This is a genomic window from Shimia sagamensis, assembly GCF_900182745.1.
Taxonomy (GTDB): domain Bacteria; phylum Pseudomonadota; class Alphaproteobacteria; order Rhodobacterales; family Rhodobacteraceae; genus Shimia; species Shimia sagamensis.
Genome location: NZ_FXTY01000013.1, coordinates 1 through 48108, shown reverse-complemented (window position 1 = coordinate 48108; position 48108 = coordinate 1). Strand labels below are relative to the sequence as shown.

General features: G+C 57.5%; 43 protein-coding genes, 2 tRNA genes and 1 pseudogene. 15 read left to right on the top strand and 31 right to left on the bottom strand.

Annotated features, from left to right (window positions below; genetic code table 11):
• Positions 1 to 383, top strand: a 383-nt coding sequence (locus QOL67_RS21185; protein ID WP_283427985.1) for a hypothetical protein, incomplete at its 5' end; no start/stop codon positions are given.
• A 92-nt stretch (positions 384 to 475) separates the two neighbouring features.
• Positions 476 to 988 (top strand): GNAT family N-acetyltransferase, encoded by a 513-nt coding sequence (locus QOL67_RS21180; RefSeq protein ID WP_283427984.1) that lies wholly within the window; start codon positions 476 to 478, stop codon positions 986 to 988.
• Positions 989 to 1058: 70 nt separating this feature from the next.
• On the opposite strand, the gene QOL67_RS21175 is transcribed toward QOL67_RS21180, so the two are convergent.
• Complete coding sequence (locus QOL67_RS21175; protein WP_283427983.1) at positions 1059 to 4070, bottom strand: cyclic nucleotide-binding domain-containing protein; 3012 nt, start codon at positions 4068 to 4070, stop codon at positions 1059 to 1061.
• A gap of 233 nt (positions 4071 to 4303) precedes the next feature.
• Between QOL67_RS21175 and QOL67_RS21170 the strand changes: the two genes are divergently transcribed.
• Entirely contained in the window at positions 4304 to 4687 is a 384-nt protein-coding gene (locus QOL67_RS21170; RefSeq protein ID WP_283427982.1) for a DUF3307 domain-containing protein, read from the top strand.
• Between the two features lie 584 nt (positions 4688 to 5271).
• On the opposite strand, the gene QOL67_RS21165 is transcribed toward QOL67_RS21170, so the two are convergent.
• From QOL67_RS21165 to QOL67_RS21130, 8 genes are all read right to left on the bottom strand, one after another.
• Positions 5272 to 6051, bottom strand: coding sequence for a MaoC family dehydratase (locus QOL67_RS21165; RefSeq protein WP_283427981.1), 780 nt, complete (start codon positions 6049 to 6051; stop codon positions 5272 to 5274).
• Positions 6038 to 7252, bottom strand: coding sequence for a beta-ketoacyl-[acyl-carrier-protein] synthase family protein (locus QOL67_RS21160; RefSeq protein ID WP_283427980.1), 1215 nt, complete (start codon positions 7250 to 7252; stop codon positions 6038 to 6040). Before QOL67_RS21160 ends, QOL67_RS21165 begins: the two co-directional genes overlap by 14 nt.
• Positions 7249 to 7518, bottom strand: coding sequence for a phosphopantetheine-binding protein (locus QOL67_RS21155; RefSeq protein WP_283427979.1), 270 nt, complete (start codon positions 7516 to 7518; stop codon positions 7249 to 7251). Before QOL67_RS21155 ends, QOL67_RS21160 begins: the two co-directional genes overlap by 4 nt.
• A 182-nt stretch (positions 7519 to 7700) precedes the next feature.
• Positions 7701 to 8093, bottom strand: coding sequence for a rhodanese-like domain-containing protein (locus tag QOL67_RS21150; protein ID WP_283427978.1), 393 nt, complete (start codon positions 8091 to 8093; stop codon positions 7701 to 7703).
• A gap of 1140 nt (positions 8094 to 9233) precedes the next feature.
• Positions 9234 to 9665, bottom strand: coding sequence for a hypothetical protein (locus QOL67_RS21145; protein ID WP_283427977.1), 432 nt, complete (start codon positions 9663 to 9665; stop codon positions 9234 to 9236).
• Positions 9652 to 10506, bottom strand: a complete 855-nt coding sequence (locus tag QOL67_RS21140; protein ID WP_283427976.1) for a hypothetical protein — start codon at positions 10504 to 10506, stop codon at positions 9652 to 9654. The genes QOL67_RS21145 and QOL67_RS21140 overlap by 14 nt, the downstream gene beginning before the upstream one ends.
• A gap of 546 nt (positions 10507 to 11052) precedes the next feature.
• A complete protein-coding gene (lepA, locus tag QOL67_RS21135) occupies positions 11053 to 12870 on the bottom strand; it encodes a translation elongation factor 4 (protein ID WP_283427975.1) in 1818 nt (605 codons plus the stop codon).
• A 222-nt stretch (positions 12871 to 13092) separates the two neighbouring features.
• The gene (locus QOL67_RS21130; RefSeq protein WP_283427974.1) at positions 13093 to 13380 is read right to left on the bottom strand and encodes a hypothetical protein; all 288 of its coding nucleotides are present in this window, start codon (positions 13378 to 13380) and stop codon (positions 13093 to 13095) included.
• 226 nt (positions 13381 to 13606) lie between these two features.
• Between QOL67_RS21130 and QOL67_RS21125 the strand changes: the two genes are divergently transcribed.
• Complete coding sequence (locus QOL67_RS21125) at positions 13607 to 14269, top strand: hypothetical protein (protein ID WP_283427973.1); 663 nt, start codon at positions 13607 to 13609, stop codon at positions 14267 to 14269.
• A 432-nt stretch (positions 14270 to 14701) separates the two neighbouring features.
• Entirely contained in the window at positions 14702 to 16360 is a 1659-nt protein-coding gene (locus QOL67_RS21120) for an adenylate/guanylate cyclase domain-containing protein (RefSeq protein WP_283427972.1), read from the top strand.
• A gap of 7 nt (positions 16361 to 16367) precedes the next feature.
• On the opposite strand, the gene arsJ is transcribed toward QOL67_RS21120, so the two are convergent.
• The 5 genes from arsJ to QOL67_RS21095 form a co-directional block, all read right to left on the bottom strand.
• A complete protein-coding gene (gene arsJ, locus QOL67_RS21115) occupies positions 16368 to 17624 on the bottom strand; it encodes an organoarsenical effux MFS transporter ArsJ (RefSeq protein WP_283427971.1) in 1257 nt (418 codons plus the stop codon).
• 99 nt (positions 17625 to 17723) lie between these two features.
• On the bottom strand, positions 17724 to 18734 hold the full coding sequence (locus tag QOL67_RS21110) for an ArsJ-associated glyceraldehyde-3-phosphate dehydrogenase (protein WP_283427970.1): 1011 nt from the start codon (positions 18732 to 18734) through the stop codon (positions 17724 to 17726).
• Between the two features lie 129 nt (positions 18735 to 18863).
• A complete protein-coding gene (arsB, locus tag QOL67_RS21105) occupies positions 18864 to 19913 on the bottom strand; it encodes an ACR3 family arsenite efflux transporter (RefSeq protein ID WP_283427969.1) in 1050 nt (349 codons plus the stop codon).
• Entirely contained in the window at positions 19910 to 20254 is a 345-nt protein-coding gene (locus QOL67_RS21100; RefSeq protein ID WP_283427968.1) for an ArsR/SmtB family transcription factor, read from the bottom strand. The genes arsB and QOL67_RS21100 overlap by 4 nt, the downstream gene beginning before the upstream one ends.
• A 97-nt stretch (positions 20255 to 20351) precedes the next feature.
• Entirely contained in the window at positions 20352 to 20819 is a 468-nt protein-coding gene (locus QOL67_RS21095; protein ID WP_283427989.1) for an Lrp/AsnC family transcriptional regulator, read from the bottom strand.
• A gap of 103 nt (positions 20820 to 20922) precedes the next feature.
• On the opposite strand from QOL67_RS21095, the gene QOL67_RS21090 reads away from it, so the two are divergent.
• Positions 20923 to 22329 carry an aminotransferase class V-fold PLP-dependent enzyme gene (locus QOL67_RS21090; RefSeq protein ID WP_283427967.1) on the top strand — a complete coding sequence of 469 codons (1407 nt, stop codon included), beginning with the start codon at positions 20923 to 20925 and terminating at the stop codon, positions 22327 to 22329.
• Here the strand turns inward: QOL67_RS21090 and QOL67_RS21085 are convergent.
• The 7 genes from QOL67_RS21085 to QOL67_RS21055 form a co-directional block, all read right to left on the bottom strand.
• Positions 22326 to 22745: a PaaI family thioesterase gene (locus tag QOL67_RS21085; protein ID WP_283427966.1), complete on the bottom strand. Its 420-nt coding sequence runs from the start codon at positions 22743 to 22745 to the stop codon at positions 22326 to 22328. The genes QOL67_RS21090 and QOL67_RS21085 overlap by 4 nt on opposite strands.
• Positions 22746 to 22786: 41 nt before the next feature.
• Positions 22787 to 23563, bottom strand: coding sequence for an SDR family NAD(P)-dependent oxidoreductase (locus QOL67_RS21080; RefSeq protein WP_283427988.1), 777 nt, complete (start codon positions 23561 to 23563; stop codon positions 22787 to 22789).
• 1 nt (position 23564) lies between these two features.
• Positions 23565 to 24590 carry a phosphotransferase family protein gene (locus QOL67_RS21075; protein ID WP_283427965.1) on the bottom strand — a complete coding sequence of 342 codons (1026 nt, stop codon included), beginning with the start codon at positions 24588 to 24590 and terminating at the stop codon, positions 23565 to 23567.
• A gap of 23 nt (positions 24591 to 24613) precedes the next feature.
• Positions 24614 to 25285 (bottom strand): histidine phosphatase family protein, encoded by a 672-nt coding sequence (locus tag QOL67_RS21070; RefSeq protein WP_283427964.1) that lies wholly within the window; start codon positions 25283 to 25285, stop codon positions 24614 to 24616.
• Positions 25282 to 26271, bottom strand: a complete 990-nt coding sequence (locus QOL67_RS21065; RefSeq protein WP_283427963.1) for an NAD(P)H-dependent flavin oxidoreductase — start codon at positions 26269 to 26271, stop codon at positions 25282 to 25284. The genes QOL67_RS21070 and QOL67_RS21065 overlap by 4 nt, the downstream gene beginning before the upstream one ends.
• A 164-nt stretch (positions 26272 to 26435) precedes the next feature.
• Positions 26436 to 27329: an alpha/beta fold hydrolase gene (locus QOL67_RS21060; RefSeq protein WP_283427962.1), complete on the bottom strand. Its 894-nt coding sequence runs from the start codon at positions 27327 to 27329 to the stop codon at positions 26436 to 26438.
• A complete protein-coding gene (locus tag QOL67_RS21055; RefSeq protein ID WP_283427961.1) occupies positions 27330 to 28955 on the bottom strand; it encodes a long-chain fatty acid--CoA ligase in 1626 nt (541 codons plus the stop codon). It abuts the gene before it with no gap.
• A gap of 217 nt (positions 28956 to 29172) precedes the next feature.
• Here QOL67_RS21055 and QOL67_RS21050 point away from each other — a divergent pair, with 217 nt between their 5' ends.
• Positions 29173 to 30084 (top strand): pirin family protein, encoded by a 912-nt coding sequence (locus QOL67_RS21050; protein ID WP_283427960.1) that lies wholly within the window; start codon positions 29173 to 29175, stop codon positions 30082 to 30084.
• Between the two features lie 72 nt (positions 30085 to 30156).
• On the opposite strand, the gene QOL67_RS21045 is transcribed toward QOL67_RS21050, so the two are convergent.
• Complete coding sequence (locus QOL67_RS21045; RefSeq protein WP_283427959.1) at positions 30157 to 30744, bottom strand: TetR/AcrR family transcriptional regulator; 588 nt, start codon at positions 30742 to 30744, stop codon at positions 30157 to 30159.
• A gap of 126 nt (positions 30745 to 30870) precedes the next feature.
• Between QOL67_RS21045 and QOL67_RS21040 the strand changes: the two genes are divergently transcribed.
• The 3 genes and pseudogenes from QOL67_RS21040 to QOL67_RS21030 all read left to right on the top strand — a co-directional run.
• Positions 30871 to 31107 carry a hypothetical protein gene (locus tag QOL67_RS21040; RefSeq protein ID WP_283427958.1) on the top strand — a complete coding sequence of 79 codons (237 nt, stop codon included), beginning with the start codon at positions 30871 to 30873 and terminating at the stop codon, positions 31105 to 31107.
• A gap of 93 nt (positions 31108 to 31200) precedes the next feature.
• Positions 31201 to 32499: a homoserine dehydrogenase gene (locus QOL67_RS21035; RefSeq protein WP_283427957.1), complete on the top strand. Its 1299-nt coding sequence runs from the start codon at positions 31201 to 31203 to the stop codon at positions 32497 to 32499.
• 223 nt (positions 32500 to 32722) lie between these two features.
• Positions 32723 to 34483: pseudogene (locus QOL67_RS21030) on the top strand (VCBS domain-containing protein); the annotation flags it as partial.
• 438 nt (positions 34484 to 34921) lie between these two features.
• Here the strand turns inward: QOL67_RS21030 and QOL67_RS22115 are convergent.
• Positions 34922 to 35056 carry a hypothetical protein gene (locus QOL67_RS22115; RefSeq protein ID WP_430458983.1) on the bottom strand — a complete coding sequence of 45 codons (135 nt, stop codon included), beginning with the start codon at positions 35054 to 35056 and terminating at the stop codon, positions 34922 to 34924.
• Between the two features lie 128 nt (positions 35057 to 35184).
• Here QOL67_RS22115 and glpX point away from each other — a divergent pair, with 128 nt between their 5' ends.
• The 4 genes from glpX to QOL67_RS21010 all read left to right on the top strand — a co-directional run bounded on the left by glpX (position 35185) and on the right by QOL67_RS21010 (position 38350).
• Complete coding sequence (gene glpX / locus QOL67_RS21025) at positions 35185 to 36159, top strand: class II fructose-bisphosphatase (protein ID WP_283427955.1); 975 nt, start codon at positions 35185 to 35187, stop codon at positions 36157 to 36159.
• 88 nt (positions 36160 to 36247) lie between these two features.
• On the top strand, positions 36248 to 37993 hold the full coding sequence (recJ, locus tag QOL67_RS21020) for a single-stranded-DNA-specific exonuclease RecJ (protein ID WP_283427954.1): 1746 nt from the start codon (positions 36248 to 36250) through the stop codon (positions 37991 to 37993).
• Between the two features lie 161 nt (positions 37994 to 38154).
• Positions 38155 to 38229, top strand: a tRNA-Glu gene (locus QOL67_RS21015).
• Between the two features lie 46 nt (positions 38230 to 38275).
• Positions 38276 to 38350, top strand: a tRNA-Glu gene (locus QOL67_RS21010).
• Positions 38351 to 38486: 136 nt separating this feature from the next.
• Here QOL67_RS21010 and QOL67_RS21005 read toward each other — a convergent pair.
• From QOL67_RS21005 to QOL67_RS20975, 7 genes are all read right to left on the bottom strand, one after another.
• Positions 38487 to 39962: an NAD-dependent succinate-semialdehyde dehydrogenase gene (locus QOL67_RS21005; RefSeq protein ID WP_283427953.1), complete on the bottom strand. Its 1476-nt coding sequence runs from the start codon at positions 39960 to 39962 to the stop codon at positions 38487 to 38489.
• An 81-nt stretch (positions 39963 to 40043) separates the two neighbouring features.
• Positions 40044 to 40532: an Lrp/AsnC family transcriptional regulator gene (locus tag QOL67_RS21000; RefSeq protein WP_283427952.1), complete on the bottom strand. Its 489-nt coding sequence runs from the start codon at positions 40530 to 40532 to the stop codon at positions 40044 to 40046.
• A gap of 528 nt (positions 40533 to 41060) precedes the next feature.
• Positions 41061 to 41561 (bottom strand): SAM-dependent methyltransferase, encoded by a 501-nt coding sequence (locus tag QOL67_RS20995; protein ID WP_283427951.1) that lies wholly within the window; start codon positions 41559 to 41561, stop codon positions 41061 to 41063.
• Positions 41562 to 41675: 114 nt separating this feature from the next.
• A complete protein-coding gene (locus QOL67_RS20990) occupies positions 41676 to 43394 on the bottom strand; it encodes an ABC transporter ATP-binding protein (protein ID WP_283427950.1) in 1719 nt (572 codons plus the stop codon).
• Entirely contained in the window at positions 43394 to 44335 is a 942-nt protein-coding gene (locus QOL67_RS20985) for an ABC transporter permease (protein ID WP_283427949.1), read from the bottom strand. Before QOL67_RS20985 ends, QOL67_RS20990 begins: the two co-directional genes overlap by 1 nt.
• A complete protein-coding gene (locus tag QOL67_RS20980; protein WP_283427948.1) occupies positions 44335 to 45315 on the bottom strand; it encodes an ABC transporter permease in 981 nt (326 codons plus the stop codon). Before QOL67_RS20980 ends, QOL67_RS20985 begins: the two co-directional genes overlap by 1 nt.
• A gap of 112 nt (positions 45316 to 45427) precedes the next feature.
• On the bottom strand, positions 45428 to 46993 hold the full coding sequence (locus QOL67_RS20975; RefSeq protein WP_430458982.1) for an ABC transporter substrate-binding protein: 1566 nt from the start codon (positions 46991 to 46993) through the stop codon (positions 45428 to 45430).
• Positions 46994 to 47228: 235 nt separating this feature from the next.
• On the opposite strand from QOL67_RS20975, the gene QOL67_RS20970 reads away from it, so the two are divergent.
• Complete coding sequence (locus tag QOL67_RS20970) at positions 47229 to 47960, top strand: SpoIIAA family protein (RefSeq protein WP_283427947.1); 732 nt, start codon at positions 47229 to 47231, stop codon at positions 47958 to 47960.
• A gap of 79 nt (positions 47961 to 48039) precedes the next feature.
• Here QOL67_RS20970 and QOL67_RS20965 read toward each other — a convergent pair.
• The coding region (locus QOL67_RS20965) for an EF-Tu C-terminal domain-related protein (protein WP_283427986.1) at positions 48040 to 48108 on the bottom strand (69 nt) is incomplete at its 5' end.

Here is a 48108-nt window from a genome sequence, read left to right as displayed (position 1 = left end):
AGTCCGTCCCGCCGTTGTGCGCCTCAGCGCCGCCGGTGAAGGGGGTTCTAAGGTTATACCAACAAAGCCGCAAGCGCTTTTTTCAACTTTCCGCAAAAACACACCAACTTTCTCAAAAACTCAACAATATCAACACCCTAAACAGAACACCCCAACACACAAAAACAAGAAAACCAACAAACACAGCGCTCAAACGCCGATCACAGGCAGTTATCCACAGACTCACCGCAAGACTCACCAAAGACTCACACCGCAACACCAAAAACAAACGCGCCTTAACCAGACAAATCCCACCAAAAAACACGTCGGTAATACGTCTGTTTCGCGACAGCATCACAACAGTGCACAAATACGGCAGGAAAGGTGCCGTTTCAGAACGGTGAACACAGCGGGCGATGGGGATGGTCGATGGTTAGGCGGCAGAACAAAACGGCGCTACACTGCGCCTGACCAAACCTTACACATCGGAGCTGCCATGCCTGTGACCCTGGAATTTGTCTCCGCTCTGCCCGACCCGGCGGCTTTTGAGGCTCTGATGCAGGAGTATTACACCATCATGACTTCCAAACTCACAGATGTGGGAGGGCCGCAGCTGTCTGCAGCCAACCTCGCCCAAGACACGATGTGTCATATGGAAGACCTTTTGCCGCCCCATGGGCGCACCTTGTTGGCGCACGACGAGACCGGCAGATTGATTGGCTCTGGCGTCATCCGCAAGGTGCGACCGGACGCGGCGGAGTTGAAGCGTATGTTTGTGCATCCGGAGGCACAGGGGCTTGGGCTGGGACGCAAGCTGTTTGAGATGCGGATCGACGCGGCCAGAGAGATGGGCTGCACCACGCTCTATGCCGACACGGTCAAAGGCATTCGCGCCATGTTATCGATGTATGAGCGGCTTTGGTTTGACTACATCCCCCGCTATCCCGAAAACGGCAACCCGCCGGAGCTTGATCCCTATCTGGTGTATCTGGAACGACGCCTCAGTTAGGCTATGTGTCGTACCCATGCGACATGTCAGCCAACGGTTCAAGAACAGCCAGTGCGCCTGGTCTTATCGATCAGGCGTCATCTTTGTTGTCATTGCTCTGCTTGGGCGCCCCCACGTAGCCTGACACCGCTTGTAGAATGCGGAAGGCCGTTGAGGCGTCGTTTTCCACCACGGCCATAAACTCACTTTCGCCCAAACGCAGCATTTCCAGATCAGTCTTGGCATACATGTCGAGCGCACGTTTCTCTTTGCGCAGCAAAGCCAGCTCACCAACCAGGGTCCCCGCCCCCGCTTCGGCCACCACATGGGACTCACCGTCCGGCGTGCTGTAGCCCAAACCGGCTTCCCCTTCGAGGATCAGATAAGCGCCATCCGATGGGTCATCCCCCATATGGAAGACATACTCACCCGCGGGCGCACTATGCCATTGCGCACCAAAGGCCAGTAGGCGCATTTGGCGACGCGACAGACCGTTGAACATATCTGCGGAGGCCAAGGCACGCATTTTGCGGCGCAGGTCAGCGCTGGCTGCGTTATCCGTATCGTCGACGGCCGCCACACCGCTGTCTTTTAAGCGGCCATGCTCTAGTTCCAGAACCATATCAAAGGTGTCGACATCCTCAAATTCCTCTTCGAGAAAGAGGAACGTGGTGTTGGGCAACAACGCGCGCAGATTGGCGATGGTTTCGGCGGCTTGGCCTTCCTCATAATTGGCCAAGCAACGGTTGAGGATCATCACATCCGGCTTTTTGATCGCCGCCCGGCTGATCGCGAGCGGTTCTGAAAATGCTGCAGGCAGACCCGCACCGCCGATGCCGGTTGGCACGGCAAACAGCAGCTCAGCCACCTCTTGCTTCATGCCCGCTTCCGCCAGGGTTTGGGCCACAATATCGCGGATTTGCTCTGCACGTGGTCCTGCGGACGCGGCAAGCTTGCCAAAGATGGCGTTTTCCAGAACCGTGAGGCCGGGGGCATATCGATCTTCGCGCAAAGGCGCAAAATACACCGCCGTCCATTCAGAAAGCTTTTGCGCCTCAACGTGGCGCAGTTCCAGAATAGTCTGTTTGAGCTCATCACTAAAGCCCGCCCCAATGCGTTCGGCGGAGACCAGCAGCGGCAGCGACAACATTTGTTCCAGCTCTTCCTGCGCCATGTTGCCAAGACGCACGTCCCGGCTTTTGGCAAAGAGTTCGACGTTGCGGGTGAAGTCATCCGGATCAAAGCCAAGCTGTTGGAACAAGGGGTGGTCGGTGCCATCCACACCAAATGTCTGGTTCAACATCTCCACAACTTCGCGGCTCATGCGCAGGATGCTTTCCTCAATGCCAAGCTCTTGCAGCAGCTTGAGGAACTCGGCGATGCGTTGTTCACGGCCATCGGTGATCATCTGGCGTGGGGTGGCAAAGAACAGGTTGGCGGCCACAGGCAGCGCCGGGTTGTATTGTTCCCGATCAAAGCGGAAGTAAGATTTGGTCAGGCCGGCCTTGTCCAGTGCCTCGCGGATTTGCGGCCTCAGATCGACAAGGGTTTGCGCCAATTCCGCGTGATCACTTTCGACAAACGGCTGATCGAGGCCTTTGCGGAACAGGGCATTGCCCGCACCGGTGGCGTCCATCACCGCGATCCACCACGCGTGCACGGCATCTTCGTTGGCCAAGTCCCCAAGAGAAGGGTCTACCCAGTCGGAATAGAGCCGATCAAGGCTGTTGCCTGTGCGTTTGGATTCGTAGGCCCGCTTTTTCTCTTCGGACTCACCCATTGGATCAGGGCGGTCCGTAATCGGCTTCTGCTTTAGCGGCATCAACACGTTGTCGCCAAAGGTGCCTTCAAACACATAAGGCGACGGGTCGGCGTAGCCGATGCGGGTGGCTATGACCCGTTGGTGCAGATCATTGAGTTTCACACCGCCAATTTCCAACGCGCCGCTCAGCGGGGTGATTTCGCGGGTGAACAGTTCGGCGACCGCACGGCGCTCTTCGGCATCTTGAGATCGGATACCAATCACTGCCCCCTGGCGTACTGTGGCAGAGATGTTTTCCAGCACGCTGTCACCATCATGGTCGCGCACAAAGACGTCTTTGAGAACGATGTCGCCGGTGAGACGTGGGATCTCGTCCGGCTCATTCTCAATCAACTCTTTGTCCACCATACCCGACGGACCAAAACGGTCGCCGATCAGGTGCCAGCGCAGGGACAGGTCCGCCACACGGTTGTAATAGTTCAACAGCTCTTTCCACGGGGAGGACAGATCTTTGTAAGCTGCAAGGGCCGCCACCAACGCGCCAAGCGTGACCTGACCGCGGATCACCAGAAGGCCGCCAACAAGGTAGAAGAAAAACGGCGTAAGCTGTGTGATGAAGTTGTTGAGGAACTTCATGAAGAACTTTTTCTTGTAGATAGACAAGCGGATCAGAAAAAGCGTGCCCAGACGGCGGGTGATTTGCGACAGGCGATAGCGCCAGCCACCGTTGCCGCGCAGCTCTGGCGTGCCGGTAGCGGTTTCGCCAATCTCTGCCGCAAGGTGGCGGACCTGCACAATGCGGTCTTTGTTCAACAGGTTGATCTGACGCTGCAGTTTGGGAATGATCCAGGCTTGCAGGGGGATCAGCGCAATGGCGGCCAGACCAAACCAGACGTTTTGCAAAAACAAGAAGGCCAAAATGGTGAGCATCTGTCCGGCTTGCATGACAGGCAGGCTGATCGCATCCCCCATCATACCGCCCAGCGGCTCGGCCTCAGCTGTCACCATACTGACCATCTCGCCTTGCGAGGTGCGGCGCAGGTAAGGTTGCGGGAATCGGGTGATGCGCGAAATTAGGGTAAAGCGATAGCGCCGCAACATGCGCTCGGACAACACACCTTTCATGGTATTGATACGCATCTTCATCAGCCCATGCACCAGCACCGCCAGAAGAAACAAGAAGCTGAGCATGATCAGGTAATTTTCCTGCGACATTTCCCAATTGTACACATCAATATAAGAGGTATCCGCGTCAATCGCGTCATTGATGATGCGCTTGGGCAGCTCCAGCGTCAGGAACTGTAGCGGGAAAAGGCACACAGTAAGCGCCAGTAGCGCCATCTGGTCAGGTTTTGAGTACTTCCAGATGAAGGCAAATAATGAGCGTTCTATACCGTCTACTCCCGGTTTGCAGCACGGGCACCGTGCCGTCCCATTTGGCAAAGGCTACCAATGGAGGTGGGGCCTGTTCAAACGGATTCTTACCGGAAGTTTGAGAGAGTGAAAACAGGGGTTTGCTGTTCCCTGATTCTCCAGCTAGTCTCTTTTCAGAACTTAGGATGGGGCGGAGGTCTATGGACCAGATCACGACAGTGTTGTTGCTGGTCGCGGCATTTCAGATCAAACACTTGGTGGCGGATTTTTTCCTGCAGAACGCCAAGATGATCATGGGCCGTGAAAAATACTGGCACATGGGGCGTACCCAGCATGCGGGTATCCATGCGGCGTTTTCTGTTGTGGTTTTGGCACTGTTTGGCACAAGCCCGATGCTGATCTTCTGGATGGTGCTGATTGAGTTCATAGTACACTTCCACATCGACTGGGCCAAAGCGCGCTATTCTGTCGATCGTGAATTGCGCCCCGACCAGCCGCTCTACTGGTATGCCATGGGCACCGATCAGGCACTGCATCAGTTGACCTATCTGGTGATGATCTGGGCTCTGTTTGCTTGTCAGTAAGCGGAAGCTTGACACGGCAATCCAGAACCGCGCTCAAGGTTTTTCTGATTGCCATGGCAAGCTGGACGTGGGCACCCTTGGCTTTGGCGGAAGAAGAACTAGAGGCCTTCTACACATTTACCGACCTTCCGGACGTCATTCAGCGTTTGGTCGATCAAGGCTGGGAGGTTCAACAAATAGACCGCCAGCTCCACTACAAGTGCCTGACCTGCGAGACCGAGGTGGAAGCGTTCCTGAGCGTAACCCCCCTCCCGACCGCTGATTTGCTTGAACACTCCAATACCTACCGAGATCGGTTCAAACGGTATTGTGCGGATCTGATTATCTCCGCTTCAGGACGATGTGTTAGAACTACACCTTTCCGCGTTCGCGGCCATGCCCACCCTGGCCTCAAGTCGGAGATAATAGTCGGAGCAAAACGCTACGTACGGCAGGCTATTTTCTCCAAAAGTCTCCATTCAGGCCCTGTTCAGATCACCTCGGAAGTCTGGACAGACAAGAATTCTGAGATTCCAATAGGTATCTCCCAAACCCTCGCGTCACATATGCTGAGGTTTACGCCGTGGTGGTAGACCACCCAGTACTTAGCCACCTACAAAAACATCCACGATGGCGTGGATGTCTTGCGCGTCACTTACCACAAACACCCGCGATTTTGCGCCTGCTTGCGCCGTCACGACCACCTGAACCGGTGCATTCACCAAAGCTGGAGAGAGGAACCGTGCGCGCAGGTCTTGGATTTTCGGGCCCGGAGATATGTGACGAAAGCCAGCCTCCGCCAAAGCGCAAAGCAACATGCCTGGGGCAATCACATCACCAAACCCCGCTGCCTGCGCAACCTCTGGGTTGCTGTGCAAAGGGTTGGGATCGTGGGCCAGAGCGGTGTAGCGCGCGATTACCGTGGCCGTGAGGCTTGCAGAGAGCAGCGTTTGCGCCCCCTCGCCCACCATGCGTGGATGCAGTTTCGGTGCCGCCAAAGCACGGATTGTGTCTGGCATAAGAAAACGCACGCGGGTTTCCATAGTGGCGTCAGTGCCCAGCAGTTGACACGTGTGGCGCGCAACGGGCCCGTCACTTTCACTGGATAGGCCAACTTGCGTGCCGGTCGTCAGAGCATGATCCGCAAGCGCCGTGAACCGTTGGGTTTCTTGAACGGCATATGTGCCGTTTGGCGCGATAAAACGGTGCCGCAGATCCATCAACGCAGGGTCACCCAAAAGGAAGGCCGCACGCACAATCAGCAGGGAGGTTGAAGCCGGATGGTTCAAAAGTTCGGAGAGCAAGACTTGCAAAGCGTCTACGTCCGCTTTTGAAACACCGGCCTGCAAGGTGGTTTTGGCCCGAGTTGTGTCAGCCTTGGTCATAGGCTTTGGCAATCAAGGTGGCATTGATACCGCCAAAGGCCAGCGAGTTGGACATCACCGCTTTCAACGGTTTGGCTTTGGCCACATTAGCCACAGGATCAATACCAATCTTTGGGTCCATTTCTGTGAAGTTGATTGTCGGCGGCACTGACTGTCGCCGCAACGCGCCGATCGCCACAATCATTTCCAACGCACCCGCAGCGCCCAATGCATGGCCGTGCACTGGCTTGGTGGAAGAAATGTCCACGCCAGCCAAATCGTCGCCAAACACCTCACGTAGGGCAGCCACCTCGTTCACGTCATTTGCCACGGTGCCGGTGCCGTGGGCATTCACATAGCCAATGTCATCCGGCGACAGGGTCGCGGATTTGAGCGCCATGCGCATACAGGCGGCGGCACGGGCTGGATTGGGGCGCAGCAGGTCGCCCGCATCCGAGTTGGTGCCAAAGCCGACAAGCTCGCAGAGGATGTTGGCGCCGCGCTCCTGCGCGCTTTCCAGGCTTTCGAGCACAAGAATGCCAGCGCCTTCACCAAGGGTCATACCGTTGCGGTTTTTGCTAAACGGGCGGTTCACATCCGCCGTCATCACCCGCAAAAGCTCCCAGACCCGGAAAACGCCGCTTTCCAAACAAGCCTCCGAACCGCCCGCGAGGCAGCGGTCAACCTGACCAGAAGCAATCATTTGATAGCCCATGCCAATTGACTGACTGCCCGAAGAGCAGGCGGTGGCCAAACAAAGCGCGGGTCCGGTGGCGCCAAATTCCATGGAGACCCAGCTGGCGGCCGCGTTGTTCATGATTTTGGGCACCGCCATCGGATCAAGCCGCATGGACCCTTCGCGGCCCAGTTTCAGGTAATTGATGTTGAGCGTCTGCCCCCCGCCAAACCCCGACCCAATTGAGACCCCACAGGCGTCGCCAAAATGCGCTTCTGTGAGGCCGGCCTGCGCCACAGCTTCCCGCGCCGCGGTGAGCGCGTATTCGGCCACAGGTTCGCGCATGCGGTGGGGTTTCTCCCCCAAAACTTGTGCCAAATCTGCCTCTGACAGGCGTGCAGCGGTTTTCACACGTTGCGCATCTAAATCGGCAAAGTGGATAGGTTTAACACCGGATACGCCAGTCTGTGTTGCGTCGGTAAGTACGTCGGCCCCAATCCCGCAGGCGGAGACGGCGCCTTGGCCGGTGACAACAACGCGGCTCACGCCTCGGCGGCCTGGTGTTCTTCGATTTTGGAGATGGCGAGATCCAGCAGGTCTTGCACGGTCACCACGTCGGTCAGCTCATTGTCCACCGAGACATACGCGCCGTATTTTTCCTCAATCGCCATCAGGATCATCACAAAGTCCGCCGACTGGATGTCCAGCTCCTCAAGCTTCTTTTGTGGTGTGATTTCAGAGGGTTCAACCATGCCTTCCTGCGCAACCATCTCCATCAATTCTCGGGTCAGCGTGTCGCGATCGGTGCTCATCGGCGTCCTTCCAGTCGTCAAAGTCTTTATCCAATACACCCGCCAAAATACGGCAGGTGTGGTAAGTGTAAGTGGCAAATACAAAAGTTTCCAGACGGAACTTCGGCGCCAAATGGCACGTCGGTATCGCGTCTGTATTGCGACTGTATCGCGGAGGTGCAAAAATTGACGTTTACGTCAACCTACATGCCGGGGTCCACCGGCTCAATCACCGCGCCGCCGCCCTCTACCCAGTCTTTGAAACCACCGAGATTATGGACCTCGGCATAGCCCATATCCTTGAGCAGCTTGCCCGCCAACGCCGCCCGGCCACCGGAGGCACAGTGCAGGATCACCGGCCGGTCAAATTGCAGCTCCGGGTCATGGAACGGCGTGGCGGGATCAGCGCGGAACTCCAACATGCCACGCGGGATATGGTGGCTGCCCTCCGCGCGACCATTGGCGGCCAACTCCGGCGCGTCGCGCACATCCAACAGCAACGCACCGGCGGCCACTTTGGCCTGCGCGTCAGCCGTGGAGATTTTGGGAACAACGGCGTGTGCAGCTTGCACAAGATCAGCGGCGGTAATGGACATGGGGCACTCCTCTGGTGTGTTTCCACAGAGGGTAGGCATAGCGGGGGCACCTGTTAAGGGGGCATCGCGCATCCGTGAAAAGAAACCGGAAAAGAAAGAAGGCGCCAGGTGATGGACGGCAGCGGGTCAAAACACGACCCATGCCCACGACCTGACGCCTTCGTTTTGAATGTGCTTTCAAGACAAGTTGCCCTGCCCCTCCTGCGCATTCGTTTCGCGCTGTCCCTTTTGCGCGGCCTCTTTTTGAGGCCTAGATGTGCCCCAAACGGGGCCCATCCCATCCGGGCCAGTGCAGCGGGATCTGCTTGCCCTGCCCCCACAAACGCGGCCCATAAGGAGCCCGCTTAAGGCAAGAGGACAATCACCTCCCCCCAAACCGATGTTCAAAGCACCCTGCAGGTGAGGCGCACTGGGTGTGCGATCCGTCCGCGTGGTGTTGTCCCTTCTTCCCATCGGCCACCGCTCAGGCGTGTGCCGCCTTCCTGCCCAGTCAAACCCGCCGCCGTAGGATGAGGGCGGCCTGATCTCACAGGCATTTCGGCCAGCGATCCGTTGATAGTTCCAGCGTGGACGACGCGTTGTGGTGGGCCTCAATAGAGGCATCAAACGCGCCTTGCGAGGTCTGTTCCGGCAGGCCGGCCCTTCCCCGCTCCGGCCACTGGCGGGCATATGCCCAACTCCGGAAGACCTCAGCGTCCCGCGCCGGATCTTGCGATCCCTTGCGTTGGGTTAATGGTGGGTCAAACGGATCGAGTCGGGCAAGAAAAAAGTGATGATTTTATGAAAGGTGCTGGGGGTAAGGCTTTGGGGAAGCTTGGGGATTTCCTGTGGATAAGCTGGGGATGGGTTGGGAAAGATGAAGGTTTTGGCTGATTTGTGGAAGGATGGAATTTTGTGGCGGTGAGCGGCGTCTTGGAAACGGTCCAGTGGACCGTTTCAGCCGCGAACGGGCGGAGCCCAGCGGAAACACGCACTTATCTGCGGAGGTTGCAGCTCGCAACAGAGGGGAGCGCCTGACCCTGGGTGGGGGCTGAAAGCGCCCTCCCGTGGAGAGGGTCGGGCGCTGCCCAGATTGATCCGGTGGATCAATTCAGGCTTGGGGGGGGGCGCTAAGTGAAACATATACTGCCCGCGAAAAGCCTAGAGCTTAAATGACAGTTTGGTGATGTCCCAGATAACCAATATCCCCCACAGGATAATGCTCAACGCAATACTGTTCGCGATTGCCATCCATGTGTGCGTATCTGGGAGCAAAGGTTTGCCTACAACTAGAATAAGTGACAAAAATAATGCCCAGACCAGAGAATATGCCGACTTTTTTACTGCGTTTCTAGTGCCAGATAAGAAGTCTTTTTTCGCCTTGGCCTCTTTCCGACGAAGCTCCATGTGAATATTTGCCGTAGACGCAAGAGTGATTGTGACAATGACTCCCATGAAGTTCAAAAACTCATGGTTCACGAATTGTTCCAAAAAGGAGTTCTCATCACCGAGAATTCTAGGTTCATAAACTGATCCTGCCACTAAAAAGCAGCAGGAAAGAAAGAACACCATTCTTGAGTCAATCTTTGTCACGCCCAAGAATCCTATCGGCGATTTCCGCAGCCCGTTCAATCAACGGTCGCTGGCTTCGATTTGTTTCTACCGGAATTCTAGCGCTTTCCTGCTGATTTTGCGAGGAAAAGTTATTTCTCTTACCTACGGCTCGCGCTTTTACGTTGCCAGTGCCCTGACCCATTGCTTTTTCTGCAGTGAAACGCACTCGTTCTGTTTCCGCATCAACCCCGTCTGGGTTCTTTACTTCAATGGCAATTTTCTGAGCGTTTTCCTCGTCTCGATAGGCCTGCATCTCCTTGTCATACTCGTCATCCCCTCCAAACATGTTAGGGACTTCCAGTTCAAAGCGGATGTAAGTAACTTTGCCCTTATTTCGCCTGACAAAGTCCCAGAAGGCCTCAGTATTTGTGATCGGATGAACGCTGCTCAAATATGGCCGCCAATCCTGTTGCTCTTCCATGGCCTGAAGTAGCCTTGGAGCCAGCGTAGATGGGGTTCCTACATCTTGATGGTATTGGATTGCCAGTTTTTGACCATCACCATGCTCTCTAGGATCAACCACTACAACAGCAGCCTTCCACGCATCGTGGATTACTTCCCGATATCCATCCTCAGGAGGCGTGTTTTCAATTTCAGAAACCTCTCTCCCGATTTTGCCAACAATGTAGGGATATGTGCCTTTTGGGTCGAGCGCGACGTAAACAAAATCGGTGCCATGGTGCCTAAACCGTGTTTCTCGTGAGAAGAGGGCCAGAATCCACTCTTCTCGTGACTTCGGTTCGAGTGCGTCCAAAATGTCGATCTGTTTGCGTTGCCGCAGACTCAAACGAAACAAATCAAATCGGTGTTCTTTTTTCATAATCTTCTCCACGAATACCGCGAAGATTGCAAAGGCATTTCCCTCAGTCAACCCGAGCATCTTTCTGAGGGCAAGTAATAACCTCCCCGGATCTCTGATCCGGATCGCGCCCGACCCCGCCCCACAGGGCGGGTGCGATTTTGCAACGCCTGCACCAAACGGGACGTGGGGGGATGTGTGGACAGGGATGTGCCAAGTGGACAGCCGCCCTCGGGGTCGGGCGCGATCCTTGGGGTGGCGGCAAACGTTGTTTCCAGAAAGATTTCAGCCATACTTGAAACGCACATCACTCAGCACCAAGATCAGCCCACGACCCTGGGTGGGGGTGAAGCCCACTCCCGTGGGGTGGGTCGGGGGCAGGTCGGTCTTGCCGACCTAAGTACGGGTCAAATCTTGGTGATTCAGATTTTCGGGATAAATACAAAGTAATGGCCGCTTGATTGAGCGGCCTTGGGGAATTGGGACCGGCGTTTCGCGCCGTAAAGAACGGGGTGCGCCCGCGAAGGCTTCGCCGTTCGCTTCCGCGCACTCGCGCTCGACAATGGACTAGTCGTCCATTTTGAGCGCGCTAATAAATGCCTCTTGCGGGATGTCGACCCGGCCAAACTGGCGCATCTTTTTCTTACCGGCTTTCTGCTTATCCAGCAGCTTGCGTTTCCGCGAGGCGTCGCCGCCGTAACACTTGGCCGTCACGTCTTTACGCAGGGCAGACAGCGTCTCACGCGCGATGACTTTGCCGCCGATGGCCGCTTGGATCGGGATCTTGAACATGTGGCGCGGGATCAGGGTTTTGAGCTTTTCACACATCGCCCGGCCACGCTGTTCTGCGCGGTCGCGGTGCACCATCATGGAGAGCGCGTCGACCGGCTCGTCGTTGACCAGCACCGACATCTTCACAAGGTTGTCCTCGCGGTAACCCTCCATCTGATAGTCAAAGGAGGCATAGCCTTTGGTCACGGATTTCAGACGGTCGTAGAAGTCAAACACCACCTCGTTGAGCGGCAGGTCATAGACCGCCATCGCGCGGGAGCCGGCGTAGGTCAGATCAAGCTGAATGCCGCGGCGGTCTTGGCAGAGTTTCAGCACGTCGCCGAGATAGTCGTCCGGCACAAGGATGGTGGCCTTGATGCGGGGTTCTTCGAGGTGATCTACCTTGGACATGTCGGGCATGTCAGCCGGGTTGTGCAGCTCGATCATCTCGCCAACGGTGTTGTCCTTGCCCTTCATGTAGACGTGATAAATCACCGAGGGCGCGGTGGTGATGAGCTCGATGTTGTACTCACGCTCGATCCGGTCGCGGATGACTTCGAGGTGCAGAAGGCCCAGGAAGCCGCAGCGGAAGCCAAAGCCCAGCGCGGCGGAGGTTTCCATTTCGAAGGAGAACGACGCGTCGTTCAGGGCCAGCTTGTCGATGGCGTCACGCAGGTCTTCGAATTCGGCGCTGTCGACTGGGAACAGACCACAGAACACCACCGGCTGCGCAGGTTTAAAGCCGTCCAGCGCAACTTCGGTGCCGTTGCGGTCATTGGTGATGGTGTCGCCCACGCGGGTGTCACGCACTTGCTTGATCGAGGCGGTGAGGAAGCCGATCTCACCTGGGCCGAGGCTGTCGACCATCTCCATCTCCGGGCGGAACACGCCAACGCGGTCCACGGAATGCAGGGTGTTGTTGGACATGAACTTGACGCGCTGGCCCTTTTTCAGGGTGCCGTCCATGATGCGCACAAGCACAATCACGCCGAGATAAGCATCATACCAGCTGTCCACCAACATGGCTTTCAGAGGCGCGTCGAGCGTGCCTGTGGGGGCGGGCAGGTCTTTGACAATGGATTCCAGCGTTTCGTGGATGCCCTGACCGGTTTTGGCCGAGACCTGAATGGCGCCGGTGGCCTCGATGCCAATCACGTCTTCAATCTGTTCGGCAACGCGGTCACAATCAGACGCGGGCAGGTCGATTTTGTTGAGTACCGGCACGATCTCATGATCGGCCTCCATGGCGTGATAGACATTGGCCAGGGTTTGCGCCTCAACCCCTTGGGAGCTGTCCACCACCAGAAGCGAGCCTTCGACCGCACGCATGGAGCGGGAGACCTCGTAGGCAAAGTCAACATGACCGGGGGTGTCGATGAGGTTGAGCACATAGGTCTCACCGTCGTCAGCCTTGTAGTCGATGCGCACGGTGTTGGCTTTGATGGTGATGCCACGCTCGCGCTCGATGTCCATGCTGTCGAGCAGCTGTTCCTTCATATCGCGGTCCTGCACCGTGCCCGTCTCTTGGATGAGGCGGTCAGCGAGGGTGGATTTGCCATGGTCGATATGGGCGACAATGGAGAAATTGCGGATTTTGGACAGATCTGTGCTCATGATGCGGGATATGAGGGGGAATCTTGTATTGGTCAAGCAGCGCTGTAGGGTGCGGGGCGGGTTATTTGGGTTAATGCGGGGTTTTTGGGTGGTTGATGAGGTGAAGATTGAGAGTTTTGGGGAGCTTGAAGAGTGGCTGAAGACTCAGGATTTGCGAGTGAGCCAAGCCTTTGCTGCGCGTTCAGCGTTACGGTCTTTGCCGGCGGCGATGGCGCTTGTGGATCAAACCTTCAGGGGTAAAGCCGGGGGCCAGTTCCTTTTGGCTTGCCTACGTGCGACTCTCACATCTGGGGTAACAAGCACTTGCTCACCCGTAAATGTGAACAATGTAAGAGTGGCGGCACTCTCAGCCTCCCACTCCGCTTCCTTCGCCAACTCCCACTCCGCCCTTTCGAAAGCCACCGCCTCAGCCTGCAACTCCGCCGCCCACTCGGCCCGCTCCGCCGCGGTTTCCATTCGGTCCGACACTGCCAATACTACCGCCGCCCACGCCGCCTGCTCCGCCGCCATCTCTACTCGGTCAGTCTCCGATCGGTCCTTCTCCGCAGCCCTCTCCGATGGCGAGACCCTCCGGGCAGGTGAATTGTTTGAGACTTTTAGCGCACCACTTTGGCTGGATCACACACCGGAGTCCGCTCTTTTGGCAGGCTGGGAACGTTTTCAGACGAGGGACGATCCACAAGGGGTTTGGGTGTTTTGGGAGAAGTGGTACCGCAGCATGTTTGAGGGCACCCCCATGGATTGGGACCTGCAATTGCAAGCGGTACTGATTGACGATAAGTTCTGGAAGGAAGGCCCGGAAGCAGTGGCGCGAGCCATTCGAGAGATCGAACAGGAACTCGCTGGCCCAGCCCCACTAGAAGAGAACGTCTTGAGAAAGCACGTTGAGCACCTTCTAAAAAATCCGGTGCTCTCGGAGGCTACCGCCCTCAATAGTGCTGAAACGATTGAGCGGACGATTTCAGATTACTTAAGGGGGGCTCCCGCGAATTGCCTGCCGGAGGATTTGAAACACCTTGAAGCGTTGCCGCAGCACTTCAAAGCTATTGCGCGTGTGATCGGAAGCCGAACCAGCAAAAACCAGAAGGAAAACCAACTCACCGATGAGATTTCCAAGCTGCATGCACGTGTGGCCGCGTTGGAAAAGGAATTGGCCGTTGCCAAAAGCAAGGAATTGAAAGGGGTCATTTCCCAAGAGGCCGCGAAGTCTTTTGGCAAAACGATTGGCAGCCCGTTGTTCTGGAGCGGCGCGGCTGTGAGTGTGGGCTATTTCTTTGGCGTGGCTCCAAGCGATATGACTTTGGAAAACTTCCGCAACTACGTGGAAGAGTTGTTGCGCGTTAACGCGGCAACTACCCCGCCGGCTCAGCCGCCGCTGCCATCCAGTATCAACGTTTGAGTGAAGATCGAGAGAGCAGCGCCTGACCCTAGGTGGGTGCAAAGCGCCCTCCTGGGGGGAGGGTCGGGCGCGGCTCGGCGGTGCCGAGCTGTATGGCTTCAGGTGTCGTTGGCCGGAACAAAGGGTCGCACCCGAACCCGAGGGCGGCTTTCCGCTGGCACCAGTCCATCCGCTCACACCAAGCGTAGCATCTGTTGGAACGTTGAAAAATCGCACCCGCCCCCCCACAAACATGTGACCACAAAACCGCTGGCCTTTGCTCCCCTCTGCCTCTAAAGACGCCGTCCCGCGCACTTCTGTTGTGCACGGCTGCACGGTTTTTCCGCGCATCCCCCTTGATAACGCGCTTCTCTGACCCAAGATTCTGGGCCAGGGTTGGGGCACGCGCGGGATCAACAACACGCGCCCCTTTTATTGTCAGGGAAGACATTTATGCGCCGGCGATTGACCACTTTGATGTGTGCGGACTTGGTAGGGTATTCGGCCCTGATGGGCGAAGACGAGGCGCTTGCGGTGGCAAGCGTGCAAGCGTTGCGCAAGAAACATCTGGAACCTGTTGCGGCCAATCATGGCGGCGAGGTGCTCAAACGAATGGGCGACGGCTGGATTCTGTCGTTTCCAAGTGTCGAGGAAGCACTGGATTGTGCCGAAGAGGTGCAGAGCAGTCTGGTGGAGCATGATGTGATCAAGCTGCGCATTGGCTGTCACATTGGCGAGATTGTTGAAGATGAGGCGGATTTCTACGGCAATGGCGTGAACATTGCCCAGCGGATCGAAACCGAAGCGCCTCCCGGCGGGGCGATGTTCTCCGAAGATCTATTTCGCGCCTTGTCCGAAGAGCGTCAGGACGAGCTCAAAGATGTCGGCATGTTCAACCTCAAAAACATTGCCAAGCCAATCCGGCTCTATCAATGGCGGCCTGCCAACCTGACCACTGCGCCGGACAAAGGCACCTTGCCGTCGGTGGGGTTTGAGACGTTTGTGGCGGCACCGGAGACCCCGGAAAGCGCGGCAATTGCCGATGATTTGCATGACGGGCTGGTGCAGCTGTCGCTGAAACGCACGGGTGTGACCACGGTGGATGCGGATAACTTGGAAAACACACCGCCGGACTACTTGATCCGGGGACGGTTGCGGGTGGCAGGAAAACGCGCGCGCTTCACCATGAGCCTCATTTTGCGCGAAGAGATGCAGACGCTGTGGACCGGCACATATGAGGGTGATCCAAGTGACCCGTTTGCCTTTGTCGATGACATCATGCCCCGGCTTGAAGGCGACGTGCGCCTGCAGACCATTCAACGCGATGGCGATCGGCTCGCGCATCTGAGCCTCAATCAGCTGAGCGTGTCCGAGTTGCGCGCCCGGGCAGCGTCAAAGTTCTTCAAACAGACCATCCCAAGTTGGGAAGACGGGCTGGCTGCGCTGGACCGCGCTGTGTTGCTTAGCCCCGGGGATGGCATGTCGCTGGCGATGCGGGCGCAGAGCCGGTTGAACCTTGGCGGGGTGATGTTCACCAACGAGACACCGGAGGTTCTGGAGCAGCTGGGTCGGGATCTGGATGTGGCGGTGGCGGAGTGTTCCACCAGTGACTTTGTGTTCTGGGCACGCGGGGCGTATCGCCTGAAGGTGAAACGCGATTTGGCCGGGGCTGCATCGGATATTGCGCGGTCGCGCGAGATCAATCCCAACTTCATTGGGGTTGTGGATCTGATTGCGCAGAAGGCGTTTTTGGAAGGGGATTATGATGGCGCGCTGGAGGCGTTGACCGCCTATGAGGAAATGGGCAGCGGTGATCCGTTCCGTGTGAATCGACTGTGTTTCAACGCGCGGATTCTGTTGGGCGCTGGTGAGGCTGAGGCGGCACATGTGGCCGCGCTTGAGGCGTCGGACTTGAGCCCGATGGATCGCGGGCTGCAGCTGCTCAAGGCGTTGGCCTGTGAGAAGGTTGGCGACATGGCGGGGCTTGAGGCGGCGCGGGCCGCGGCGCGCAGCTTGGAAAAAGCGCCTTCGGTCACCGTCAACCGGTTGGTTTTGCCGGATGAGTTGCAGTGGTTGAACGACGCGCTGCATCCAGACGCGGAGCCGGTGTGAGGCAGGGTTAGCCCTGCCCCAACCGTCTTGCGGCCAGCCAACTGAGCGCGGACATCACGGCGGCGGTGAAGAGACAGAGCCACAGGCCGCCGATCTGATAGCTGACGCCGGAGAGCAACGTGCCTAACAGGCGGCCTGCGGCATTGGACATGTAGTAAAACCCCACATCCATGGTCACGCGCTCATCAGAGGCAAACGCGAGGATCAGGTAGCTGTGCACGGCGGAGTTCACCGCGAAGACAAAGCCAAAAATCAACAGGCCTGCGATTAGGAGGACAGTGAGGGCATTGGACGTGTCAAGCAGCACGACGGCGGTGGTGAGCACCAGCGGGATCAGGGTCAGGTAGCCAACCCAATTGATGGCTTTTTGCACAACTTCGCCCGTGGTGGCGTTGACGGCTTTCAGAATACGTGGCGCGTTGCCTTGTACAATGCCGTAAAGAATGATCCACACCGCCATAAAGATGCCGATGGTAAAGAAAGCCTCGCGGCGGCCTTCTGCGGTGCCGTCAGACAGCACGGCGTTGAAGTAAACCGGGATGCCAACCACAAACCAGACATCGCGCGCGCCAAAAAGGAACATGCGGGCCAGTGAGAGCCGGTTGACGTTTTTGTCTTTAGAGAAGACCTGAGAGAACTTCGCCTTTTTGGAGCCTTGCGGCAGGCCAACGGGCATAAACGTTACGACACCGACAAGGATCACCGCGAGGATGATCGCCATGCCCCAGACGGAGGCCTGGAAGCCCCAGATTGCGAGCAGCGCGGCGCCCAGGAAGAAGCCGCAGCCTTTGACTGCGTTCTTGGAGCCGGTCAGAAGGGCCACCCAGCGGAACAGCCCGCCGCCCTCTTTGGGGGCGAGCAGTTTCACGGCGGATTTTGACGACATCTTCGAGAGGTCTTTGGCCACGCCTGAGGCACCCTGCACACACATCACAAAAATCACCGAGGCGGTCACGCCCCAAGCAGGATCGAGCTGTGCCAAGGCAATCAGGGCCACAATTTGAATGGTGAGGCCTGCGTAGAGCGTCGACGTCAGACCAAAGCGGGCGGCAATCCAGCCTGCGGAGAGGTTGGTGACAATGCCCATGACCTCATAGAGCAGGAACAGATAGGCCAGCTGGATGGGCGAGAAACCCAAGCCGTTGAAATGCAACAACACCAACATACGCAGTGCCCCGTCGGTGAGCATGAAAGCCCAGTAAGCGGCAGTGACGGTGATGTAGGCGGCGAGGCCGTCTGGTTTAGGCGTGGAGAGGTTGGTCATAGTAAATCCAAAGGGCGGCGTTCGTCACGGGGTGGGCGTGAAGCGCCCGCCCATGGGGCGGGACGGGCGCTGCCCGAGCCTTCGGCTCAGGCGAAAGACTTACAAGCTGGCGAGAACCATGCGGGTCACATCCGCGAGGCGGAACGCGTAGCCCCATTCATTGTCATACCACGCGTAGATTTTCACATGTTTGCTATTCACCACACGGGTGGAGAGCGCATCAACAATGGTGGAGCGGTCATCATTGGTGAAATCACAGGACACCAGCGGACGGGTTTCATATCCAAGGATGCCTTCAAGCTCGCAAGCGGCGGCCTCCGCAAAGAAGCCGTTGACCTCTTCCACGGTGGTGTCACGGCTAACATCAAACACCATATCAGTCAGGGACGCGTTCAGCAGCGGCACGCGCACGGCGGTGCCGTCGATTTTGCCCTCCATGTCGGGGAAAATCTGGATGATCGCCTTGGCCGAGCCGGTGGTGGTGGGGATCAGGCTGTTGAGCGCGGAACGTGCGCGGCGCGGGTCTTTGTGGGCTTTGTCCACAATCACCTGCGTGTTGGTCACATCGTGGATGGTGGTGAAGCTGGCCTGTTCAATACCAAGTTTGTCACGGATCACCTTGACCACCGGCGCGATGCAGTTGGTGGTGCAGGAGGCCGCAGTGATAACTTTGTGTGTCTCAGCATCGTAAGTGTCGTCATTCACGCCGTAAACGATATTGGCGACGTCGTCCTCTTTCACAGGAGCTGAGACCACAACCTTTTTCACACCTGCATCAAAGTAGGGCTGCAACTTATCGTTGGATTTGAACACACCGGAGCAGTCCACCACCAGATCGACGCCCAGCTCTTCAAGCGGCAAGTCCTCGATCTTCCAAGTGGCGGTTTTGCGCATTTGGTGGCCATCTACAGTGATGCTGTTGTCGTCAAATGCAAAGTCCGCGCGCCAGCGGCCATGTACGGTGTCAAACTCCAAGAGGTGCGCGTGCAGTTCAGCGTCGCCCACCGGATCGTTCAGCAGGACAATGTCGGCGTCCAGACCAAGGTCAAAAAAGCTGCGGATCACCAGCTTGCCCATACGGCCCAGGCCATTGATTGCGATTTTGGTCATCAGAAATTCCTCAATCTCTATCCCCGGTGAGACAAATCCTAAGGGCGGCGGCCGACCTCGGGAGAAAGCGAAGCGCCCTCCCATGGGGGAGGTCGGGCACTGCCCGGGCCTGACGGCCCAAGCCTTAGGTTACGAGAACCAGCCACGGGTGCGGTTGGCAAAAGCGACAAGAGACAGCATGACCGGCACTTCGACCAGCACGCCGACGACTGTGGCCAAGGCAGCACCTGAGCCCAGGCCAAAGAGCGAGATGGCAACCGCCACCGCAAGCTCAAAGAAATTGGATGTGCCGATCAAGGCACAGGGGGCGGCCACCTCAAACGGCACTTTCCACAGGCGCGCCGTGCCGTAAGCGATAAAAAAGATACCATAGGTTTGGATCAGCAGCGGAATGGCAATCAGCAGGATGTTGAGTGGTTGAGACAGGATCACCTGGGCCTGAAAGCCAAAGAGCAGGACCACGGTCAGCAGTAAGCCGCCAATGGAGGTTGGGCGCAGCTTGTCGCGGAAGGCGTCGACGGCAATGTCACCACCCTGCCCGATCAAGTGGCGGCGGGTGATCACGCCAGCCACTAGCGGTAGGAGAATGTAGAGCACCACGGACAGCAGCAACGTATTCCAAGGTACAGTGATGTCAGTCACACCCAGCAAAAAGGCTACGATGGGTGCAAAGGCAAAGACCATAATTACATCGTTCACGCTGACCTGCACCAATGTGTAGTTGGCATCGCCCCGTACTAGGTTGGACCAGACAAACACCATGGCGGTACAGGGCGCGGCCCCGAGCAGGATCACTCCAGCCAGATATTCGCTTGCGGTTTGCGGGTCGATCCAAGGCGCAAAGATGTGCTCAAAAAACAAGACGCCCAGCGCGGCCATGGTGAAAGGCTTGATCATCCAGTTCACAACAACAGTGATCACCAACCCTTTGGGTTTGCGACCCACATCGGTGAGCGCGCCAAAGTCGATGCCCACCATCATTGGATAGACCATGGCCCAGATCAGCACTGCAACCGGCAGGTTTACAGAGGCAAGCTCCAGACTGGCGAGCCAACCAAAGACACTAGGAAACAGGCTGCCCAGCGCGAGCCCTGCAGCAATGGCCAAAGCCACCCAAAGAGACAGAAGGCGCTCGAAAGTGCCAAGACCCGCGTCGATGTCTGCACTGTGGTCACTCATGCGCATGGCCCTTCACCGCAAGTGAGGTCTTCGATCAGAGGCTGACACAATTCTGGTTGGCCGCCGCAGCAATCTTCCAAAAGGAAACCCAGCAGACCACGCATGCCGTCTGTGTCCGCGAAATAGCGGATCACGCGGCCTTCACGTTGATTGCGTACAAGGCCTGACTGCAACAGAACCGAGAGGTTGGCCGACAAAGTGTTTTGGCGCACTTCCAAGGCTTCGGCAATCTCACCAGCGCTCATACCGGCGTCTCCGGTTGTCACCAAAAGGCGGAAAGCTTCCAAGCGGGTTTGCTGAGACAGGGCCGAAAAGGCAGTGAGGGCTGATATCATATCCATAATTCATGAATTATGGATATGATTAGTGAGTCGCAAGCAAAACATGGTGCCTACCTGCCCTCCCGTGATGAAACTTTTGTGACGGCGTTTACCTTGATTACCCAAAAACATCGACGGGACGATCGTCGAGCATGGTTTCCATTGAAAACAAGCCGGTGACTGTGTCCATCTCATAGCCGGTGGTCAGGCGGCGGTAGACCGCATCATAGCCGGACATGCCGGAGGTGATGATTTTCAGCATATAGTCCCAGTCCCCGCCGATCCGGTGCATCTCGGCCACCTGGGGAATACGAGCGACGTGCGCCTTGAACCCCTCAGCCCATTCCATCGAGTGATTTCGGGTGCGCACCATGACAAAGACAGTGAGATCCAGTCCCAACACTGTGGGATCAATCCGCATGCGGGAGCCAAGCAAGACGCCCTCTTCCTCCAACCGCTTTAGGCGGCGCCAAAGGGCGTTTTGGGACAAACCCACACGATCGGCTACTTCCCGTTGGGACAGAGAGGCATCTCGTTGCAATACGTCAAGGACGCGTCGATCAATTTGATCAATTTCTTTCACCATATCGCTCATGTGACCACAAAACTGTCCAGATCACCAGAAAAAAGGGAGCGATTACCCATCCCCACGAGAGTAAAATCAGTTCCAACGCGAGCACGAGGATATCATGACCCACCCAACCGCCCCCTTTGAGACATTTGCAGACACCCTGAAAGCCGCAAAAAATCCGATGGAGTTTTTGCGCCACGGCTTGATTGGCGGCGAGGTGAGTATCGACACACCCTCTGGCCCCAAAAAGCTGGTGTATGCAGACTATGTCGCCTCCGGGCGGGCGCTGCGACAGGTGGAAACCTTCGTGATGGAAGAGGTGCTGCCGTTTTATGCCAACACCCACACCGACGCGTCTTTCTGCGGCGCGCGCATGGGCGCGTTGCGCGAAGGGGCGCGTGAGGTTGTGCGGGAGCATTGCGGCGCGCGGGCCAAGGAACATGCGGTGATCTTCTCCGGTTCAGGCGCAACAACCGGCCTCAATCAACTGATGCATCTGATGGGTGTCGGCACCGGCGACACCGTATTGGTGGGGCCGTATGAACACCATTCCAACCTGCTGCCGTGGCGCGAAAGCGGCGCAGATGTGATTGAAGTGCCGGAAGGGGATCTGCCCGGACCGGACCGCAAAATTCTAACCCAGCTGCTCACGGAGCGGGGGGCCACAGGCCGTGTGATCGTGGCGCTGAGCGCCGCGGCCAATGTGACAGGTGTGTGCACGGATGTGGCGGCGCTGACCCGGCTGGTCAAACACCATGGGGGGATCATGGTGTGGGACTACGCCGGGGGCGGGCCTTACTTGGCGATGCAGATGACCCCGGCAGACGGTGTCGAGATCGACGCCTTGGTGTTTTCGCCCCACAAATGCATCGGCGGCCCCGGTGCCAGCGGCGTTTTGGTTGTGCGTCAGGATGTGGCCTGCGCCCGCGTGCCCTATCGCCCCGGTGGTGGCACCGTGGCCTTTGTGAACGCCCATCAGCATGACTATGTCGCCAAGCTCGAACAGCGTGAAGAAGGCGGCACGCCCAATGTGGTGGGCGACATTCGTGTGGCGCTGGCATTGAAGGTAAAAGAAGTGATTGGCCAAGAGGCCATGACGGCCCGCAATGCCGTGCTGTCCGCACGGGCGTTTGCAGCATGGGGCACGGAGCCGCGCCTGAAAGTTTTGGCGCCTGAGCGCAAGGAACGCCTGCCAATCCTGTCGTTTGTGCCGTTGAATGCCTATGGCGAGCGGATTGATCACAACGACTTCACCCGAGCCCTATCTGAGCAATATGGCATTCAGGCACGCGGCGGCTGCTCTTGCGCAGGGCCCTATGTGCATGAGCTTTTAAAAATTGGCGACGATCAATCCTCCGAAATTCGCAAGGACATTCTGGAAGGCCCAGGCGCAGAAAAACCCGGCTTTGTGCGGTTGAACCTCAGCGTCTTGATGACAGATGAGACCGTCAATTTCATCCTGTCGTCCGTGGCAGAATTGGCCCGAACTTGGGACGTCGACGCGCCGGCAGCCTTGGCAAGTTAAAGCGTTGTCGCGCGGTATTTGAAGGCACCGGAACCGCGGGCGATGACCTCGCCGGTCTCGTCCGTGATGGTGCCTTCGGCAAAGAAGGTTTTGGCGCCACCTCCGGTGCGCCAGCCTTCTGCAATCAGACCTTTGCCCTTGGGGCGTGACAGAAAGTTGGTGGTCAGCGACAGCGTGAGCGCCAGCTTCTTAAGCTCGGGCGTGCCGGTGTAGCAGCCCGCAAAACCCATCACAGTGTCCAGAAGCGTGGCGTAGATGCCGCCGTGTGGGATACCTGCGCGATTCATTAGGTGTGGCGCGATGGGTAGTGCAAGTCGGGCATAATCCACATCCCAATGGGTAAGATCGAAACCAAGGTGCTTCTGCAGGTCGTATGGGGCTTCGCCCAAGGCGGGATCGAGAGGGGCATGGGTCATGTATTGGGCTTTCAATTTGGGTGTCGCTGATCGTGTGGCTTTCACACAGCGGTCAAACCGCCATCAATGGCAATCGCTTGCCCGGTCATAAAACTGTTCTCTGGTGCGTTGATCCACAACATAGCTTGCACCACCTCCTCAGGCCTGGAGACTCGGCGCATGGGCACGCGGCTGGCAATATGGGTCATGGCGTCTTCCCGGCTCAGACCCGCACGGTCACCCACCATGTCTGCCATTTCATCCACCATTGGCGTGGCTGAAAACGACGGGCAGAGCGCGTTTACACGAATGCCACGGGTGGCATTTTCGTCTGCTGCGGCTTTGGTCAGACCTACCACGGCGTGTTTGGCCGCCGAGTAAAGCGACAGATGGCCGGAACCAACCAGCCCTGCAGCGGAGGCCACATTGAGGATCGCGCCTGCACCTGCCTTTTGCATCAGTGGGATCTGATGCTTCATGCACAGGAACACACCTTTGGCGTTCACATTCATCATCAAATCGAAATCGTCGGTGGTCAGGAATTGAAGCGGGCGCACATCGTGGCCAATGCCCGCGTTGTTGATGCCAATGTCGAGCCCTCCGAAAGTCTCTGTGATGTTGGTGACATGGGCAGCGACTTGAGTTTCGTCAGCGACATTGACCACGTCCGTGACCACCTCAACACCTTTGGCGCGCAACGCCTCCGCTACGGCGACCAACTGCCCACCATTGATGTCAGACAGCCCCAGCTTGGCACCCTGCGTCGCAAAGCGCTCTGCCGCCATGGCGCCAAACCCACTGGCGGCGCCAGTGATCATCACCACTTTGTCCTGAAACATCTTATCCACGTTTGGTGGCCTCCAACCCAGCAATGGCAAACATTGGCACAAAACTGCCCAGCTTGGCCGCGCGTGCGGGGTCTGAGGCGTTGCCATCCAGCGCCCGCTTTTTCACGCCCTGAATGATCGCCCCCATGCGGAAGAAGCAGAAGGCGAGGTAGAAACCAAATTTCTCAATGCCGGGCAAGCCCATGCGGTTGCAGTATGAGGCGATGAACGCTTCGTCGGTTGGCAAGCCCAGCGCGGCGCGGTCCACACCGGCCAGCCCCCTGCCCTCGTTGCCCGGCGGCATCTGCCACTGCATGATCACCCCGGCGAGGTCAGCATAGGGGTGGCCGATCGTGGAAAGCTCCCAATCGAGCACCGCGACCACTTCGGGGCGGTCTTTGGCAAAGAGCATATTGTCTATGCGATAGTCACCATGCACCAAGGTACGTTTGCCGTCATCGTCCGGAATATTGGCTACGAGCCAATCGATTAATTGATCCATCTGCGGGATCGTTTGTGTTTCGCTGGCGCGGTATTGCTTGGTCCAGCGCCCAACCTGACGCTCAAAGTAGTTGCCTTCGGGACCGTAGTCCGACAGGCCGACGGCGTTGATGTCAACAGAGTGGATGGCGGCAAGGACGCGGCCCATTTCGTCGATAACTTGGGTGCGTTGGCCGTTGGTGAGCTCTGGCAGGCGTGGGTCGTCAAAGGTGCGCCCTTCAACATAGTCCATGACATAAAATGCGGAGCCAGTCACAGCGTCATCTTCACACAGCAGGTGCATGTTGGCGACGGGCACGTCGGTGCCGGACAAAGCTTTCTGCACGCGGAATTCGCGGTCCACAGCATGAGCAGATTTGAGCAGAACACCGGGAGGTTTGCGCCGCAGGACGTATTGGCCGGAGGGCGTGTTTAGCCGGAAGGTGGGGTTGGACTGACCGACATCGAACTTGGTGGCCGTGATGGGGCCTTTGAAGCCGTCGAGATTATCGGTTAGCCAGCGAGCGACGGCATCTGCGTCCAGAGTTGTAGCGTCCATTGCGTTTCCTTCCGATGCCCAACTTAGCTGTAGGTCAGCATCTCATCTTGGTTGCGACCGTCAATATGTGGAGTTTCGTTGAACCCGTTGAGCCACGTGTTGCCTTTGGCCATGACCAACCGGGCCACAGCGCAGTTTTTGACCTGCAATTGCAGCAGGATCATCTGTTCGGCGGGGGCGCCAAGTACATCGGCAATGGTGCGCCCGATAGCGCCGCCGGAGCTCACAGCGAGCGGGGTTTTGGCACCTGAAGCGGTCACAATAGCGCGGGCTTCGCGTACGCGATCTGTGAAGGCGGCAAAGCTTTCCGGCGGATTGTCGATCTCTCCGCGCTGCCATTCGATCACCGTGTCGCGCAGAATCCGAAAATGGGTTTTGCGGTCGTCATGCAGGCCTGCCGGTTTGTCATCACGGTTGGCGTAGCGGGCCTCAAGCAACCCGCCAAAGTCAAATTCGTTCCACCCCGGCACCACAATTGGCGTCAGGCCTGTTTGGAGAGCCGTTTCAATGCCTTCCCAGGTTTGGCGATGACGTTTTTGCGCGCCGATGAACACCGCATCCGGCACCACACCCTGGCGCTTTAGCGCCGCGCCCAGCGCCGCGGATTGGCGGTGGCCGAGGTCTGACAAGTTGTCATAGTCGGCCGCGCCAAAACTGGCTTGCGCGTGGCGGATGAGATGGAACATCTGGCTCATGACATGCGGGCCTGTAGCCGCTCCCACGCGGCGATGTATTCGCGCTCCAGACGGTCAACAAGGTCTGCGGTTTTGGTGACTTCTTTCACCGCGCCAATGCCTTGGCCAGAGCCCCAGATGGTTTTCCACGCCTTTGGTTTTTCGCGGTCGCCGCCAAAGTCCATGGTTTTCACGTCACCGTCCGGCAGGTTGTCCGGGTCCATACCGGCGTTGGTCACGGAGCCCTTGAGGTAATTGCCAGACACGCCGGTAAACAGGGACGAATAGACAATGTCTTCGGCGCCGCTGTCGACAATCATGTCTTTGTAGCCTTGCATGGCATTGGCTTCTTCCGTCGCGATGAAGGGCGAGCCGATATAGCCGAGGTCTGCGCCCATGGCTTGGGCCGCCAGGAGCGACGCGCCGGTGCCGATGGAGCCGGAGAGCAGCAAAGGCCCGTCAAACCACTCGCGAATTTCGCTGATCAGAGCGAGCGGGCTTTGCGGGCCTGCATGACCGCCTGCGCCAGCCGCGACGGCAATCAGGCCGTCCGCGCCTTTCTCAATCGCCTTTTTGGCAAACTTGTTGTTGATGATGTCATGCAGCGCAATGCCGCCGCAATCATGGGCCGCGTCATTGACCTCCACCCGCGCACCAAGAGATGTGATCCAGATCGGCACCTTGTGTTTGTGACAGAGGTCTATGTCGCGCTCGAGCCGTGTGTTGGAGCGGTGCACGATCTGATTGACCGCAAACGGGGCGGCGGGGCGATCCGGGTTTTCTTGGTTGTGACGGTCCAGCTCTTCGCGGATTTGCGTGAGCCATGTGTCCAGAAGCGGGTGCTCGCCCTCGCCTTCGCGGGCGTTGAGCGCCGGAAAGCTGCCGATGATGCCTGCCTTACACTGGGCAATGACCAGCGCGGGGACGGAAATGATAAACAAAGGCGAGGCAACTGCGGGGATGCGCAGACCTTGCAGGGCCTTTGGAAGGTGGCTGTCACCAGACATGGGAAACTCCTGTAGTTGGTGTCAGGATAAGGCCGCGTGGACGGCACTCAAGCAAGAGGTTCGCAAAGTAACATGACGTCACTTTGGAGGCGCTGACACAGGAGGCTGTGAATTTTGCAAAACTTAGATGCCTCCGGCGGGGATATTTTGGAATGAGAATGGGCTTAGCGCGTGAGGAATGTGCGGATGTTGTGGGCGATCTCAGCGGGCCTTTGATGAAGGAGCCAGTGGTCGGCATCCGGGATCGTTTGAACGGTGAGATCGGCGCAGTGGTCTTCCAGGCCGGTGTAGCATTCTGGAAGGAGCGCAGTGTCGTTTTCTCCCCAGAGCAGGAGGTGGGGCATCGACACATGTAGATGCTTGGAGCGCAGTGTGGGTCGGTCTTTCTCTGGCAACGGCACCCCGGGGGTGGCCACCTTGAGGAAAGACGCGCGGTACCAATTGACCATGCCACGGATTTGATCGGCATCCCCCCAGGCGGCTTGGTAAGCAATCAGCTTCTCCGGCGTCATCCAAGACATGTCCATATGTTTGGAAAAAATGCCCATCATGCGTGCGTGGTTGTTGGCGGCGAGTTTGTCTTCTGAGCCCTCCGCGCGTAGCCAATCGATGTACTGGCTGGCTTCAGATTGCGCGCCGCCTGCGGCCAGGGCGCGCTGGAAGGGAACTGGGTGCACGCCGTTGGCGATGATCAGGTTTTGCAACCGGTCGGAATGGCGGAAGGCCAGACCGTAAGCTACTGCCGCGCCCCAGTCGTGGCCCAAGACAGCAGCGACGGGTGCGTTTGAACTGTAGTGGTCGAGAATGGCAAATGCATCTCCTACCAGCTTTGAGACGGCGTAGTGCTCCACCTTTTTGGGTCGCCAGCTTTGGCCGTAGCCGCGTTGATCCGGAGCGATGCAGAGATAGTCATCCTCGAGATGCTTGATCAGTTCATCAAAGGCACCGGAGTATTCCGGGAAACCGTGCAGCATCAGGATCACGGGCTTGGAGGGATCACCGGCCACCTCCACGTGGAAGCTGTGACCGGCGATATCTAGGGTCTCGCTGCGCACCACTCAGGCCATGTCCGGCAGCTTATGATCTGCAAATTGTTTGCGCAGGGTAAGTTTGGAGACTTTGCCTGTGGCGGTGAGCGGCAGTTCATCAACAAAAACCACGTCATCCGGCAATTGCCATTTGGCAAAATGCTCCAGAAGCAAGCCCATCAGCTCATCTGGCTCTGGCTTACCCTCGGGAGACGGCACCACCACCAGCAGCGGGCGTTCGTCCCATTTGGGATGGGCCACGGCGATCACCGCGCAATTGGCCACTTTGGGGTGCGACATGACGGTGTTTTCCAGATCAAGCGAGCTGATCCATTCCCCACCGGATTTGATCAAGTCTTTGGCGCGGTCGGTGATGGTGAGATAGCCATTGCTGTCAATTGTCGCCACATCGCCTGTGCCAAACCAGCCTTCGGCGTCAAAGGCGGTTTGATTGGCGTCTTCATTTTCGAAATAGCCGGAGGTAATAGCGTTGCCGCGCACGTAGAGTTCGCCTGCGGCGGCGCCATCATGCGGCAAGCGTTTGCCGTCCTCATCCACAATCTTGAGGTCCACGCCAAAGACACGACGACCTTGTTTGGATTTGATGGCGATACGCTCGGCCATCGGTTTGCTGTCGAGATGTTCCGGCAGATTGCCTTGGGTGCCGATGGGGGACATTTCCGTCATGCCCCAGGCGTGGCAGACGTTCACGCCACCTTCCTCAAAGTATTGGATCATCGACGCAGGCGCGGCAGAGCCGCCAACCACCATATCCCCGAGGCCTTCTGGCATACGGCCTTGATTGGCAATCTCGCCCTGCAGGCCTAGCCAGACCGTCGGCACACCCCAAGCCGAATAGACTTTTTCGTCGTCCATCAGCTTGAACAGACTTGGGCCATCCAGAGCACCGCCGGGGAAGATCAAGGACGCGCCGGTCAGGGGCGCGGCATAAGGCAGACCCCAGGCGTTTACATGGAACAGCGGAACAACCGGCAAAATGCGTTTGCCTGGTTGCAGCGCGGCAGGCAGCGACAGGCCCACCATCATCGCGTGCAACACAGTGGAGCGGTGGGTGTAAAGCGTGCCTTTGGGATTGCCGGTGGTGCCAGAAGTGTAACACAGGCCGGCAGCGGTCTCTTCCGGCAGATCAGGCCAGTCGAAGTGATCCGGCTGACCCTCAAGCAGCTCTTCGTAACACAGATAGTCGCCTTCTGGCATATGCGCGCTGTCGGTCATGACCACAACTTTCAGACCAGCCGGCCATTGCGCTCGCAGCGCGTCCACAATGGGTACAAAGGTCAAATCCACAAACAGCATCGTGTCGTGGGCGTGGTTGACGATGTACGTCATCTGCTCTGCCGACAGACGCGGGTTGATGGTGTGGCACACGCCACCTGCGCCGGAGATCGCGTAGTAAAGTTCCAGATGGCGATAGCCGTTCCAAGCCAATGTGGCGACCCGGTCGCCCAACTGCATGCCTTGCGCGGTGAGCCCGTGTGCCAGCTGCGCCACCCGTTTGGCAGTTTGTGCGTAGGTTTGGCGATGTATGTCGCCTTCGGTACGGACCGAAACCACCTCGCCTTGTGAGTGGATTTCTGCCGCGTAGCTTAGAATATCCGCAATCTTAAGCGGACGCATCATCATGGACCCTTGCATATGGCCCTCCCCTGCCAATGAGTGTCTGTCGATTTACGTTACGCGCAAGTTCTGAGATTTCAAAAGCCCGCGTGAAAAGTGTCGTGGCGTCGCAAGCCGGTGCACCTGAGCTCACGGGAACTCTGCACATGTGCACTTCTGCACAGTGAAGCTGCGGTGCCGCCAATTTTCCCGGCGGCCATAAGCCCCTATTTTGAGCCGTGAAAGGAGACATGTCATGTCTATCAGACCTGTTTTGGAGACCCGCAAAGCCATTCCCGCAATGGAAGGCGCAGGCGTGCATATCAACCGCGTGTTTGGGTTTCAGGATCCTACGGAGCTCGACCCGTTTTTGATGATGGATCATTTTCGCAACGATGATCCGGCGCAATATGAGAAGGGGTTCCCGTGGCACCCCCACCGCGGGATCGAGACGATCACCTATGTGATCGACGGCGCGGTGGAGCATCAGGACAGCCTTGGCAACACTGGCAATCTGAAATCCGGTGACGTGCAATGGATGACCGCAGGCCGCGGGATTTTGCATCAGGAGATGCCTACGGCCGACGCCAGTGGGGTGAACCACGGCTTCCAGCTTTGGGCCAACCTACCGCGTGACTTGAAGATGACCGATCCGCGTTATCAGGATGTGGAAGGCAAGGAGATTCCGGAGATCATCGATGATGACGGCACCAAGGTGCGCATTGTGATTGGCAGCTTCTGGGGCAAGACTGGCCCTGTGGACGGGATTTCTGCGGACCCGATGTTTTTGGACGTGACCGTGCCTGCGGGGGTGGAAAAAACCTTCCGGATAGACACACGGCGACGTGCCTTTGCCTATGTGTTTGAAGGCGACGCGGCCTTTGCAGATGCCAGCCAACCCAAAGGTATCCTGCTGGAGAAAGAGGTGGCGGGTGAAGAGCTCAACATCCGCGACATGAGCGGGGATCGTACCCTCATTCGCTTTGGCAATGGCGATGAGGTTACGGTTCAAGCCGGGGAACAGGGTGTTCGCTTTCTGCTGATCTCAGGTCAGCCCATTCAGGAGCCGGTGGCCTGGCATGGGCCGATTGTGATGAACACACAGGCGGAATTGCAACAGGCCTTTGCCGAACTGCGCAACGGCACGTTTATCAAACCAGCGCATTAAAACATTCGGCCAAAGGGATTTTGTCCTTCTGGCCCTTTATGTGATCCGCTCAAAATAACCTCGGGAGACCGCTTAGGCCCCCACCGCTTTGCGTACCATGTCCCAGTAAATCTGCTCGACCTCTTCCAGCGACAGGCGGCCGCCTTCGCGGAACCAAGTGTTTACGCCGGTCAACATGGCAATCACCGCCATTGTGGCAATCTTGGGATCGCTGACCTCAAAATCCCCGCTACTGACGCCGGACCGCAAAATGGTCTCCAAACCATCTTCGTAAGACCGGCGCAGGGCTTCGATTTTGGTGAAGTTTTCCGGTGTCAGATTGCGCAATTCCATATAGGCAATGAACACTTCCTCCGGGCGTTCGGAGTGGAACCTCAGGTGCAAACTGGTAAAATTTTCCAAGGCCTCGATGGGCGGGCCGCCGTCCGGCATGTCCGCACAAGCCGCCAACAACTCCGTCATGTGTGTCTGCATCAGATCAAACAACAAGCTCTGCTTGTCAGGCGTGTAATTATACAATGCCCCAGCCTGCACCCCCACCTCACGCGCAATTTGGCGCATGGAGACCGCCGCATAGCCATGCTGCGCAAAGAGTTTCAACGCCGCATCGCGGACGCGTGGACCGGTGATGCCGGAATGAGAGCCTTGAGTTCGTGCCATGCATTACAATTATCTGAACACACGTTCGTTTAAAACCCCGAGCAGGCCTTTCACCTGTGTGCGATCACCGCTTGTGTGGCCCCGCTGCCATAGGTCATAAAGCGATGAGCCAAAACGGACCTTACGATGCTGCCTATTCGCACCTTTGCTTTTGCCCTTCTGCCTCTATGGGCGTTGACGGCCTGTGGGGAAACCCCAGGCATGGAAGCCACCAGTGATGCAGCCTTGGAGGCGGCCCCCTACCCGGAAATATTGCCGCAACACGCGTTGCCCAAAACATCTCCTGCCCGGTTGACAGAAAACAGCGAAGCCGAGCTGGAGGCGCGCGGAGCGCGGCTTCAAAACCGCGCCAGCAATCTTTAGCGCTTGCGCGCACGCCGCGCGTTGCACAGCGCCCAAAGAGCGGCTAAACGGCAAAGTAACAGACACAACACACCTGCATAGAGGTAGCCCACCATGACCACGTCCCAGCCTACTCCGCTTCGTCTTGGGATTGCCGGTTTGGGCACCGTGGGCGTGGGCGTTGTGAAAATCATACGTCAGAAAGCCAACGTATTGGCCGCGCGCACCGGGCGCCCGGTTGTGATCACTGCGGTGAGCGCACGGTCCAAAGACAAAGATCGTGGCGTCTCGCTGGCAGGGTACGCTTGGGAAGATGATCCCGTGGCGCTGGCCAAACGCGACGATGTGGACGTGTTTGTCGAGTTGATGGGCGGCGAAGACGGCCCGGCCAAAGATGCCATCGAAGCGGCACTGGAATTGGGCAAAGACGTCGTGACCGCCAACAAAGCGTTGCTGGCGCATCACGGCCACGCCTTGGCGCAAACCGCCGAATCCAAAGGCTCGGTGATCCGCTTTGAAGCCGCTGTCGCCGGTGGCATTCCGGTGATCAAAGCGCTGACCGAAGGCCTGGCAGGCAATGACATCACCCGCGTGATGGGGGTGATGAACGGCACCTGCAACTACATCCTGACCCGGATGCAAGACGCCGGTCTGCCCTATGACGAGGTTTTTGCCGAAGCGGACGCGCTTGGTTATCTTGAGGCTGATCCAAATCTGGACGTGGGCGGCATTGACGCGGGCCACAAGCTCTCCCTGCTGTCGTCCATCGCCTTTGGCACCAAGGTGGATTTTGGCGGCGTGGAACTCGAAGGCATCCAGCGCATCTCCATCGAAGACATAAACCAAGCAGCCGAACTTGGCTTCAAAATCAAACTGTTGGGCGTGACCCAAATGACTGGTCGCGGCTTGGAACAACGCATGTCTCCGTGCCTTGTGCCTGCTGACAGCCCTCTGGGTCAGCTTCAAGGCGGCACCAATATGGTGGTGATCGAAGGTGACGCTGTTGAGCAGGTTGTGCTGCGTGGCCCAGGAGCCGGTGAAGGCCCAACCGCCAGCGCAGTGATGGGCGACGTCTGTGACATCGCACGTGGTTTCCGCCTGCCAACGTTTGGGGTACCGGCAGACATGCTGACCACTGCCAAATCGGCGCAGTCCAATTCCCCTGCGCCTTACTATCTGCGCCTCGCGCTAGAGGATCGCCCGGGTGCCATGGCCAAGATCGCCACGGCATTGGGCGACAATGGCATCAGCATCGACCGCATGCGCCAAACCCGCCATGACGATGCCCATGCCCCGGTGTTGATTGTCACACATAAAACCCAGCGCGCCGCGTTGGATGCAGCTGTGGTGGCGATGCGGGAAACCGGTGTGATGGCCGCTGATCCGGTGGCATTGCGCATCGAAGCGGTTTGATCCCCACCCGGGACCGTTACAGTTAAATATAGGAAATTTTGAATAAACGCCAATCCACGCTACACTCTAGAGCGTGGCAGTGGGTTGACGATTCTTGCTTTGGTGTGCCTTAGGGGTCGCCGTTTTTAACAGTGTGATCTGCCATGAAGAATTGCGCGACTTGGTCGTACCTTTTGCGATCTGCTGAACCTTTATCAAAAAGTCCATTTGGGGGGAGAACACCATGCCAAGGTTTAACTCGTGGCTAGATTGGTTCAATAAACCGATTGTGATCGGCACGCAGTCGGATGATGTGCTTTCGCTGGAGGGCAGCGACTTACCCGGAAAGATATTTGGGCTCTCTGGAAATGACAGTATGTTTGGTGGCAACCGAGACGATTATCTCTTTGGTGGACGCGGCAACGATGACATTTCTGGTGGCCGTGGCAACGACAAGATTTTTGGCGGCGCTGGCAATGACACCATGTCCGGCGGCGAAGGATATGACAAATTATTCGGCGGCGGCGGCGTAGACACCGCCGTTTTTGAAGGCTCGGTGTTTGGATACACTTGGGAACACGGCTGGTTTCACAAACTCAATGTCAAAGACATTGATGCCTCTGATGGCGACACGGCCATAGACACGCTGCACGGCGTCGAATTCCTGCAGTTTGACGACTACACGTTTGAAATTGGCGGCAACAATGGGGCCTTGGTGTTGGGCGAAGACGCAGCCACCGATGAAGACACCCCCATTGTGATCTCTTTCGATGCCTATGATTTTGATGGGGGCACCGTCACAGTCTCAACTGTTGGTACATCGGCCGGCAGCTTGGCATTGATCAGTAGCAGCGCACTTTCCAAAGGCATGGGTGTGGGTGCTAGTTTCAGCTACAGCTTTGACCCCACCACGGCCTTCAATTATCTCGCGGTCGGAGAATACGGGACCGCAACCATAACCATTGTGATTGACGACGGTCAGGGCAACTTGACCACGCATTCTCTGGATATCTCCGTGGCGGGGGTGAATGACGCCCCGACTATCACGGGCGTGACCAATGACATTGGTGACTTGTTTGAGGACAGTGTGATCGCAGCCAATGGCATAGTCTCCGCGACAGACCCAGACGCCAGCGATGTTTTGACCTTCTCAGGCGGACCCGGCACCTATGGCACCTTTTCCATCGGCCCAAGTTCCGGGGCGTGGAGCTACGCTTTGCACAACGCCTCATCTGCGGTTCAGGAGTTAGGCGTGGGCGAAAGCCTGACCGACACAATCGCTGTAGAAGTGTCTGACGGAAATGGCGGCACCGACACCGTCAACGTCTCCGTGATTATCTATGGCACAAATGATGAACCCGTCATTAGCACCGTCAGCTACGACAATGACACCGTGACTGAGGACGGCGCGGTGCAAAGCGCATCCGGGGCGGTTGTGGCCAGCGATGTCGATAAAAACGACACCCTCACCTATAGCGTGGTTGGCAGCAGCACCGGCTTCTACGGCACCTTGGCGCTTGATCCTAACACCGGCACCTGGAGCTATGTTCTGGACAACACTTCGGCGGCGGTTCAAGCCTTGGCGGCAGGACAAACAGTGGTCGAAACATTTGATGTGCTGGTCAGCGACGGCAATGGCGGCTTTGACACGGCGACCATTTCCATTGACGTCAACGGCACCAATGATGCGCCTGTGATCACCGGCACACTGTATAGCATTCCAGAAGTAACAGAGGATGGCGGTCTCTCAGCGAGAGGCCTTATTACAGTCACCGAAATAGATGCCAACGACACCTTGAGTTATGTGGTATTGGGCAGCGACACCAGTGGATTTGGCACGTTGACAGTCAATCCGAACGGCACCTGGAGTTACGCGCTCAACAATGACAGCGAACTTGTGCAAAACCTCAACGGTGGTGAGACTCGGGTGGACACCTTCCTCGTGGCAGTGACCGATCCCAGCGGCGCGCGTGACACCACCAGCATTTCGATCACCATTAACGGCGCGGATGATGTCAATCCTGACACGGGAGATGGCGGTGGTGGCGGGGGCGGTGAGCCTCCGGCCTCCTCAACGCTGGATTTTGAAGGACAGCTGCATGCAGTCTCTTTCGAAGGTGGTGCAGGTGGGGTGCAATGGTCGTCAGGTTGGGCCACCTTTGACTCGACCTTGTTTGGCCAGCTCAGTCCAGATCGTGGGGGCGGTCAGCTGGATACAGGTGTCGCCAATGGCGCGACCAGCGGTACCATGGTGGTGGCCGGCACGTCCGGCGTCACCGTAGACGGTGACTTTGTCGACACCTTTGATTTTGAAAGCGCGCAGATCACGTCGGCCTTGAGAGAAGGTATGACGCTGACCGTCGAGGCCTTTGATCAGTCGTTCCAGAATGTCGAAACGAGCCCAGGCGTGTTTGAATACATCGAGGTCTTCACCAGCCTCGGATCAGAGAGCTTTGTTCTGTCCACATCTGGCCCAACGTTTGTTGAATTTGACGACACCATCTTTGACGCGGTGGATCGTGTTGTCTTCACCACCAGCGGCGGCACTCCGCTGCCAATCCCTCTGTCTGGCGACCAGTTTGTCATGGATGATGTGACCATTTTGATCTGATCTTTGTTTTGATCCAAATCCCCGGCGGCCTCAGGTTGCGCCGGGGGTAGGCCTGCGCTATTGCGGACTTAAACGTGTTCACAAGGATTTATTTCATGTCCCAGAAGCCGGAATTTCACGATCGCATGTTGTCCCTTGGCCTGGCCCGCGTTGCGGAACAGGCTGCCATTGCCTCTGCTGCCCTGATCGGCAACGGTGACGAGAAAGCTGCTGACCAAGCCGCTGTGAACGCGATGCGCGAACAGCTCAATCTTTTGGACATCGCTGGCGTCGTGGTTATCGGCGAAGGCGAGCGTGACGAAGCGCCAATGCTGTTCATTGGCGAAGAAGTTGGCAACGGAAACGGCCCTGGCGTGGATATTGCGTTGGACCCGCTGGAAGGCACCACGCTGACTGCCAAAGACATGCCAAACGCGCTGACTGTGATTGCCATGGGCCCACGTGGCTCCATGCTGCACGCGCCAGACACCTATATGGACAAGCTGGCGATCGGACCGGGTTATCCGGAAAACGTCGTGTCGCTGGACATGAGCCCAAAAGAACGAGTGGAAGCGCTGGCCAAAGCCAAAGGTTGCGAGACATCCGACATCACGCTGTGTATCCTTGAGCGCCCACGCCACGAAGAGATGATTGCGGAAGTACGCGCCACCGGCGCGTCGATCCGCCTAATCACCGATGGGGACGTCGCAGGCGTAATGCACTGTGCAGAAGCCGAAGAAACCGGCATTGACATGTACATGGGCCGAGGTGGCGCTCCCGAAGGTGTTCTTGCCGCTGCTGCGCTGAAATGCATGGGTGGTCAAATGTGGGGCCGTCTGGTGTTCCGCAACGATGACGAACGCGCGCGTGCCGCAAAAACCGGCATCACCGATCTGGACCGCGTGTACTCCCGCGATGAAATGGTCACCCAAGACGTGATCTTTGCGGCAACTGGCGTGACCGGCGGCTCGCTGTTGCCTGCGATCAAACGCACCCCGGGCTGGATCGAAACCGCAACCCTGCTGATGCGCTCCAAGTCTGGCTCGGTGCGTCGCATGACCTACCGCGCCCCAGTGGATCAGACCTCTTGATCGCCGCAGACATTTTTGTTTGATTTGGGCCAGCGTGCCCTGATGGCCCGCCTTTTGGCGGGCCTTTTTCTAAGATGAAGGCCCTGACATGACTGACTTCCTTGGTGTTTCCGAAAGCTTGACCGGACGGCGCTGGGTGGGGCCGGATGTGGAAACCACGCGGGCCGCAGAACAATTGGCCCAGGACACCACCCTGCCCCCGGCGCTCTGCGCCGTGTTGGCGCGCCGTGGTGTGACCGCGGGTGAGGCAGAGAGTTTTCTGGAGCCAAAGCTGGTGGATTTGCTGCCGGACCCGCGCACTATCAAAGATATGGAAGTTGCCGCAGGACGGTTTTTGCAAGCGGTCAAGACGCGCCAACGCATTGCGGTTTTTGCCGACTATGATGTTGATGGCGGCACCTCGGCCGCGTTGTTGATCACCTGGCTTCGGACGTTGGGGCTTTCTGCAACACTCTATGTGCCGGACCGGATTGACGAAGGTTACGGCCCCAATGAGACCGCGATGGCGGAGTTGGCCAAGACCCATGATCTGATCATCTGTGTGGACTGCGGCACATTGAGCCACGCGCCAATTGCCGCTGCCAAAGGCGCAGATGTGGTGGTGTTGGATCACCACTTGGGTGGCGAAACCCTGCCTGACTGTGTGGCAGTCGTGAACCCCAATCGTCAGGATGAAAGCGGCGATCTTGCACATCTCTGTGCCGCCTCGGTGGTGTTCTTGATGTTGGTCGAAGCCAACCGGCAGATGCGCGAAGAGGACGGCACACGCGGACCGGATTTGATGTCCATGTTGGATCTGGTGGCGCTTGGCACCGTGGCTGACGTAGCCCCCCTGATTGGTGTGAACCGCGCTTTGGTACGCCAAGGGTTGAAGGTTATGGCGCGTCGGGATCGTCCCGGCGTTGTGGCGCTGTCGGATGTTAGCCGCATGGATTCTGCGCCCAGCAGCTATCACCTTGGTTTTTTGCTCGGCCCGCGCGTGAATGCCGGTGGACGTATTGGGCAGGCCGATCTTGGCGCGCGATTACTCTCCACGGACAATCCACAAGAAGCCCAAGCCATGGCGGAACGGCTGGATGAGCTGAACACGGAACGACGCGACATCGAAGCTTCCGTGCGCGCGGCCGCTGTTGCGCAGGCAGAAGAACGTGGCTTGGACGCGCCGCTGGTCTGGGCGGCGGGCGAAGGCTGGCATCCGGGTGTGGTTGGCATTGTTGCCTCCCGCCTGAAAGAGGCCACCAACCGCCCCGCCGTGGTGATCGGATTGGACGGTGACGAAGGCAAAGGCTCAGGCCGCTCCATTTCCGGCGTGGACCTTGGTGCCAGCATTCAGAAGCTCGCTGCCGAAGGCCTGTTGATCAAAGGTGGCGGACATAAAATGGCGGCGGGTCTCAGCGTGGCACGCGATCAGTTGGAACCTGCCATGGAGCGCCTGTCTGAGATGCTGGCCAAACAAGGTGCGGGCAACGCAGGCCCTGCGGACCTCAAACTCGACAGCCTGCTGATGCCCACTGGCGCGACGGTGGATCTGATCACCGACATTGAAAAAGCAGGGCCCTTTGGCGCAGGGGCTGCGGCCCCTCGGTTTGCTTTCCCCGATGTGGAAATTCGCTTCACCAAACGGGTCGGCGACAGCCACCTGAAGCTAACCTTTGGCGATGGCTTTGGCGCGCGCATAGATGCCATTGCCTTTGGCGCCTACGACACCGCGCTTGGCCCCACGCTCGAATCGCATGGTGGGGCGCGGTTCCATCTTGCCGGGAGGCTGGAAATCAACACCTGGGGTGGGCGTCAGTCGGTACAACTGAGGCTTGAAGACGCCGCGCGGGCCTAAGTCAATTTGCCGATTCCCGTAGGAATCTTGAGGGAATTCGGGACCTTTCTGCGAAGGAAGCATCTCACCCTCAGCACCGGGGAAAATTTCCGTAAGTCGCGTAAATTACCACTTGCACCCATGCCACGCTTTCACTAAATACGCCTCACGCTTCAGCGCGCGTCCCGTTCGTCTATCGGTTAGGACGTCAGGTTTTCAACCTGAAAAGAGGGGTTCGATTCCCCTACGGGATGCCAGCTGCAGCCAGATATGAGAGCAATCTCAGACGTATCTAAAAAATGCGTCCCGTTCGTCTATCGGTTAGGACGTCAGGTTTTCAACCTGAAAAGAGGGGTTCGATTCCCCTACGGGATGCCATTTTTGTTCTCGCCCCCGCAAATTGACGCCATTTTGATCCCAGTGCAGCTTTGCTGATTTTCAATGTGATGCAGGAACCGCAAGAGGCGCGCGCCATTTGGAGCCACGCGCCTGTCATTGCGTGCCAAGGGGGGGATTACCCCCAATCGCGGCAGACGTATTTGATCTCCGTGAACTCCTCCATGCCCAAGCGGGCACCCTCGCGTCCGAGACCCGACTGCTTTGTGCCACCAAAGGGAATCGGCGCACCGGTGACTTTGGTGCGGTTCACCGCCACCATGCCATATTGCAGAGCCCGGCTCAGTCGGTAGATGCGGCGCGGGTCTTGGCTGTGCACATAAGCCACCAAACCGTACTCACTGTCGTTGGCTGCAGCGACCGCTTCCTCTTCGCTGTCAAACGGCGTGATGGGCGCCACCGGGCCAAACGTCTCCTCCGACATAATCAACGCGTCAGCAGGCACATCTGTCAGCACTGTTGGTTCAAAAAACAGAGTGCCCAACGCATGGCGTTTTCCGCCGCACGCCAGCTTCGCGCCTTTAGCAAGCGCGTCCGCGACATGCTCTTCCTGCTTCTGAACCGCATTTTCGTTCATCAACGGGCCAAGGTCCGGATCATCCATGCCAACACCAACGGTCAGCGCCTTGGTGGCCGCAACAAATTTGGCGCAGTAATCGTCATAGATTGCCCGCTCCACAAAGATGCGGTTTGCACCCAAACAGTCCTGACCAGAAGTGGCAAACTTGGCTTTGATAGTTTCCGCGACAGCCACGTCGATATCTGCGCCTTTGAACACAATCACCGGCGCATGGCCGCCCAGCTCCAAAACCAACCGCTTCACCGTCTCAGACGACTGGCGATACAGCAGTTTGCCAACAGTTGTAGACCCGGTGAAAGACAGGGCACGCACGCGGGGGTCGCGGGTCCAGGGCTCCACCACGGTGGGCGCAATGCCGGTCACCACGTTGAACACACCCGCCGGTATGCCAGCACGCTCGGCCAGCTCCGCCAATGCCAGAGCGCTGTAGGGCGTTTCCCCAGACGGATGCGCTACCACGGTGCAACCTGCGGCCAGCGCGGCGGCCGCTTTGCGGGTCAGCATCGCAGAGGGGAAGTTCCACGGGGTGATCAACGCGGCGACCCCCACAGGTTCACGCCATAATTCGACCTCGGCATCCGGTAGGTGACTGGTGACGCCTTCGATGTTGGGGCGTTTGGCCTCTTCCGAGTAAAATTCTACAAACGCCGCACCGTAGTCGATTTCGCCGCGTGCCTCGGAAATCGGCTTGCCTTGTTCCAGCACCATGATGCGGGCGAGGTCTTCTTTGTGCTCCAGTTGCAATTCAAACCAGCGGCGCAGAATAGCTGCCCGCTCTTGAGGCAAGAGGTCCGCCCAAGCGGGAAAAGCCGCCTGGGCCGCATCTACGGCCGCAGAGGATTCCTCGGCAGACATAGCTGCCACGCCGCCCAGATGGGTGCCGTCAGCCGGATTGGTCACCGTAAAACTGTCGCCATCTTTGGCGGCCTGCCATTTGCCATTGATGTACGAAAACGACCGCACAAGGGCCTTGTCGGTGATGTCAGCCCGAGCGGAAAGCGCGGTTTGTGTCATTGTAATGCCTCCTCTATTTGAGGAGAAAATGCCGCAAGCAGACAGAAGATTTGTCCGAAGTTTTGGGAGATCGCAGAGGATTTAGCTGTGCTCAGTGGCTCCCAGAAGCATATCAAACGGCGGCGCGCCGTGCTCTTTCACAGGCTTGGTCACGATGTAGGTAAAATAGCGTGACAGACCGATGCGGGCGTCCAGCATTTCATCAATCAAACGCTGATAGGCATCAATGTCGCTGGTCACAATTTGCAGCAGGTAATCAAAGCCACCACCAAGCGCCCAACAGGCCACCACTTCGTCATAGCGCTGCATCGCTGCCTCAAAAGCCCGAAAACTGGCCGCGGTGTGGTCGGCAATTTCTGCGGACACAAACACTGTCACACTGGGGGCAAGCTTCTTGAGATTGATACGCGCGCCGTAGCCTTCGATTAGACCGGCCTTTTCCAGCTTTTTAAGGCGGTCCCAACACGGCGTGGGTGACAAACCAATTTCCTCAGCCAGCGCAGCTTTGGTGATGCGGCCTTCGCGCGTCAGCACGGAGAGAATTTTGATGTCCCGATCATCCAGCCTCATGGCAGCCTGCGCTGTCGGGGAGACAAGCCGACGTGACGCCCGTCACCGGCCAGTGCTTTGCACATGAGAAATGATTGCCAAATCTGTGTCATTACACCTGCGATACCAGCACCCTTTTGCCATCGGCAAGTGCAATCAGCCGGGCGGCCAAAAACACACATGAAAACCACAAAAATCTGCGGGGTCGAAACCACCACTTAACCACTGACTCTTCGTTAACCAATTCTGGCTACGGTTTTCCTGTGTCGTTATCACCGCGTCTGCCCAAATCGATTCTCTCACCAAGGCGCGGCTCGTAAGGGAATAGGATCTATGACAAAAACACATTTGTCAGTCTGGGTACTACCACGCAGCCAATCGCAAGATGCGCGCCCTCCAGCGCGTCGTGCAAATCGCACGGGTGCATTTATTGTTGCCGCTTGCGGAGATGATGATTTTGCGGTGAAACCCAAAGTCTCCAGCAACAAAAACCGCAGAATTTGGCCACACACCGCCCCAACCCGCCCGCGCGTTCTGGCGCGCTAACCTCTACAGCTCAGGCGGGACATCCACAGCCGGTGCGCTGGGTTTGATGTCGAGCACTGGCGTGCCGTCAAAACAGTCGATGGCATCGATACCAATCACGCCCGCCTCCAAATCAAGCGACGTGATACGCACCGCAGACAGTGAAATTGGGTTCACACGGTTGGGAGAGCGCAGCGCAAAGGTGCCACTTGCTGTCTCCCGGTGCCGGGGCCGCTGGGTGATCAGATCGCGCCGCGCTTGATGCATCCAGTAAAACAGCAAAATCCCTTGCCCAACTTCCAGCCCACTGAGACCTTGCGCAAACCCCGGCTCTAGAACAACGCGTGCCTCTTGGCCGGTTTCGCGGGCACGGGTCACATTTTTGGGGCAGTCGCCACGCTTCCAAGGCGTTTCGATCCTGCCAATAAACCGCAGCTGCGCATCCACCCGCTCCATTGGGTCAAACGCCAGGCGGTCCTCACCCTCGCGTTGCTTTGGAATGACGGCGGTGGATTGATCTGTCATGGAATGCTCCTAAAGCTCTGTGCGCACTCTGACAGCAGTTGTCGCGTGGGACCAGAACCTGATTGGTCGCACCCCGGATGTGAAAACGCCGCTCTAAGGAGCGGCGTTTTCTTGTCATACAATCTCGTCTTCGAGACCTTCCGTGGAAAGCCCCTCGAGCTTGGGCATCAAACTCAAAAGCTCTCGTGTGTAGGCCTCTTTGGGCGCAGCAAACAACGTTTCGGTATCCGCTACTTCCACCATCTGCCCCTGACGCATAACGCCAACACGGTCGCACATCTGGCGCACCACCGGCAGGTCGTGGCTGATGAAGAGCATGGTCAGCCCTAGGTGTTCCTGAAGATCCTTGAGGATGTTCAAAATTTGCGCCTGAATGGACACGTCGAGTGCCGAGGTTGGCTCATCACAGATCAGAAAACGTGGCTGGGTTGCCAGAGCGCGCGCAATTGAGATCCGCTGGCGCTGCCCACCGGAGAACTCATGCGGGTATTTGCGCCCTGCGTCAGAGCCCAAGCCCACACGTTCCAGAAGTTCATCCACACGGTGCTGAATGGCGTCGCCTTCCAACAGCTTGTGGTGCTTCACTGGCTCCGCAATGATCTCATCCACACGCATACGCGGGTTGAGGCTGGAGAACGGATCCTGGAAGATCATTTGGATCTGGCGGCGATAGCTCTCCAGATCCTTGGCAGTTTTCAGTTGCGTGATTTCTTCATCATCAAAGAAGATCTTGCCACCGTTGGTCTGATACAGCGTCGCAATCATGCGCGCGACGGTCGACTTGCCGGACCCACTTTCCCCTACGATGCCAAAGACTTCACCTTCGCGGATGTCAAAGCTGACCTTATCCGCCGCCGTGAAATACTTGCGCCGCGACGGAATGATCGCATTGCGGGCCAAAAAGGTCTTGGTAAGCCCTTCAACCTTTAGCAACGTGCCAGATTTGCTGGGTTCCGGACGCTCCCAATTGCGGGCCAGATCGTCGATGTGGAACGCGATCTGACGGCCGCCGTAAGACAACTGCGGGAAACGGTGCACTTTCAGAGTTGGACGTGGCACAGCGGCGATGAGCGACTTGGTGTACTCATGCGTTGGTGCACCAAGCACTTGCGCGGTTGTGCCGCTTTCCACCACCTTACCCTGATACATCACGGTCACCTTGTCGGTGGTGTCCGCGATCACTCCCATGTCGTGGGTGATCAGGATCACGCCGGTCTGACGTTCGCGCGCCAACTCTTTGATCAACTCTAGGATTTGCGCCTGAATAGACACGTCAAGCGCCGTGGTGGGCTCATCGGCGATGATCACATCAGGCTCTGAGCACAGCGCAAGCGCAATCACCACACGTTGGCGCATACCGCCAGAGAACTGATGCGGGTACTGCTTGATACGCTCAGATGGGTCAGGAATACCAACCCGATCCAAAAGCGCGACAGCGCGTGTCAGGCTGTCCGCATCGGACAGCTTCAGATGGAACTGGATGGTTTCCACCAGCTGTTGTTCCACCGTGAGAAGCGGATTGAGCGAGGTCAGCGGGTCTTGGAAGATCATCGAGATCTTCGCGCCCCGCAACGCGCGCATGCCGTCCGCATCACGCCCGCTGATGTGCTCGCCTTTGAAGCTCACCGTGCCTTCAGCGATGTGACCGGGGCGCTCCAGCAAGCCCATCACAGCGGCGCCGATGGTGGATTTACCCGCACCGGATTCTCCCACAAGACCGTGGATTTCGCCCGGCTCAACCGCAAGATTGGCTTTGTTGACCGCCACAAACAGCTTGCGGCGGGTTGGGAAATGGACCGAAAGGCCTTCGATATCTAGAACTGTATCGCTCATCACTGCAACCTCGGGTTCAATGCATCACGCAGCCAGTCACCCAACAGGTTCACAGACAGCGCCAGGGCCAAAAGCGTGACGGAGGGGAACAAGATGATCCACCACTCGCCAGAGAACAGGTAACCCTGACCAATACGGATCAAGGTGCCCAGAGACGGTTGCGTAGGTGGCGCACCCACACCGAGGAAGGACAGTGTTGCCTCCGCGATGATGGCCAGCGCCAAGGAGATGGTCGCAATGACCAACACCGGCGAGAGCACGTTTGGCAGGATATGACGCAGCATGATGATGCCACGGCCGCGACCTATCATTCGCGCGGCCTGCACGTACTCTTTGTCTTTCTCCACCAGTGTTGCACCGCGCACCACGCGGGCAAATTGCACCCAGTCAGACAAACCAATCGCCACAATCAGCACCCAGATGGCCATCTGATCATGGTGCTGAATTGGGATCACCCCTTTGGCGATGCCAAAGATCAGCATGGCGACCAGAATGGCCGGGAAAGTCAGCTGCACATCGGCAGCCCGCATGATGATGGTTTCAACCCAGCCACCAACGTATCCAGCCACAAGACCCAGTGTGATGCCCAGCACCATGGCAAAGCTTACCGCGGCAAAGCCCACAAACAGTGACACACGCATGCCGTAGAGAATGGTGGAGAACACGTCACGACCCTGGTCATCAGTGCCAAGCCAGAAGACATCGCCAGTGAAATCATTGGGCGCCATCGGTGCGGTGAACCCGTTCATCAGATCCAGAGAACCCGGATCAAACGGATCATATGGCGCGATCAGCGGTGCAAAGGCGGAGCTCAGCACCAAGAGCATTACCGCGACGAAAGACACCACGGCCACCGGTGACCTGCGGAAGTTGTAGAAAAAATCACTGTCCAGCGCTTTGGCCAGACGGGACTGCGGTGCGGTTGAAGTTTGGTCAGACATCAGTGCGCCCCTTTCCCGTCCGTGCGCAGGCGCGGATCAATTGCGAAATACAGCAGGTCAACAATCAGGTTGATGCCAACAAACATCACCGAGATCAGCATCAGGTAGGCGGCCATCACAGGGATGTCGACAAACTGGATCGCGTTGATGAACAGCAGGCCCACACCGGGCCATTGGAACACGGTCTCCGTGATGATCGCAAAGGCGATGATCGATCCAAGCTGCAAGCCAGTCACGGTGATCACTGGCACCAGCGTGTTTTTCAAGGCGTGGCGGAAATTCACCGTACGCTCATTCAAACCACGGGCACGGGCAAAGCGCACATAGTCCTGCCGCAGCACTTCAAGCATCTCTGAGCGCACAAGCCGCATGATCAGGGTCATCTGATACAGGCCCAACGTGATCGACGGCAGGATCAAGGCTTTGAGCCCTGACGCGGTCAGAAGCCCCGTACTCCACCACCCAATATGGACGACCTCCCCACGTCCAAATGAGGGGAGCCATCCCAGCTCCACCGAGAACAAGTAGATAAGCAGGATACCGATAAGGAAGGTGGGCAAAGACACCCCTATGAGCGAGACTGACATGATCATATTGGCAAGGAAGCCATCCTTGCGAATGGCGGTGAATACTCCAAGACCAATACCAATGCTGATCGCCAAGAAACCACTGACAGCCGCCAGTTCCAGCGTGGCTGGCGCACGTTCGACAAGGATTTCCGCCACCGGGCGGCCTTGACGAAAGCTTATGCCAAAATCCCCCTGAACGGCATTTTCGAGAAACTTGTAGTATTGCACAGGAAAAGGCTGATCCAGCCCCAGGTCCGCCCGAAGGCGGGCGATGTCAGCATCGGTTCGTTCCTGACCAAGCATGTTGTCGATCGGATCCCCGACAAACCGAAACATGCTGAAGGCGACAAGGCCTACGACCAGAAGAACCAATGCGGACTGTAGTACTCTTTTTAAGACATACGTCAGCATCACTGCGTCCCTTTTATTTTTATTAACGCGAGCCTTGCGCTCTCAAAGGGCGCAGGTCAAGTGCAGCGCACAAGGCAGCGAACATTGCCCGCTGCCTCATTTTTAGGCAGCATTATTGCACGTTCACCCACCGCAGGATAAAGAAATTATCCGGGCGTTGGGTCAGGGTGACGTTGTCCCGCGTGCCCCATACCAAAGGTTGTACGTACATCGGCACATAGGCTGTCTCCGCCTGCAGAATCGCCGCGGATTCGTCGAGCATCATTTGGCGTTTGCCGTCATCAATCTCCGATTGGATCATTGGCAACATCTCGTCGATTTTGGCATTGGAGTAGCCGCCAAAGTTCCAGCTGCCGAGCTTCTTCTCAGAATTCGGTGTGTGCGCGAGGAAGCGGATTGGGTGCTCCGCATCAAAGGTGCCAGGCGACCAACCCAGCAGATACATGTCAAAATTATCCGCCCGCAGCTCTGGCCAGTAGTTGGACACCGGCATCGCATCCAGTTGTGCATCAATGCCCACCTTTGCGAGCATGGCGGTCACGGCCTGACAGACCGCTTCGTCATTCAGGTAGCGGTTGTTGGGACACTTCAAGCCAAAGGAAAACCCATCAGCATAGCCCGCTTCCATCAGCAGAGCCTTGGCGCCGTCCACATCATAGGCCGGGCGGTCCATATTGGCCGAGGAATAACCACGCATGGCCGGGCTGACCAACTGGCTCGCTGGCTCCGCATTACCGCGCATGATGGTTTTCAGGATCGCGTCGACGTTTACCGCTTTGGACACGGCTTCACGCACTCGTGCATCTTTGAACGGGTTTGGTTTGCCAGCATCCGCGCCATATTTCAGCACGTCAGACTCTTGAGCAAAGCCAAGCATGATCACGCGGGCCTCAATGCCCTGAATGACCTGAACGCCATCCTGACCCTGCAGGCGCGCAGCATCCTGAATCGGCACCGGGTTGATCATGTCCACTTCACCAGACAGCAACGCCGCCACAGCGGTGGCCGGGTTCTGGATTGGGGTGAACTCTGCCACCGTGATGTTGTGGGTGGCGTCGTCCCACCAGCCGTCAAATGGCTTGAGCTGCGTGCGCAGGCCCGGCTCACGTTCCGTCACCATAAACGCACCGGTGCCATTGGCGTTCAGCGTGGCGTAGTTGCCGTTTTCCTTGTCCGGCAGTGCGGCATTGTTGGCTTCAGCCCAGCCCTTGTCCACGATCATCCAGTTGGCGATGCTGTCCGGAAAAATCGGGTTGGGGGCTTTGGTCAGAATGTCGACGGTCTTGCTGTCGACCATTTTCACCTCGGACACCGGTGCAAACCAGCTACGGGTGTCAGACACTTCATTGGAGGCGCGCTCATAAGAGAACAGCACGTCTTCGGCGTCAAACGTGTTGCCATCGTGAAAGGTCACGCCTTCACGCAGATGGAAGCGCCAGCCTTCGCCGTCCCCAATGGGTTCCCAGCTTGTTGCCAGCGCTGGCTCAATCGACATATCCTGTCCACGGCGCACCAAGCCTTCGTAGACATTGTTCAAAAAACCCAGAACCGGCGCGGAGTTCACCGCATGTGGGTCCATGGTTTGTGGGTCGGTGGTGCCGGCCCATTTAAAGTCTTCAGCTGCAACCGGTGCAGCACAAACGGCGGCCAGGACGGCCGCGCTTAACATGTGTCTCATGACATTTCCCCTGTTCTTCGATCCGCTGTGACTGGAGCGGGTGCATGAGACAGTGTCACCCCGAGGCCGGTACAAAATCAAGATGACCACACTTTTTTGTGAACAAGTTAAGCCATTTAAGCCACGTGGTTTCTCGCAGCGCCCTACACCCCAAGCCAAAAGGTCAAACTTTCTTTGATCTGGCTGCGCTCCCTATGCCACCCTGACCGAACAGTTTGTTTATTTAGGTGAAGACATGATTGAAGTTACAGAAGTTGGTGGGCCGGGATTTCTTGAGGTCCGCATGACTGCACCGATCACAGAGAGCGATTACACCAACAGCCTTACCCCGGCGATTGACCGGGCCATAGAGCAAGCCGAAAACATACGCCTCCTGGTGATTTTGGACGGTGGACCGGGTGATTTTACCGCAGGTGCCATGTGGCAAGACAGCCGCATGGGGTTCAAGCATTGGCGCGGTTTTGATCGCTGCGCCATCGCCACGGACGACGCCACCATGAAGCGGTTGATCTCGGTGTTTGGCGTGCTGATGCCCTGCCCGGTCGCGTTGTTTGATTTGTCAGAGACGGAGGACGCGCGGCGCTGGCTGCGTGAAAGCTTGGGCTCCATTCAGATCGACGCGGTCGATGACAACACCATCTGTGTCCGGCTGATGGGCAAACTCGACAGCGCGATCTATGAAGGAAAATCCGCGGACCTGGATAACCTGCTGGCGGGCAAAAGCCAGTTTGGCCTGGTGATTGATCTACGTGAATTTGATGGCTGGCAAGGCTTTGGCGCGTTGCGCGATCATTTCGCGCTTGCAAGCGCCCATGTGAAGCAGTTGACCCGCGCCGCAATTGTTGGGGATGCTGGCTGGCAAAATATGGCCTCCAAAGTTGGCAAACATGCCTTTGGCGTTGATGCACAGCACTTCGCGGCCGAAGACTTCAACAAGGCTGTAACCTGGGTTCAGACGGGTAACTGATCCGCCCGCCTAACACGCAAAAAGGCCGCCCAATGGGCGGCCTTTCCGTAGTAAGTTGCAGGAATTACGCTAGGCGCAATTACTCAACGATTTTGGACACAACACCGGACCCAACGGTGCGGCCACCTTCGCGGATCGCGAAGCGCAG

Excerpts from the sequence above, each read along its gene's own strand:
- QOL67_RS21180 (WP_283427984.1), top strand. The coding sequence starts at position 476 with ATGCCTGTGACCCTGGAATTTGTCTCCGCTCTGCCCGACCCGGCGGCT.
- QOL67_RS21175 (WP_283427983.1), bottom strand. The coding sequence starts at position 4,070 with ATGGCGCTACTGGCGCTTACTGTGTGCCTTTTCCCGCTACAGTTCCTG.
- QOL67_RS21170 (WP_283427982.1), top strand. The coding sequence starts at position 4,304 with ATGGACCAGATCACGACAGTGTTGTTGCTGGTCGCGGCATTTCAGATC.
- QOL67_RS21165 (WP_283427981.1), bottom strand. The coding sequence starts at position 6,051 with ATGACCAAGGCTGACACAACTCGGGCCAAAACCACCTTGCAGGCCGGT.
- QOL67_RS21155 (WP_283427979.1), bottom strand. The coding sequence starts at position 7,518 with ATGAGCACCGATCGCGACACGCTGACCCGAGAATTGATGGAGATGGTT.
- QOL67_RS21150 (WP_283427978.1), bottom strand. The coding sequence starts at position 8,093 with ATGTCCATTACCGCCGCTGATCTTGTGCAAGCTGCACACGCCGTTGTT.
- QOL67_RS21140 (WP_283427976.1), bottom strand. The coding sequence starts at position 10,506 with ATGAAAAAAGAACACCGATTTGATTTGTTTCGTTTGAGTCTGCGGCAA.
- lepA (WP_283427975.1), bottom strand. The coding sequence starts at position 12,870 with ATGAGCACAGATCTGTCCAAAATCCGCAATTTCTCCATTGTCGCCCAT.
- QOL67_RS21130 (WP_283427974.1), bottom strand. The coding sequence starts at position 13,380 with ATGGCGGCGGAGCAGGCGGCGTGGGCGGCGGTAGTATTGGCAGTGTCG.
- QOL67_RS21125 (WP_283427973.1), top strand. The coding sequence starts at position 13,607 with ATGGATTGGGACCTGCAATTGCAAGCGGTACTGATTGACGATAAGTTC.
- QOL67_RS21120 (WP_283427972.1), top strand. The coding sequence starts at position 14,702 with ATGCGCCGGCGATTGACCACTTTGATGTGTGCGGACTTGGTAGGGTAT.
- arsJ (WP_283427971.1), bottom strand. The coding sequence starts at position 17,624 with ATGACCAACCTCTCCACGCCTAAACCAGACGGCCTCGCCGCCTACATC.
- QOL67_RS21110 (WP_283427970.1), bottom strand. The coding sequence starts at position 18,734 with ATGACCAAAATCGCAATCAATGGCCTGGGCCGTATGGGCAAGCTGGTG.
- arsB (WP_283427969.1), bottom strand. The coding sequence starts at position 19,913 with ATGAGTGACCACAGTGCAGACATCGACGCGGGTCTTGGCACTTTCGAG.
- QOL67_RS21100 (WP_283427968.1), bottom strand. The coding sequence starts at position 20,254 with ATGGATATGATATCAGCCCTCACTGCCTTTTCGGCCCTGTCTCAGCAA.
- QOL67_RS21095 (WP_283427989.1), bottom strand. The coding sequence starts at position 20,819 with ATGGTGAAAGAAATTGATCAAATTGATCGACGCGTCCTTGACGTATTG.
- QOL67_RS21090 (WP_283427967.1), top strand. The coding sequence starts at position 20,923 with ATGACCCACCCAACCGCCCCCTTTGAGACATTTGCAGACACCCTGAAA.
- QOL67_RS21085 (WP_283427966.1), bottom strand. The coding sequence starts at position 22,745 with ATGACCCATGCCCCTCTCGATCCCGCCTTGGGCGAAGCCCCATACGAC.
- QOL67_RS21080 (WP_283427988.1), bottom strand. The coding sequence starts at position 23,563 with ATGTTTCAGGACAAAGTGGTGATGATCACTGGCGCCGCCAGTGGGTTT.
- QOL67_RS21075 (WP_283427965.1), bottom strand. The coding sequence starts at position 24,590 with ATGGACGCTACAACTCTGGACGCAGATGCCGTCGCTCGCTGGCTAACC.
- QOL67_RS21070 (WP_283427964.1), bottom strand. The coding sequence starts at position 25,285 with ATGAGCCAGATGTTCCATCTCATCCGCCACGCGCAAGCCAGTTTTGGC.
- QOL67_RS21065 (WP_283427963.1), bottom strand. The coding sequence starts at position 26,271 with ATGTCTGGTGACAGCCACCTTCCAAAGGCCCTGCAAGGTCTGCGCATC.
- QOL67_RS21055 (WP_283427961.1), bottom strand. The coding sequence starts at position 28,955 with ATGCAAGGGTCCATGATGATGCGTCCGCTTAAGATTGCGGATATTCTA.
- QOL67_RS21050 (WP_283427960.1), top strand. The coding sequence starts at position 29,173 with ATGTCTATCAGACCTGTTTTGGAGACCCGCAAAGCCATTCCCGCAATG.
- QOL67_RS21045 (WP_283427959.1), bottom strand. The coding sequence starts at position 30,744 with ATGGCACGAACTCAAGGCTCTCATTCCGGCATCACCGGTCCACGCGTC.
- QOL67_RS21040 (WP_283427958.1), top strand. The coding sequence starts at position 30,871 with ATGCTGCCTATTCGCACCTTTGCTTTTGCCCTTCTGCCTCTATGGGCG.
- QOL67_RS21035 (WP_283427957.1), top strand. The coding sequence starts at position 31,201 with ATGACCACGTCCCAGCCTACTCCGCTTCGTCTTGGGATTGCCGGTTTG.
- glpX (WP_283427955.1), top strand. The coding sequence starts at position 35,185 with ATGTCCCAGAAGCCGGAATTTCACGATCGCATGTTGTCCCTTGGCCTG.
- recJ (WP_283427954.1), top strand. The coding sequence starts at position 36,248 with ATGACTGACTTCCTTGGTGTTTCCGAAAGCTTGACCGGACGGCGCTGG.
- QOL67_RS21005 (WP_283427953.1), bottom strand. The coding sequence starts at position 39,962 with ATGACACAAACCGCGCTTTCCGCTCGGGCTGACATCACCGACAAGGCC.
- QOL67_RS21000 (WP_283427952.1), bottom strand. The coding sequence starts at position 40,532 with ATGAGGCTGGATGATCGGGACATCAAAATTCTCTCCGTGCTGACGCGC.
- QOL67_RS20995 (WP_283427951.1), bottom strand. The coding sequence starts at position 41,561 with ATGACAGATCAATCCACCGCCGTCATTCCAAAGCAACGCGAGGGTGAG.
- QOL67_RS20990 (WP_283427950.1), bottom strand. The coding sequence starts at position 43,394 with ATGAGCGATACAGTTCTAGATATCGAAGGCCTTTCGGTCCATTTCCCA.
- QOL67_RS20985 (WP_283427949.1), bottom strand. The coding sequence starts at position 44,335 with ATGTCTGACCAAACTTCAACCGCACCGCAGTCCCGTCTGGCCAAAGCG.
- QOL67_RS20980 (WP_283427948.1), bottom strand. The coding sequence starts at position 45,315 with ATGCTGACGTATGTCTTAAAAAGAGTACTACAGTCCGCATTGGTTCTT.
- QOL67_RS20975 (WP_430458982.1), bottom strand. The coding sequence starts at position 46,993 with ATGAGACACATGTTAAGCGCGGCCGTCCTGGCCGCCGTTTGTGCTGCA.
- QOL67_RS20970 (WP_283427947.1), top strand. The coding sequence starts at position 47,229 with ATGATTGAAGTTACAGAAGTTGGTGGGCCGGGATTTCTTGAGGTCCGC.